Source organism: Vibrio gallaecicus, from assembly GCF_024347495.1.
In the GTDB taxonomy this organism is placed as follows: Bacteria; Pseudomonadota; Gammaproteobacteria; order Enterobacterales; family Vibrionaceae; genus Vibrio; species Vibrio gallaecicus.
This window is the reverse complement of sequence record NZ_AP025490.1, coordinates 1,614,801-1,672,471: the sequence shown is the minus strand read 5'-3', so window position 1 is coordinate 1,672,471 and position 57,671 is coordinate 1,614,801. Positions and strand designations below refer to the sequence as shown.

The window sequence follows — 57,671 nt, the reverse complement described above, 5'->3', positions numbered from 1 at the left end:
GCTTGCGCCGCTTTGTTATAAATCTAATTGAGTATTAGTTATTCACTTTTAACTTTTGGAAGTACTCGTCATAAATGGCACTTGCTTCACCAACTTCATCTTGCCAAACGCCGTTGTCCATCACCTTTTGTGGTGGGAATACGTTTTTATCATTAGCAAATTCTTTTGGTAGCAATGGGTAGGCTGTTTTTACTGGTGTTGGGTAGCCAATCTCTAAAGCAATTTTAGCTGCATTTTCTGGTCTTAGCAGGAAATCAATCATCTTATGTGCGGCATCAGTATTCTTAGCTCCTGCTGGGATAGCTAAGCTGTCCATCCAAAAGATAGTGCCTTGTTCTGGCCAGATGATGTCTATGGTTGCACCTTCTTGGCGAGCCATATACGCAGAACCATTCCAAAGCATACCTAATGATACTTCTCCAGCTAAGTAAGGGTTAGCTGGAAAATCTGAGTTAAAGACTAAAACGTTTGGCATAAGCTTACGTAACTCTTCATAAGCTTCTTTGATTTCTTCTGGGTTAGTGGTGTTAGGTGAGTAACCCAACTTAGACAATGCAATGTGGAAGACTTCGCGAGAGTCGTCCATCATCATTAATTGACCTTCCCATTGAGTGTCCCATAGATCGCCCCAGCTTTTTACAGATGACTTATCAAGCATATCTGAGTTGATCCCAATACCCGTTGCACCCCAAATGTATGGAATTGAGTAGTTATTACTAGGGTCAAAAGGCTTGTCTAAATAGTTTGGATCTAAATCTGCAAAATGGCTTAACTTGCTTTTATCTAACTCTTGAAGCATGCCTTCTTTACGCATTTTTGATACAAAATAAGTTGAAGGTACGACTAAGTCATATCCTGTACCTTGTGTTTTCAACTTAGCGTACATGCTTTCGTTAGACTCATACGTTGAGTAGAAAACTTTGATACCCGTTTCTTTTGTGAAATCTTCAAGGACTTCATTTGGAATGTATTCAGACCAATTATAAAAATATAGCTCTTCGTCAGCCGCGAAAGAAGGAGTAGAAAGTAAAGTAGCAGCACACAATGCGCCGGTATACAGTGTTTTTTTCATTACTGTTCCGTTCATTTGTTTTATCTAGGACTGGGTAGCGAACCCAAAGGAAAGATTTATAAAAATCGAAGAACTTAATTATACCAGCCTGAAAACAAAATAGGCAGCCTAAGCTGCCTATTGATCAAAAAAGTTATGAGTGTCTATTGTCCAGCTTTTAGCTTCATGAAGTACTCTTCATACTGAACAGTTTTATCGCCTACTGCAGATTGCCATTCAACTCGATCCAAGTCCTCTTGAGATGGGAATAGAGCAGGGCTATCTTTAAATTTCTCATTGGATGCTTTCACCGCAGTTAAATACCCAGTGTCACGAGAGATTTGTTCTGCAATTTCTGGACGAAGTAGAAAATCGATCATTTTATGAGCCGCCTCAATGTTCATGGCTCCAGAGCTAATCGCAAAGTTGTCCACCCAACCAATACCGCCTTCCTTCGGGAATACTAATTTAATTGGCAAACCTTCATTTTGTGCAGCAGCAGCAGAACCATTCCAAAGCATGCCTAATCCAACTTCACCAGACATATAAGGCGCGCCTGGGTTATCTGAGTTAAATACTAGAACATTTGGCATGAGTTTTCGCAATTCAGCATAAGCTTCATCAATTTGCTTTTCGTCTGTGGTATTACCCGAATAGCCCAGTTTTCGAAGAGCAATATGGAACACTTCACGAGTGTCATCCATCATCATTAATTGCCCTTCAAGTTCAGGTTTCCATAAGTCAGCCCAACTTTGGAATTCCTCAGGGTCGTACATATCAGTATTTACGGCTAAGCCGGTGATAGCTACAACATGAGGAATGGAGTACTCATTCTTTGGGTCGTAAGCTTTATCTAAATAATTAGTATCTAGATTATTAAAGTTAGTCAGCTTAGATTTGTCGATCTTTTGCAACATACCTTCGTCACGCATTTTAGAAACAAAATACGTTGATGGCACAACAAGATCATAGCCCTTGTTATGGGTTTTTAGTTTCGCGTATAAAGTTTCATTTGACTCATACGTAGAGTAAATAACCTTAATACCCGTTTCATTTGTGAACTGTTCAAGGATCTCACTGTTGATGTAAGGCCCCCAATTCATAAATACTAATTCTTTATTTTCATCCGCAGACACTGTTCCAGATAACATTGAAAGCGCACATGCACTACCAGCTAGTAAAGTAGCCCATTTTTTCATTGACGTTAGCTCCAAACCAAACGTTGCCATGATGGCAGTAGATAGAAAAACAGAATGGCAAGTGCCATTCTGTTTATGAAGATTTTTCGAAGTTTACTTAACTTTTTCTCTTGCCAGCAACTGTGAAGTGATCACCAAGATTAAGGAGACGACTAACATCACGGTTGCAAGTGCGTTTACTTCTGGTGATATCCCAACTTTTACCATGGAGTAAATTTTCAGCGGTAATATTTCATAAGTTGGACCAGTAACAAACGAACTGATGATCACATCGTCTAATGACAGAGTGAAACTCAATAACCAACCTGCAGCAACGGCAGGTTTAGCTAAGGGAAGGATAATCTGTTTTAAGATCGTCCACTCACTTGCACCTAGATCTTTTGCTGCTTCAAGCATTTTTACATCGAAACCATTTAAACGGCTGTAAACCGTGACAACGACAAATGGTAAACAAAATGTGATGTGCGCAACCAGCAAGGTAAAGAAACCTAATTGCACACCCATCACTAAAAATAGAGCAAGCAATGAGATTGCCATTACGATATCTGGCGACATCATTACAATAAATAGCATGCCATTCACCGCACCTTTACCCTTAAATTGGTAACGGAATAGGGCAACGGCAGTTAAGCTCCCAATTAATGTAGCGGCTGTTGCTGAAAATACTGCCACATTCAATGAATGCCAAGCGGCTTGCATTAAGCTATCGTTATTGATTAATGCGTCATACCATTTTGTGGTGAAGCCACCCCATTTCATACCAAACTTATTGGCATTAAACGAGTTAGCAATTAATACGATTATTGGCAGGTATAAAAACGCATATACCAACGCCATAAAGCTAAACTTAACTGTGCGGCCCATTAATCTAGTTCCACTTTTTTGTTCAATAGTCTGCCTGCTCGGTAATACGCATAAAGCATAACAGCCATAGCCATGGTTAAAGCAATACTGGTTGCAGCGCCAAATGGCCAGTCTCTAGCATTAAGGACTTGGCTCTTAATGACGTTACCAATCAGCAAGTTTTTCGCTCCGCCTAATAAATCTGAAATGTAGAACATTCCTAAAGCTGGCAGTAGTACTAATAAACAACCACCAATAATGCCAGGCATAGTTAAAGGCAACACAACTCTTATCAAAGTTTGAAACTTGTTTGCGCCTAGATCTTTTGCTGCTTCTAGGTATGTTCCATCCAATTTTTCGATAGCCGAATACAGAGGCAGAATCATGAAAGGTAGCAATATGTAAACTAAGCCAATCATCACTGCGGTTTCGCTGTACATAATACGAATCGGCTTATCAATAATATCTAGAGCAATAAGCGACTTGTTTAGGATCCCTTGAGTACCAAGTACAATCTTAAGACCGTAAGTTCTGATCAATGAATTGGTCCAAAAAGGAACAATCACAAGAAACAACATGATTGGTCGCCACTTTTCAGGCATTTTCGCAATGATGTATGCGAACGGGTACCCAATAACCAAACACAATAAGGTCGCAATTATCGCCATGTAGAAAGAGTGAAGTAGCACTTTCAAGTACAGGGGATCAGCCAAGCGTAGATAGTTATCTAACGTGAAAGTCATCTCAATCAAGTTGGCTTCATCACGAGTAAGAAAACTTGTTCCAATAATCATGATATTTGGAATCATGACGAATAGGATTAGCCATCCACCAATTAAAGCGATGATGGCATTTTGTAAATTAAACTTCTTGCTCATCTTTAAGTACCACTTCCCAGCTTTCAACCCAAGTAATCGCAACTTTTTGTCCTAATGAGTGATCAACATCGGGATCATCTTCATTGAAGAATTCACTTACCATTACGCGCATTCCAGACTCAAGTTCAATAACAGAATCTAGCGTCATGCCTTTATAGGTACGCTCTACGACATGCCCAACAATACCACGCTGTTCAGACTCTTTAATTTCTTCAATTCGAAGATCTTCAGGCCTTAGAAGTACTTGTAGGCAGTCACCTTGAGCTATAGCTTTGTCATGATGAATGGAGCATTCAATGCCTTCTATCATCGCAAGTATACGATTGTCATCCTGACGAGAAATTGCTTTAGCTTCGAAGACGTTAATTTCTCCAATGAAACGAGCAACAAAGAGGTTCTTTGGTTCTTCGTAAATCTCTCTTGGTGTTCCGTCTTGCTCAATGACACCGTCTCGCATAACAATGATACGGTCAGACATTGATAATGCTTCTTCTTGGTCATGCGTGACAAAAATGAACGTAATACCAAGTTGGCGTTGCAATTGTTTAAGCTCTATTTGCATCTGTTTACGTAGTTTGTAATCAAGTGCTGAGAGTGATTCATCAAGTAATAATACTTTAGGCTTGTTTACAACAGCTCTTGCGATAGCAATACGCTGCTGCTGACCACCAGAAAGTTGATGTGGTTTACGCTGTGCCATTTTCTCTAAACGTACCATCTTCAAAGCTTCCATAACTCGGATTTCGATATCGTCGTTTGAAACTTTTTGCATTCGTAAACCAAATGCCACATTGTCGAAGACAGTCATATGTGGAAAAAGGGCATAGCTTTGGAAAACAGTGTTTACATGCCTTTGTTCAGCAGGGACTTGGGTTACATTCTGTTCAGCTAATAGAATTTCACCGCTATCTGCCGTTTCAAAACCCGCAATCATTCTTAGCACCGTGGTTTTACCGCAACCAGAGGGACCTAATATGGTAAGAAACTCACCATGATTTACATTTAAATCGAGATTGCCGATGACTTCCTTACCATCGAAACTTTTACTAATACCAGTTAACTGTACGACTGGTTTTCCTACTGATTGTTTAGCGTTCAACGTCTGTTTATCTCCACCTTGGTCCGTATTAGGATGACCTGCTGCTATACACTTTAAGGCGCGCATCATAATCACCAAAAGTGTGAATTCAAAGCATTTTTTAACGTTAGACAATAAAAAATTTCACAGGTAAAACTCGGTATTTCTATCCATACTATAATCTATAGCGTAAATGATAGTTTAAGTGGTTAATTATCAATCAAAAAGGCAAGAAAGCAAGGCTTGTTACAGAATCATATTTTAGTTTACATACGACATATGCGTATAATGAACCCAATTTTTTATCAACAAGTTAGGTGGCTCGTATATGTATTGTCTACCTAGGAAGAACTATGAATAACGACATTGAAAAAGATTTTAATTTAGGCGGGAGCATTGAACGCGCTCTTTCTGGAAATTACGAGCTAAAAGCCACGGCCGTTTTTCAGGAAGCATGGAAATATACGGTTAATCATTTTCTCTCTTTCTCTCCTGCTATTGTTGCTTTGATGTTTATTCAACTTGCAATCTTCTACATTGCATTACAGCTTCAACTTGGTGACCCAAGCGTTATACTGGATGCCGTCATAGACCCTGAAGCTTTTACCCCTCAAATTGTTGAATCAATCTTCATTGCAAACTTCAGTTATGAAGTTGTCAGTGCGCCGATTTACGCTGGTATTAGTTTAATGGCAATGAGCCATGCTGCTGGTTTGAATACAAAGCTTAAACATATTGGAAAAGGGCTGCAGTTCACGGTACCAGTCATTTTAGTGACTTTGTTTAGCCTGATGCTTCAAGGCATTGCTGGTATGATCCTCCCATTCTTGTCTATTTACTTTTCATTAGCTTTCAGTCATTCGATTCTACTCATTTGTGAAAAGAAAGTGCCTCCGATGCAAGCGCTGTTGCTTTCACTTAGAGCGATTAATAAGAAGATCTTCGTTGTTGCTTCAATCTACCTATTAGTTATGTTGATGTTTGTCATTGCTGCGATGATGTATGGAATTGGGCTGATTTTCGTACTGCCATTTTTCTTTCATGTGAAAGGCATCTTATACCGTGAGATGTTTGGCATTAAGCTCAAAGTCATCGCATCTGATCGCCCGCATGACTCAAATAATGATAACGATAGTGATAATGGTAGCAACCCGAACTCTGATGTTTTCAATGCTTAAAGCTTGTTAATAGTAAAGCTGACTAATAAAAGATCCGAATATGACTAAGTTTGAAAATATCATTAGCTCTAAATCAACAAAATTCCTTGCTTTTGCAGTTGTTGGAGCTGTTTCATTTATAGGTCCATATATTTATGAACAAGAAGAGCGTCGTAAATCCTTGCAAGCCAAGAAAACAGAGCAACCTGAAATCAGTGTTGAAATGTTGCCTACGTCGACTCCAGATTTTGGTGCTATAGGAGATGTAAATGAGAAGAAGGATTCCTTTTTCTCTTACCTTCGTCCGAGTATCCAAATTGAAAATAATCGGATAACCAAAGAACGTAGGCATCTTCTTAAATGGGCAGACAGTGGTATTGAATCTTTATCTGCAGAAGAGCTGTCGTATGCGAAACGGTTAGGAAAATTATACAGTTTACCTCTGTCAACCGAGGGTTTAGATAATACTTGGTTATCCGAAATGTTAAATCGCGTGAATGTCTTGCCCGAAGCTTTGGTTTTATCACAAGCCGCGAATGAATCGGCCTGGGGAACATCACGTTTTGCTAAGCAAGCGAATAATTTCTTTGGACAATGGTGTTATTCGAAAGGCTGCGGCTTAGTTCCTTTACAAAGAAATGAAGGCAGTACTCATGAAGTTGCCAAGTTTTCATCTAGCCAAGAATCAGTACATCGTTACTTCATGAATATAAACCGAAACCTTGCTTATAAAGAGTTAAGGGGCATCCGAAGTGATTTATCCGATGCTAGACAAGAATTGTTAACACACAATACTGCGACAGAATTGACAAACGGTCTGCTGAAATACTCTGAAAGGGGCTCTGCTTATGTGGAAGATTTGCAGGCTATGATTCGCCATAATCAAAAATATTGGGCTCAGTAATGAGTTTGAAACATCACCTTGATGTCCACTCTACATATAACAAGATAATTAGAATGAAAAAAACGACTATCGCAATACTCGCATCTTTAGGGCTTGCTTTTGCAATTCCAGCTTCTGCTCAAGAATATATGTTTACCTATTCAAAACTGTATACACAGTTAAAAAACAACAATAAAGAAGGGCATGATGATGTAAAAGTTGCCGTTTTCTTTATTGATCAAGAAACACAGAAAATATGTAATATCAAAAAAGCTTGGATGGAAAAAGAAGAGCATTATGAAGAGTTTGATATCCCTAGTTCGAATGAATTCCCTCTACCAATAGATAGCAACTTAAGATCAGCGAACCCTCTCATTTTTGTCCAGACTGAAGAAGAAGTATGTGATTACTCGCTTGTCGTAATGACAAAAGAGCCACTTGACGGTTCCGTTTCCTATGAAAATATCGAAACACTCCTGCCGCAAATGCAGATCATGTTAGAGGACTTAAGTGGTATGTTTTCTAGTTGGTTTACGCCTAAGATTACCGGTGTAACATTAGAATTTGCAAACAACTTAAACAGTGATATTAAGACTTCCAGCGGTAAAAGCATCCCTATTATTGATGGTAAAGCTCGTTTTACTTTAGACGACCTACAAAAAGGGGATACTTTAGTGTTACCTGAAGCCACTCAACGTGTACTTCCTTACATTCCTGCTCAATAATCACTACAAACAGTTAGTTATGAAGCGAATGACTAAACCTATATTGGCGGTCTATATAAGCTTCATAACTACTTTTAGAGAATGCTGAAACGTAGAAGCAATAAATACTATGTTCTAAAACGGCATTACTTCTTAATAAACTCAGATGTTTTATCTCTAGTTAGTATTTCAACATTAAATAAAAATCCGTATAATCCACGCCCTTAAAGAATCCACCAAGCAAAGCTACCGTCGGTTACTCGACAGTGTGAGAGTCGTAATGAATCAAGTCGATAATAGAAAAGAAACACACGAATTCAACAAACTTCAGAAGCGTTTAAGAAAAAATGTTGGTAACGCCATTGTTGATTACAACATGATCGAAGAAAATGATGTTGTTATGGCATGTATCAGCGGCGGTAAAGATTCATTTGCGATGTTGGATATCTTACTTAAGCTTCGTGAAGTTGCTCCAATCAAATTTGATGTAGTGGCTGTTAACTTAGACCAGAAACAGCCAGGTTTCCCTGAACATATTCTTCCTGACTACTTTGAAACATTGAATATTCCTTATTACATCGTAGATAAGGATACGTATTCGGTCGTTAAAGATAAAGTGCCTGAAGGTAAAACGACTTGTGGTCTTTGCTCTCGTTTACGTAGAGGCACACTTTACTCATTTGCTGAGAAGATTGGCGCAACTAAGATCGCTCTTGGTCACCATCTAGATGATATTGTTGAAACTATGTTCCTCAATATGTTTCATGGCGCACGCCTAAAAGCAATGCCGCCTAAACTTCGTTCAGATGATGGTCGCAATGTTGTAATCCGCCCTCTGACTTACTGTCGTGAAACGGACCTTATTGAATATGCGGAGCATAAAGAGTTTCCAATTATTCCTTGTAACCTATGTGGTTCACAAGAAAATCTTCAACGTCAAAATATTAAAGCTATGCTTATCGATTGGGATAAGAAGACCCCTGGTCGAGTAGAAAAAGTGTTTAAATCAATTCAAAACGTAAGCCCAAGTCAGCTTGCTGATAGAGAGCTATTTGATTTCGAAAACTTACCCATTGATCGCAGCAGCGAACGTGAACAATATGAATTCGCTGAAGCGGAAGTTTCGTCATCAAATATTGGCTCAGCTCATATTGATGAATCTATGTTTATTGATGTAACGAATGTCTAAGTCAAGCTTAGAAAATAAAAGCCCCGGAAGTCGGGGCTTTTTTGTATTAATAATAAAAGTCATTGTTTAGGAATTCTTAAAGGAAATATCAATATACCTTCTAATTATTGTCACTTACTTAGCAATATTAGGGTCCAAAGGGCTGATATAACCATTTGGCTTCAGAGCGAGAACATCACAGTTTATCTTATCAATTACATGCTCAGCAGTATTGCCGATGAAAACGGCAGATAAGCCGGTACGTCCGGTTGTTCCCAAAATTACCATAGCTGCACCATTGTCTTCCGCTACTTGCGGGATAACATCTTCAGGAAGACCTTGCTGTACAATAGTTTGTTCTTCACATAAATGATGTTTTTGGCGAAGTGCTTTCATTGCAGTTAAATGGTGACCACGAACAGCATCAGTATATGACGTAGGGTCAAACTCAGGGAGTTCAATTGTGATGTTGGCTGGAGTCAGAGGGTAGGCGTTAACTAGGAATGGCTCAGCATTCAAGCGTCCTGTTATTTCCAATAGCCTTTCGACCATAGAGTCATTTAGTTCAATGTGAGTATCATTTTCTGAGCCGACATGTACAGACGCATAAATTTTTGCATGATCTGGCCAGAATTCATTCTTAACTAATAGAACTGGGCAAGGGCACTTACGTAATAAATGCCAATCCGTTGGGGTGAAAATGACAGACTCTAAAGTGTCGTGCTTACGAGTTCCTTTAATAAGGATATCGTGTTCACCAGAGAAAACCTCAGCTATGGTTGCTTCATACGGTCTATTATGCCAAACCACTTTGACATTAAACTCAATTGAATCATCTATATAAGGTTCAGCAACTTTATTCATCCAAATTTCACGTTGATGAATAACACCTTTTCTCATTGCATCGCGTTCATCGGGTGAAAGCATGGATGTCATATCATATGAGAAATCATAAATCGATAGGAAAAAAGTAATGTGACTTGTTGAAGCACTCTTTTTAGCGAGTTGAATTGCACGAACAAGAGCTGGTTGCTCATCGTGATTAATGTCGGCGACGACTAGAATTTTGCTATAGATACTCATAACTAAGCCTACTATTTGGACTAAACCATATAATTAATGTAGCGCAGTTAAAGAGAGATTAAGAGAAATATAGGAGGATTTTAGAGAGAAATATGATGTAGCTCATTATTGAACTACATCATTGATAAATCAGTTATTCTTTTGAAACACCAGCTAATTCCATTAAGGCATCATGGTCTTCGATAGTGATGTATTTACCTTTAACGCTTAGAATGTCTGCTTTTTGAAAGCGACCTAGCAAACGGCTAATAGTTTCAACGGTTAAACCAAGGTAATTACCAATGTCACCGCGAGTCATCGTCAAACGAAATTCTCGTGGGCTGAAACCACGTTGAGAGAATCGAGTTGAAAGGTTGAATAAGAAAGCAGCTAAGCGCTCCTCTGCATTCTTTTTAGACAACAGAAGAATCATTTCTTGGTCGCCTTTAATTTCATTACTCATCAAGCGCATGATCTGCTGGCGAAGCTTTGGCATTTTTCCTGATAAATCATCTAAGATTTCGTAAGGAATTTCACAGACCATAGAGGTTTCTAAAGCTTGAGCAAAGCTAGGATGCATATCTTCTGTGATAGCATCAAAACCTACTAAGTCACCGGCAAGGTGAAATGCAGTAATTTGTTCATCACCTTGTTCGGTAATGGTGTAACTCTTAATAGTACCAGAGCGAATCGCATACAGAGACTTAAGCTCGTCTCCAGCTTTGAATAACTCTTGACCTTTTTGAATAGGCTTTTTTCTTTCAATGATCTGATCAAGTTGATCAAGTTCAGATTCATTCAAAGTAAATGGGATACAGAGCTGGCTAATACTACAATCCTGGCAGTGGATTGCACAGCCACCAGACTGAACACGTTTCGTCACAGGCTTTTCAGAAATCATAACAATCTTTCACTATTTGATATACGTCAATATTTTAGCATTCCTTCTCCCCAAAAGGTAGTAAAAAAACCGCATTAAAAGATTGATCATACGGTATAATTGATGAGCTGTATCGCTATATATCCGGTATACAAACCGTAGATAAAGATTAAAACTGCACCTAACTGACGGAACAGAGTAGCTTGCTGGATTCTTTTTATAAGGTTTGCCCCCACTCCAACTGCTAGCATGGCGGGTAAAGTACCTAGACCAAAAGCTAGCATTATCCCGGCTCCGTTAAGGGAGCCACCAGAAACGGCAGCCCAAGTTAGCATCGAATAAACTAAGCCACATGGCAGCCACCCCCAAATAAAACCAAAAGGTAATGCATGTGAAGGATGCTTTAGAGGAAGGAATGATTTACCAATAGGCGAAATATAACGCCATAACCGCTGACCTAACTTTTCAAAAGCAAGCAAGCCAAACCACCATTTACCAATATACAAAGCCAAGATAATCATGAATATTGCAGTGAATAAACGCAGCCAACCGAGCAAAGCATTAAACTGGCTGAGTTCTCCGATAGATGAAATAGCCCCGCCAACAATAGCTCCAATCAATGCGTAACTTGATAGGCGACCTAAATTATAAAGTAGTGGGGTCATTGGTGATGGCTTCTGACTGCCAATAGAAAGTAAAGAGGCAATACCACCACACATACCCATACAATGACCGGCACCAATTAAACCGATGAAGAAAGCGCCAACCCAATCAGGAGTCATGAGGTTTCTTTGATGTGTTCATTTCTTTGCCACTGTCTTCATCGAATAAAATATTGTGACCCTGGCGCTCTAAATCTTCAAACTGTTCACTTTTAACAGCCCATAGAAAAACGCCCACAGCAACACAAACCAAAATGATCGCAATTGGGATCAAGATGTACAAACTTTCCATTACTTACGTTCCTCTTTTAAGAGCCTTAAAGAGTTAGAGACTACTATAATTGAACTTGCAGACATGCCAACTACTGCAATATAAGGCGCAACTAATCCAGCTACTGCTAGAGGCAATATAAGTAAGTTATACCCAAGAGACCATGCAAGGTTCTCTCTGATGATTTTACGAGTTTTCAACGCTAATATACGTGACTTAAGTAGCCTATCTAATTTATCACCGAGTAAAATCATGTCCGCAGATGCTTTTGCAACGTCAGTGCCACCACCCATTGCAACGGATAAGTGTGCCCCAGCTAATGTTGGAGCATCATTGATACCATCACCAACCATCATGGTTATATCATTCGAGTCAGTTGAATTAAGGTAGGCTAACTTATCCTCTGGTTTTGCGTCTGCGACAACATCTTGTATACCAATTGATTTGGCAACAGGGAGTGCATTTGCCAGTGAATCACCGGTTAGCAGAGTTGTTTTAATTCCGGCATCAGTAAATTGTTTGATGAGCTCTGCACTTTCTTTTCTTATTGGGTCTTCATATGTAAAAGTTGCTATATGTTGTCCATTTAAAGCTAAGTAAATACCGTTACTCTCTGCCGTTTCGGCGTTATCTAATATAAATCTTGCACTCCCGATAGAGATAGGTTGTCCGTTAAAAGTTCCTTCAATTCCAGAACCAATAATGTTGCTGACGTTATCGACAAGAAAATGTTCGGATTCAAACTCTCGAAATGCTTTGGCTATTGGGTGGTTCGCATGTTTTTCCAAGCTAGCGGCTAGAGCCAAACATGTAGGTTCATCAATATCAGATTTAGTATCTACACGGGCGATACGAATATCGCCTTCAGTTAAAGTGCCAGTTTTATCAATGATTAAATGATTCACTTTACAAAGTGTTTCGAACACATGCCCTTTACGCAATAAAATACCTAAATTGCCCATACGAGATGTCGAGCAAGTGATTGCGGTAGGTGTAGCAAGAGACAAAGCGCAAGGGCAGGTCGCAACAAGTACAGATAGCATTATCCAAAAAGCATCTTCAGGTTTGGTTTGGTGCCAATACAGCCAAGTACCGAAAGATATGATCAAAATGATTGCGACAAAGTAGCGGGCAACAACATCGGCTATTTCTGCAATTTTTGGCTTAGATAACTGAGCTTCATCTTGTAGCCGAACAATATTAGATATCATTGAGTCTGCTTTCGATGTAGTGACTTCCAATTCAAATGACTCATCACCATTCAATGTACCCGCAAAAACAGAATCATTCTCAGATTTCACTACGTGTACGGATTCACCCGTTAACATTGATTCATCAACATGTACTCTTCCTGAAAGAACCAAGCCATCCGCTGGTATATGTTCTCCAGGCAAGACGCGAATTTTATCTCCAACCTTTAAGGTTTTAACGGGGATTTGTTTACCATCTAAAGTGGTGGCCATCGCAGGGATTAATTTGAGTAGATTTCCACTAGCTGCCGCAGCCTTTCTTCTGGCTCTCATTTCTAGGAAGCGACCTAAGAGCAGGAAAAAGGTAAACATTGAAATGGACTCAAAGAACACTTCGCCTTGTTCTGTTACGGTAGCCACTAAGCTAGCGGCATAAGCAAATAGCAGTGCGATAGAAACAGGCACGTCCATTCCTAGTGTTCTGCCTTTTAAACTTCTCCAAGCATTAATGTAGAAAGGTAGGGCTGAGTAAAGTAACACGGGAGTGGCAAATATTAAGCTTACCCAACGGAAGTAACTTTTAAATTCAGGTTCTAGGTTGCCAAAAACTTCTAAATATAATGCAACGGCAAGCATCATAACCTGCATGGTTGCAAGTCCTGCCACTCCAAGTCGGTAGAGATAGTTTTTCATCGAGCGATGGTAAGCAGCTTCTTGTTGATCGGCTTCAAAAGGTGCGGCTTTATAACCGAGCGAGTGAATGGCAGACAATAATTCACTCAATCTTACTTTTGACTTGTCCCAACTAAGAAGAGCTCGATTCGTTGTGGTGTTTACTCGAATACTGTAGACACCTATTTTTTTAGATACTTGCTTTTCTATTAGCCAAGCACAAGCCGCACATGAAACCCCTTCAATCGAAAGGGTAACTTCTGAGACATCTTGGCTGTTTCGGACAAACTCTTGTTGCACATCTTCATTGTCGTAGTGTGCAAGAGCTCTTAATTGCTCAGGAACAAGATCGGCTTTTTCAGCTGGAGCTGTCCTATATTGATAATAAGAAACTAGACCGCTATCTACGATAGTTTGAGCAACCGTCTCACAGCCTGGACAGCACATTTCTCGTTCTGAACCTAAGATTTCAACTTTAAAATCGGTGTTTGCTGGTACATCTTCACCGCAGTGGTAACACGATTCGTTCATAGTTTTAGTTCATTAGTCGAGTTGATGTTTCAAGAGGGAATGTAATACGACCTTGTATAAGCCATTCAGAGTTATGTGGGCTCAGTTCAATAAACCAAGGACCTTGAATATCATTGTCTAAAATCAGACGGTAGTTGCCTTTTGCATCTGCTGTAAGCAGTTTCGAAAAGTCTCTATCCGGAAGTGTACGATGAACAAACATGGCATTTATCGCTGGGAAATGGTCCAAGCTCCCCTTGTTTAATGTAAGAACTACGGAGTTTTCTTCTTCACTTACTGAAGCAAAAAGACCAAGATCTTTTGCCACATTAACTTTCGAAATATCGATATTAATGCCTTTACCTTTTTTGTAGTAATCCTCAGTCACTAAATCGACGGAGTTTTGTGTGAATAGAATAACTGTAAGAATTGTCCAAATAACAACGGTTAGGGGCAAGGCAATTAAGAACCACGGCCAAAACTGTTTATACCAAGGCTTTACCATAAAAAAGATCTCAATGAAAAGGGTAGAAGAGGGTTTACAAAATACAGAAAAGACAGCCCCTTAGAAAGGGGCTGTTATTGAAATGTTACTTATTGTCAGAGTTGCTTAGGCTCCAAACATACGCAGAAACAAGTTGAACTTTATCTTCGCCTAGAATGTCCTTCCAAGCTGGCATTACGCCTGAGCGCCCGTTCATTACAGTTTCAGTTACTTCAGCGCGTGAGTCACCAAATAGCCAATCACGATCTGTCAGGTCAGGTGCGCCTACTGCAGGGTTACCTTTACCATCAGTGCCGTGACATGCAGCACATACAACAAAGCGAGCTTTACCAGCTTCTGCTTCACGTGCATTTACTGAACGACCAGATAAGCTAAGAGTGTAGCTAACTACTTCTTTAACGCCTTGCTCACCTAGTGCGTCTTTCCATGCTGGCATTTGACCGATTCGACCATTCATAATAGTCGTCTTAATTGCTTGTGGCTCACCACCGTACAACCAAGCGTCATCAGTTAGGTTAGGGAAACCTTTCTGACCACGAGCATCGGAACCATGACACTGAGAACAGTTTTGCAAGAACAAACGTTGTCCAACTTTAATAGCTTCTGAATCCGAAGCTATTTCAGGTATAGAACGTAGACCATTATCATTGTGCGCAAGTTTTTTGAATGCTTCACCAAAGTAGGTATTTGCATCATCTAACTCTTTCGCATATTCATCTAACTGCTTGTTAGCTTGAGATGCGGCAATTGAAGAGCGAGACTCTTCTACACTACGAACTGTTTGATCTGAACTTGTCCAGCCAAGGACACCTTTAAAGTTACCCAAACCAGGATAAAGTGCTAGGTATACTGCCGCAAACACGATTGTGCTGATAAATAGGTATGTCCACCATTTAGGTAAAGGGTTATTCAGTTCGCGAATACCATCGTACTCATGACCCATATCCTTACCAGATTCAACACCTGTTTTATCGTGGAAACACCAACGAAGTAGGACAGCACAACCAATGAGGGTACCAATCGTAATTGCACTAACCCAGATACTCCAGAATGTACTCATTACTTTGTCACTCCTTGATTTTTAGAACTTGCTGCTGGTTCGTCATCTGCAAATACTAGATTTGCATCTTCGTCGAAACGTGTCTTACGATTCTTGCCATATGCCCACCAAACGATGCCAATGAAACAAGAAAAAACAGTAACAGTCCAAATGCTTTGAAATGTAATAATATCCATAGCTATTCCTTATTTCATTGCGTGTCCAAGAGACTGAAGATAAGCGATGATTGCATCCATCTCTGTTTTACCTTCAACATCTTGTTTCGCGTTAGCAATCTGTTCATCAGTGTATGGAACACCAAATTGATTGCGGAATAGTTCAAGCTTGCTTTGTGTTAACTTGCCATCAAGCTTGTTCTCAGCTAACCAAGGGAAACCAGGCATATTTGATTCAGGTACTAGTTCACGTGGATCAATCAAATGAACACGGTGCCATTCATCAGAATAACGGTCACCAACACGTGCTAGATCAGGACCTGTACGCTTAGAACCCCATAGGAATGGATGTTCCCAAACGCTTTCGCCAGCTACAGAGTAGTGACCGTAACGTTCAGTTTCAGAACGGAAAGGACGAATCATTTGACTGTGACATACATTACAACCTTCACGGATGTAGATGTCACGTCCTTCCATTTCTAGAGCAGAATAAACACGTAGGTTTTCTACAGGTTCAGTTGTCTGCTTTTGAAAAATAAGCGGGGTAATCTCTACCAAAGCACCGAAACTAATTGCAATAACAATCAGTATAGCCAGCAAGCCAACGTTCTTTTCGACTAATTCATGGCGATTGTTTGAATTTGAACTCATTCTTTAATCTCCCTATGCCGGCTGTTGGATAGCTTTAAGGCTATCTTTAGGTGCAGATACAGTTTTGTACGTATTGTATGCCATTAAGAACATACCGCTTAGGAAGATAAATCCACCTAAGAAACGTACAAAGTAGAACGGGTAAGATGCTTCTACAGACTCTACAAAGCTGTAAGTCAGCGTACCGTCAGAGTTAACTGCACGCCACATTAGACCTTGCATTACACCTGAAATCCACATTGCTACGATGTAGAAAACTGTACCAATCGTTGCTAACCAGAAGTGAACATTAATTAGTGATACAGAGTACATACGCTCTTGACCGAATAGCTTAGGAACTAAGTGGTATACAGAACCAATAGAAACCATTGCAACCCAACCTAATGCACCAGAGTGAACGTGACCGATAGTCCAGTCCGTATAGTGAGATAGTGCGTTAACCGTTTTGATTGCCATCATAGGACCTTCGAAAGTCGACATGCCATAGAATGATAAAGAAACGATTAGGAAACGTAGGATCGGATCGTAACGCAGCTTATGCCACGCACCAGATAGAGTCATAATACCGTTGATCATGCCACCCCAAGATGGAGCAAACAGAACCAAAGACATAACCATACCTAGAGATTGAGTCCAGTCTGGAAGTGCAGTGTAGTGAAGGTGGTGAGGACCAGCCCAAATGTACAAAGACACAAGTGCCCAGAAGTGAACAATCGATAAACGGTAAGAATAAACAGGGCGTTCAGCTTGTTTCGGTACAAAGTAATACATCATACCCAAGAAACCAGCTGTCAATAAGAAGCCTACCGCATTATGACCGTACCACCATTGAACCATGGCATCGATAGCACCTGAATAAATCGAATATGATTTAAAAGCAGATACAGGAACAGCTAGGCTGTTCACGATGTGTAACACGGCAACCGTGATGATGAAGGCTCCGAAGAACCAGTTCGCAACATAAATGTGAGATGTTTTACGCTTAATCATGGTTCCGAAGAACACGACAGCATAAGCTACCCATACAAGTGTGATTGCAATATCGATTGGCCATTCTAGCTCTGCGTATTCTTTACCCGAGGTAAGACCCAAAGGTAAAGTAATTGCAGCGGACAGAATTATCGCTTGCCAACCCCAAAAGGTGAAGGCGACAAGAGGACCACCAAATAGACGCGTCTGACAAGTACGCTGTACAACATAATATGATGTTGCAAACAGTGCGCTTGTACCGAACGCAAAAATAACCGCATTAGTATGCAGGGGACGTAAACGACTGTACGTCAACCACGGCGTATCAAAGTTTAGCTGTGGCCAAACTAATTGAGCGGCAATCAAAACACCTACGCCCATACCGACAATACCCCATAAAATGGTTACTAGGGTAAACTGACGGACGACCGTATAGTTGTAGTTTTGTTCAAGCTGCTTTTCTTGGCTCATTTGCATGCTTCCAATTTCTTATTTACTACACTTTACTTCCAACACGACTCACGTCGTAATGCCACCAAATCAGAAAAGAAATTCATTCTATTCAGAACTTTATTTCCACTTGCTGATTTTAAAAAAAAGTGGCATTTTCAACGCGACACTATACTTGAATTAACAAATCAATGACAGAGTAGTAACCTTACGCTTGGTCTGGATTTGTGTTTTTATGTAAAAACTTTGAACTTTGTAACAAGGAGCAATAATTAAGATGGCAGCTCAAAAGCTAACAAGGGGTAGACTTGTTCAAATTATAATCATGTTGTCTATTTTATTAGCAGCATTTACTTGGAGAACAATAACATACAAAGGAAACGATACGCTAGATTGTATATTGGGAGAACCATGTGAATATAGTATCGATGACCACTATGTTAGGCTTACTAAAGATATCCTTGGTGTGATGATTATTGCTTCTGAAAGTGGTGATTTTACCGTAGGCTCCCAAAAACATGGCAAGCTGGTAAAGAAAAATGCACATACTTGGCTATTGACACCACAAACGCAGGAATTCCAAATAGAAATTACATTTCCTCAACAAAAAACACCAGTGACAATACACTTCACAAAAGCTAATGAGAAAAACCATTAATTGAGCAAAATCGCTAAAGTGTTTTAAACAACATGTTATATATGACTCTATGAATATGAATACTTTTTAAAGATGAAATTTTTCTCAAAAATATCTAACCAAACTGATGAAACCAGCGCGATTGATGAATTGATCTCCTCAATACCTGACTTGAATCAAGTTGCATCCCTAATTTGTTACTGTACAGAAGAGTACTCAACACCTGTAGTTCGAAAGCAGTTAAAGGAGCACTTTCCTGAAACTCCTTTTCATGGTTGTACGACGTGTCATGGAATCATGACTGAATCTGGTTTTCATTCTGGTCCTGTTATTGGTGTTTTAGTCATATACGATTCTGGAATAAATGCATACGGTACAGGTATCTCTGATTTTAAAACGTCAGTATTTGATAGCACGAATTCCGCAATATCAATGGCTTTAACAAGTGCCAATAGGCAAGGTGAAGTGCCTGATCTGATTTTATTGCACTCTACGCCAGGTAATGAAGAAAAGATAATGGCGGCGATAGATCAGAGGTTTGGGTCAACTGTTCCTATTATTGGTGGGAGTGCTGCTGATAACAAAGTTTCCGGTAATTGGAGTATATTTACGGAAAAGTCTTCATCTATTAATGGTATTTCATTAACTGCTTTCTTCTCATCACAGTCCATATACACATCGTTAAGTTCAGGTCATACGCCAACTGATTATTCAGGTGTGGTAACAAAAACCAAAGATCGAGTTATGCTTGAAATTGATGGTCGTCCAGCCACTACCGTTTATGATGAATGGACCAACTTTCACCTCGGAAATAATGAAGATGGTTATATTTTTGAAAAGGCAACCGTGTATCCGTTAGGGCGGAAAGTTGGTTCTTCTTATAGTTTTCCTTACTTCAAACTTTCTCACCCTATTCGTGAAACTGAGAATAATGGTATTGAGTTATTTACTGATATCAATGAAAACGACACTATTTATCTGATGTCTGGTTGTAAGCAGCAGTTAATCAGTCGAGCGGCTAGTATTATCAATACCTCTTATTATAACGATATGGAATTAGAAGAAAAATTAGGGGCGATAAATATATTTTGCGCCGGTCCAATGCTTCATTTAAAACAAGATATGAACGATGTTTGTGAGCAGATCAATCAAGCATTAGATGGTTTGCCTTATATTTGTCCTTTCACATTTGGTGAACAGGGACGATTGTTAGGTGGTGAGCATGCCCATGGTAATCTAATGGTTTCATCTGCAACGTTCTATAGGTTAAAGAAGTAATGGCAGGTCAGAGTACAGAGCACCTGCAAGATGTATTAATCGAACTAGAAAGATCTAGGCTTCGGGAAATAAATCTTGCAGAAGAGAATAGGGCAATCTTGTCCACTATTTCTGGAATAAGCAAAGCTAAAAATGTCGACCAAATTTTTTCCACATTAGACGTTGTATTAAAAAAGTATATTCACTTTGACGATTTTATTGTTATTTCTAAACCAGTTGGTTGTGAAACCTTTAAAACGATACTCACCAATAATAAAATTTTTGACAATCTAGAATGGATTGATCATGGGAAGTTTTCTCGAGTTATTAATGGTGAATGTACTATATTATTTGAACCCAAACGTTTGAAAGAATTTGAAAAGTTTAATGCATTTATTTTAGACCAAATTAATTCTGTTTTGCTAACCGGGATTGATAGTGGATTAAGTCAATCCGTCATTTTGTTTATTCACTCCAATGGGAAGCATTTTAGTGTTGATACAAAAATGACCCTCAACCGATTTAGACCTCTTATTGAGAGAGCAGTATTAGATATAGAACGTAAAGAGCACTTAGAAGCAACGATTAAGACAAGAACGAAAGAATTAGTTTCTGCTCAAAAGGAAGCAGAAAGGGCTAATAAAGCCAAATCTACATTTCTTGCTATGATGAGTCATGAGATTCGCACACCATTAAATGCTGTCATCGGTTTGATTGATACGCTGAAAACAACTCAGCTCGGGGTCGACCAGCTTTCATTACTTACCAATATGGGGACATCATCTGAGTTATTACTTTCTATCATTAATGATGTGCTTGATTTCTCTAAGATTGAATCAGGAAATTTCTCTTTGACTCCATCGTGGCAATCGATAAAAGACACTGTAACATTTGTCTCAATGGAACAAGAGCGTATCGCACAACAGAAAGGATTAACTCTTAGTGTTGAAATTGAATCGTCTGACGATATTGTTTATTTTTATGATAAAAACCGGCTAGCTCAGATTCTTTTTAATTTAATTGGAAATGCAATTAAATTTACTGAAAAAGGTTCCGTTGACGTTTCTATTACATGTAAGCCGGAGTTAATTGCGATTCAGATTTCAGATACTGGCATTGGGATTAGTGATACTCATCAATCGATATTGTTTCACCCATTTATTCAAGCAGATGACAGTATTACTCGTAGGTTTGGTGGAACAGGTTTAGGTCTTGCTATAACTAAACATTTAGTTGACTTGATGAATGGAGATATAAAAGTACTGAGTTCATTGAATATTGGCTCAAAATTTTTAGTTAACCTTCCATTTAAAAGCAGAATTCTACAACCTTCGGTTATAAATGCTCAAAAAGATGTGAATTGTGATGAAAGTAATTCAAGTTACACCGTTTTGGTTGTCGAAGATAATTTAACAAACCAGATGGTTATTAAACTCATCTTGAGTAGGTTAGGCCATAAAGTCTATGTTGCTAATAATGGGCAAGAAGCGATTGAACTTGTAGAGATAAACAATATTTCTTTTGACATTATATTTATGGATGTTTCTATGCCGGTGCTTGACGGGTTATCCACAACGAAAATGATTAGGAAAAAGAATATTCAAACTCCAATAATTGCTTTGACAGCACATACTGCAGCAGAAGATAGATCATCTTGTTTAGATGCGGGAATGAATGAATTCATTACAAAACCGGTAAGAACTCAAGAAATAAGAGATGTGATCTATAAAGTTAAGCACTAATAAACAGTCAGTATCTGAAAGATAACTTACTGTTTATTAGGTATTTTATGGTAAATAGCAATACTGTTAAATAGACAGCCTTTAAACTATGAGAGGTTGTGGGTTATAGGAGATGCACTAATATCAAATGAAGTTACTACCTTATATTTAACATAATATACATAATACGCAGTTGGCTAGTGCTTTATTAGGGGTCGCCACAACCAGCGCCAATCCTGTACAAGCCATTGATATTGCTCTAAATCCTAGCCCGTTGTACTTTTTTGCTATGTGTTCCCATAACTGCTTAATCTGTGGATTTTCATTGCGGTCAGCGTGGCAACCAAGCAATGCTAGCTCAGGGTCAACTCCTGCACCTGAAGCTAAAAAAACTGCTTCTTCATCAGTAAGTTGGCGAACACCTTTTCTTATTTTACTAATCTTATTCGCTTCTAGTGCCAAGTCATGGGCAACTTGCTTATCTTGTACGTAGTTTTGAGCCTTTTTGTAGGCATCTAACAGTTCATTCGTGTACATAACTTCCTCCGTAATTCCTCAATGATAGCCTGAAAAGTCCGATTTTTCGCACTTTACAGTTGCGATTGATTGCATGTACTGTTGCGACATATCGGATTTATGCTCGTTCAGTTTACGGGCTTTCTTTTGACTGGCTAAGTCTGGGCTGTTTGCCCTTGACGTAAATAGCTCACTTGGTCGGTCAATTCCAATAATCAGTCATGGTGGTTGTTATGTTTCAAATTGAATCTATCGAATATGGTTCTGTGCTCAAATCTGAACAAGTTTCTTTTTCTAACTATCCAGATTTCACACACGCATCTTTGTCTCTTCATAACTCACCACTAGAAATCTGTTTTGAATTCTTAGCTAGCGAACTTGAGTTTGGTCAACGCACGATTGGTGAGGAACTTTTCCATACAGTTTCATTCGCCAGTTCTCAATCTAATTCTACTGACGCTTTCACTTTCACATTTGATGATGACCAAGAGCTTGAACAGTTTTGCGCGTTCTATGGTTTGGAACGTTAATCATGGATTCAATCTACTTCGACAATGAACCGAACCATGGAATCAATGCTTACTTTCCTTGGGGTCATAACTTTTTTAAAACTCAACGTGACTTCTTTCAGTTCATCGAAGTTCATTACGGCATGGTGTCATTTCAGATTATTGAAATCACGGACGACAACTATCAAGAGCTTTTAGTTAAGGGTGTTTTCCATGCCATCTAAAAAACCTCACAAGTACCATGATGAAATTCGTCCTGTTCAAGTTGATCATCTAGCGTTCTCATTTTCTTATGGCTCGTTAAAACATTTAGACAGTTCTAATGACCAAGAATTTATCAACTTGCAGTTTCCTGTTTTTAAAAAACTAAGTGTTGATGGTCGCGTCAATTCACCTGAAGCAATCGACAAATCTATCGAGTTACATCGTAACAAATGCCGTAAGGTTTTGGCGCATCGCTTTGATGACTTCATGTCTAGGGTCTTCAATTTCCGTTTATCACCAATGCGTGGCCGCGGCTTACATGGTTATGAAGATTCAATGGTCATTTATGACTCAACGGGAACGGTTGAATGTGGCTTGGTTGGTGTTGGTGGCAACAATGACACGGTATACGTGCAAATTAATGGCACTGGTTGCTCTAAGTTGTTCGAGTTCACCACTCACAAAAAGCTGTATTGGTGGCTGTCACTTTTAGGTATCACTCGCCTAGCCCGTTTGGATCTTTGTGTTGATGACTACACAGGAATTTTTGACTGTAAGTATGCTGAGAAATGTTTTTATGAGGGAGCATTTCGAACTGCTTCTCGTGGACGCGGGCCAACAATGGTTCCTCATAAGCGCATCTCCCAATCAGGTGAATTATCAGAAGAAGCTGTGCTAGTTGGCTCTAGAACTTCTGCCGTTTACTGGCGCGTTTATAACAAGAAATTCGAGCAAAACATTTCGGACCCTGAAGTGATTTGGTACCGCAATGAAGTGGAATTAAAGAAGTGCGATTTAACACTACTCGCCTCGCCCGCTTCTGCGTTCGCTGGTCTTTGTGACTTTTCAGCCAGTATCGACCCAGCCGAACCTATGAAAATTGAACTCAACAAAAAGAAAGCTGGATTGGAGTTTATGGCTCGAATCGCTTGGGTTCGTCGTCAATGTGGGAAAGCCATTTCTGAAGTGGTTGCCATGACTGAAGGTGATTTGGGTGAAGCGTTTGGATTGTTAATTCCTACGCATCATCGCAGAGCAAACTTTGAAACCTCGTTGGGAGTTCCTGACGAATACACTAAACATAAAATCGAAATTTTGGAGTCAAGAATATGCCTACAATAACTGGTATTGCCATTAAGCGTTTTCCTAAATCTGGTATGGAATTTGCGGAACTTTGCGTCCTTCGTGCAGTAGAAGAAGTCGAACATGAAAAATTCCAACAAACTGGAATCGGTTTTTCGACTGACATTCCTTTCAACAAACAAGCACTGAAAATTGATGTGGACTATGCGCGTCAACTTATCCAAACCCGCGCGTTCGTGGCTAACCGAGAGTATGAATTGAGCTTTGGTGCAAACCCAAATGATCCGCTCGATATTTTGGTAAACAAACTGGCTCCGGTTGATGAAGAAGTTAAAAAGCACTTCGATAGCTTTATGAAAGCTAAGTAATCAGGTCTAGGTGCTATGTCTATTTGCGTAACTGTTATTGATGGGGTTTTGCAACAATCGTCTGGTGACGTTTGTGAATTTGTCTTGGTCTCTAAAGAGCAGTTAACGCACTTGGTTGATGGTCAATTTGATTGGTCATTATTGGAATTCGACAAATCCTTGTATGAATTCGTTGTACAGCAAAGCTTAATCACGTTCATTGGTGGGCATGTATTAGGTCGAGTATTAAAACACTTTCGTTAATCCTTTTAGGAAAATTATTATGAAATTACGTCAAATCGCTAGTAACAAAATTCTTCTTGCTTCTGTGGCTTTAACTTCTGGCTCTGCGTTCGCTGACCCGAGTGCAAATGAAACAGCTATTACCGCTGCCGTTAATGCTGGTAAAGGTATGGTCGAGCTAACCACTTCTGGTGTGATTGGTATTGCCGCTCTTGGTTTCGGTCTTGGGATGGTAGTCGCTTGGCTCCGTAAGTAATGATTATCTCTGTTGTCCTTGGTTCTTTAATGTGCGCCTCATTTCTATATGGCGTATATACGGGGGTTATAGCAGGTTGATTAATTGGGAGCTTCGGCTCCCTTTTTTATTAGGTTTATTATGAAAAGACTCATACCGTTTTTGTTATTCCTTACATTCTCATTCCAAACCTTAGCTTCAACTATTTATGTTTATCAAAGTCAGATTGACGAACTTAAAGGGCAAACGGGTACTATTGCTGGAATCATTGCACAAGGGAATGGAATTTGTTCAAAGGTGACCGCAGGTAAATATTACGGGAGATATAAGAAAACTAGTGGCGGTCGGAAAATTCAGTCTAATAATATTCGTCATAATCTGCTTTGGTATAACGATAAAGATTGCACTGAGCGTTATGGTAGAAAATCTTCTTATACAACAACTATGTTTACAGCTGGTGAATGTCCAGAAGGTACTGAGCTTAATACTGAAACTGGTCTATGTGAAAAGGTATGTAAAAAATTAGAGGGTGACTCTGTAGGAACGATCGCGTTCCCTGCTGGTACTTCTACTGTTAGTGCTGTTTGCCGTAATAGTTGCCGTGCCAATTTATTTGGTGGGACTTGGATTTCGAGTGGCGTTAATGGTGACCCTCGCCCTTTCGGTCATTACAATTTTACTGGTGAATCTTGCGATGGTTCAGAAGGTACTGGAGGTGGTGATACTGGTTCTGGTGGTGATACTGGCTCTGGCGGTGATACTGGCTCTGGTGGTGATACTGGTTCTGGCGGTGATACTGGCTCTGGTGGTGATACTGGCTCTGGCGGTGACTCTGGTTCTGGCGGTAACTCTGGTTCTGGCGGTGACTCTGGTTCTGGTGGTGACTCTGGCTCTGGCGGTGACTCTGGTTCTGGCGGTAACTCTGGCTCTGGCGGTGACTCTGGTTCTGGTGGTGACTCTGGTTCTGGCGGTGACTCTGGTTCTGGTGGTGACTCTGGTTCTGGTGGTGACTCTGGTTCTGGTGGTGACTCTGGTTCAGGCGGTAACTCTGGTTCAGGCGGTAACTCTGGTTCTGGCGGTAGTTCTGGTTCTGGCGATGGTTCGGAAAAAGGACTGACTAAAGGTGATATCAAGGGGGCTATTGAAGATGCTCTCGGTAAATCTGGTTCATTTTCAAGTCCTACAGGTGGCGATGGTTTCTCATCCGGTACGGTTCTTACTAACTCTCTAACAACTATACAAACTGAAATTGAAGAACTAGAACTACAGCTAAAAAACAAACTCAAAGATTCCCCTTTAAAGCTCGGGCAAATGTCATTTTCTAATGGTTCTTATGATGGTACATCCTTTTCTTTAAGTCGCTGGGATGTTGACGTTGGTTTCAATCTCTTTAGCTCTCTTGGGGCTGATAATACTGAAATGATTCGAACGGTTATCTTGTTCATTGCCACTCTATTTGCTGGTTTTATTTTACTTTCTTCTGGTCGCTCTAAAGGTTAAGTCTATGGAATATTTCTACAATGCACTGGATTATATTGTCACTGTTTTTGGCAGTATTTATGACTTTTTCGCTTCAATCCCAGACCTGATTTTAGAGGCGTTTACTTATGCTTGGTTTTGGTTCATTAAGCTTTATATCTATTTAAAAATTGAAATGTTGAAGATGGCTTATAGTGTAGCGTCATTACTTCTTTCTGAGTATGAGGTCTATACGGTGTTAAATATGGCTTTCAATAAATTGCCCTCAGACCTTCGATTCTCTTGCTATCAGCTTGGTGTTGTTGATGCTGTTCGGATTGTTGTTGATGCATTTGCCACGGCATTTGTTTTAAGAATTATGGGGTGGTGATATGGCCGTATCCTTTCGTCATGGCTCTAATGGTGCTTACAAAACGGCTTATGTTACATGGTTCGAAATTCTCCCAGCTCTAAGGGATGGTCGTATCGTTGTAACCAACATTGAAGGTTTAAAGCCTAAAGAGTCTATAGAGGAAATTTTGGGTGAAAAGTTTCCCGAATCAGCTCGTTTAATTAGGATCTTTACTCGATCTTCTGAGGGGGTAATGCTTTGGCAAAACTGGTTTAACTGGATGCCTCTTGGCGCATTTGTTGTGATTGATGAATGTCAGGATTTATATTGCCCTGAAGCTGGTTTTAAACGTGAGAAGTTTCTTCAAAAACCATTCTCAGACTTTGTAGATTACCTGCCTAAAGACTTCACCGAATTATTCTATTCACGCTGGCTTCCCGTAGACCCTAACTCTTTCGATGTTGGTGATGTTGATGATTGTGAACGTACTCAATTGGATGAAAATAACAGACTGCTCTACCCGTTCGATTTCTATGGTGCGTTTATGCGACATAGAAAATATCAATGGGATATTGTTATGCTCACACCAGATTACACTGCAATCCCAACCTGGCTAAAAGGTTGTGCTGGTGAAGCTTATTCTCACCGTTCCACGGATACTTTTTTCCGAAGTCGTAAGCCTCGTATTTATAACCATCCTCCCAAATCTACGAAAACTGCGCCTTCTACTAAAGCTGATATGGCTAGCAGTACCAATAAGAAAATTCCTATTGATGTATTCGCCTTATATCAGTCGACAGGAACGGGCGGCTTCAACTCTACTCAGTCTGATATTTCGGTCTTGAAGTCACCTAAATTCATTCTTGCCATGCTTATTGGTGTTTTAGCTATCGGTAAATTTTTCTGGGATTTAACTAATGTACTATCTGATTCTGATGTGGGTGAAGTTCAAACGGTTGATGCGCCAGCTCCCGATACCAACTCGCCTACTCTACCCAATTCGGCTTACGTTCCTGTACCTGAAAACGTTCCTACTGAAAGTGGGGAAAGTGCTGTTCGGGTGGATTATAGCAATGTTGATTCTCAAGCTTCTGCTGAAAGTCTTTTTGATGCTGTAAATCCTTTCTTTGATGCCTTTCCAGTCTTCAATGGCTCAACTGCGGTCTATCTTACGTCAGTAAGTAGAACGGTTTATCCAAAGGGGTTTGGTGAGTATTCTGATTTTGTTTTTAGGATAGATAAAGGTGTAGACACCTTTTATATACGCTCTTCTGTTTTAAATCGCTACGGCTACCGCTTCAATTTGATTGATGATTGTTTGATTCAAGTGCGCTCTAAATCTGTATCAAGGGTTTTAACGTGCCCACCAACATCAAGCGGAGTTGCGTTAGCATCGGAGAATGATGGTTTGATTGGTAATAGAGTTGAAGATGTTCAAAAGTCGGTTGATATTTTCAGTATGTAGAATAACTATGTATGCTATCAAAAAGCGAACCGGCAAGTTGTTTGCCCTTGGAGCACTGCAATCAAATCGGTGGTTTAGCCTGGATTGAAATGAATAAAATGCTATCATAATAAAACCAGGACAAACCGGCATTGAGGGGAAATGGTGGCTATTACGATTAGATATACTGACCAACACGAAGAAATGCTATCCAAGCTAAAAGAATTAACGCGAACGTCTACGATGTCTAAAGCTCTAGTTCAAGGTGGGTATGATGCACTTAAATATCACGAGCTATATCAGAAAGAACGAATGCTAAATGAAAAGCTGAAGCGCAAGCTCTACAACAATGAAATGGCAGTAAATGATTATCTCGATGCATTAAAAGGACTTGAGTCTGTCGTTGAATAGTCCCGAAGGGATAAGGGAAACCACAGAAGTAACTCGGTGTGATGTAGTTGAATTCCCGATAAGTAGCGCAGCGTAGCTGATTCGATGAAACCACCTTACCCGCCCTTTTCATTGCCAAGATCACCCTAGCAGAGCCTCACAACATCAGTGGGGCTTTTTGCTACTGCAACCCATCTAATTAACAACTCTTCCTACTCTGCTCACAGCTTCGCGTGAGTCGTGAGAGCTGAACAGCGAGCGCGACGCTGTGGGCAGCAACCCCCGTGTTGTATCACGGGGGTAAATTCGACCAAGCTATCAACATCAGCTAACCTGCTCTAGAAATTGATTAGCGATTCAAAAGCTTGTAAGCGATTGATTTTTTGATGATAATAAGCAGTGCTATACAGTTAAATGTCATTGACATTTAGTTTGCATTAAATAGGATTATTAATGAACAAAGACCAAGTAGCTAAGCAGTTTAGAAGTTTAAAAGGGCAATACATTCGGCTGGGCAATAATATTGTCGATGCTTTGAAGGCTTTTTTGGATGAGAAAAATATTCCATACGTCGATGTCTATTCTAGGGTCAAAAGCTTTGACTCATTTTATGAAAAAATTGATAGGAAGAAATATGCAGATCCTTTTGAGAACATTGAAGACATCTGCGGAGTTCGCGTCATTTGTTACTATTTCTCTGATATCGAGAAGATTAATTCTATTATAAAAGAAGAGTTTTCAATTTTAGAGTCTGAGGACAAGTCTGAACTACTCGGCTTAAAAGAGTTCGCTTATAGATCTCAGCACTTTATTATCAAATTGAATGAAAATTGGTTATCAGCACCAAACTACAGACGTTTGGATGGACTAAAAGCAGAAGTCCAAGTTCGGACGATTCTTATGCACGCATGGGCAGAAATTGAACATAAGCTTAACTACAAATCCGATGCTCAAGTACCAGAACTTTTTCAAAGAAAGCTTTTCAGGTTAAGCGCAAAATTAGAGGAAGCTGATGAACAATTCATAGAACTGAAAGACGGTATCGATGGATTTAGGCTCAAGTTAAAAGACGAACTAGAAACGAATAACTCTTTTGATTTAACGCAATCTGTGAATTTAGACAGCTATATAACCTTTATCAGATATTGCATGCCCAACATCGGGGATTTCGACTACGACTTTGTCGGGTTATCATTTGATAGTGATCGGGTGGTGCCTAGTTTTGAAGACATGTATGCCGCTTTCAAAGTAGTTGAACCATATATCGATGAGGTTGCAGTTGATCTGCTTGATAATGGATACTCTAATAACTTACACGAGCACCCTACAGAAATACTCGGCTTTGCATATGATTTACTGAGTGTCAAAAAAGCAGATTTACAAGAAAAAGTTGAACCGTGGAGAGTTACTGTTTTCAAGTGGAAAGATCGACTTAACATAGAGGAATAGATAGTTACTTCTTAATAGTGAACCATATTCGCTCCACATCACAAAAAGCTCCTTTCGGAGCTTTCTTTTTACCTCATTATTTTAGCCAGCGCCCTAGCAACTTTTATTAAATATGTTGAAGTCCTTATCTCTAACTCAGATTGTATTTCTAACAATGCTATCCCAGCTAAAATTTGTTGCGGTGTGACTCGCTGCCCTGTAGAAGTTTCTAACTTGTCATAGTGCATTTTAAACTGTTCCCAGTCTTCACTGGCACTCAGTTCCCGACCTTTCGCCATCCTCATAAGCCTTTTACATTCAGGTGGCATCTGTTTTCCTTCGTCCCATCCTGTGACTGTTCTCACAGATTTAAAACACAATTTTGCGACCTCTTCCTTGGTCATTTGGCATTCCATTGCGCGAAAAATATAGTTTCTACTCATTTCGCTGTACTTCATCAATTAAACCTCTAAATACAAGAGGTTGCATGATTTTATAAATGAGTGAGTAATTAAACATAAACAGGCATAATACGCAGTTGGCTAGTGCTTTATTAGGGGTCGCCACAACCAGATCTAACCATTAAAAAAGCTTAGGACTAAAGAAGTTGGTATGCACTTGCCTTTGATAAAAGGTAGAACCGCTGTCTTGAGCGCTTGAAATTGATCGTTAACAAATACTGCGATTTGAGGTCAAACTTGCTTGTGTTACATTGTCACATAAGCAAGTCTGCGAATTGAAGGTGTATTACATTTGTAATGTTAGTTTACCAGGCTTGTGAGCTTTGACCTTTGATATCGATGAGTTGGACATTTGAACATTTGCGAACCAATATGGTTTATGCTTAACGTTAAATATTTGACTACTCTCAAGCGAATCATAGATTGAAAAAGCTCTCGCTTGTGCTAAAGCGGCTCCGTAAACGCTGCGCTCAGAGATTGGTAGATCGTCAATATCTTCTAGTAACGCTTGTTGGATGTAAGAGCTATTAGCATCCCAATCAATATGTTTAATTAGTTTTTTGGCTATCTTCAATTCCGTTCTTTGAATAACAGCTACCAAAAACTCTAGATTTGGCATCACTTCTGAACATGCGTAGTACTTTTCTCGCTGATCAATAGCTTCTCTATACTTCATCATCGTTGTCACGAGTGCGTCTTCAAATACTTGGGTAAAGTGATTACAAATTAGAAAAAGAGGCAAAGTTCTTAAAACCCCTAATAGTATTCCTACGTCCTCTTCTTTAGCTACAGTTTCTTGTAGTCTGAGTTTGGTAGCTGATGAAGTAACGACCAGGTGTTGCCAGACTTTGGGAGCTATGTGTTTCGTATTATCATCAGACCATTTAAGCATTGACTGCGCCATGATTACAGGAAATAACATGCGGCAGTTTTCTATGCCAAGTAGGCCAATGGCGACTTTGGGATCGGAAATTAATCTAGGCTTTTTTCCGAATTTCTCACTAAACTCTGGGTTTGAAACAAATTCAATTAAGCTCGAGCTTAGTTGTCGGCTGGATTCCGCCAGAGTATTTAGTTTAGTAAAGCTTAGTGATGGTGAGAATGCACTGGAGGCAAATAGGCTAAAATCAGGCAAATGCGTATACAATGAGCTCACCAGTGTAGAATCAAATTTAGCACACAACATATCTTCTGCAGCAGAACTAACATCATCAATAACACTTTTCAGTGTTTTTTGCTTCGCGGCAATTTTTTCATTTTTAGCGGTGACTCGTTCCTGCTCACATAGAAGTAAAATTCTTTGGTTTCGAGAAATTCGGTCGGCTTCATCGAAAATAACATCTTCGCAATATCGTCCTTCTAGGCTTAATAGTAAGTCTACATCATCGTGATTAACTGAATATTTAGGGCTAATTAGCCATTGATTGAACCTGTGTTGGACTTGTTCTGTTATTTTCCTAGTAATTTCAATTGCTTCAGGCGTGTAATGTTTATTTGTTAAAAGCAACCTATTTCCCTTTATATTGCTGTAATTTGTATTTTTTGATACAGATTTATATGTCCGATATATTAATGTAATTTAGTCTATGTTTCACGATTTACAGTATGTTTCTTTTAAAAATCTTTAGTTATAGTGCGCAAGACTATTGGGTTATATGCAATCTTATAAATTTCTCAGGGAATACATATTTATAAGTCTTTCCAATTCTGACTGATTTTAGGGCAAACTTGCAAAGCTTTCTATCACCAGAAGTCCTTACTCTATGTATTTTAGCGCGCGAATCAGAATGTCTCATTTCAATAGTAACGTCGCAATAGCCTTGATATTCCATTGTAGATTTATCCAGACTTTTAACTATTTGGGATTTGATCTTTTTTGCGATGGGGTTGATTTCAGAGTCATCAGCTAATGCTGGAGCTATCAAAAAGAATATTATGCTCAGTACTTTCATTTTTCTAATTTCCATAACATTTAAAATACAAAGTATGTCGCTATGGCTATGATAAATCAGACTAATAAGTTGAGCTTTGGATAGATATAACCCAACCCTGAAATGAGGTTGTTAATAAAGGCTTAAGCTTTCTTGCCGCCTTTCGATTTAAAACCATTATGAGGAAAAACGTTTCTAACCCGCTGTTGAACACCTTTAGGTATTGTTTTTGAAAAACTCAGTTGGTAACCAGAACGTTTTGAATAAACTTTTACCTCTCCAGTGAATGGGGTTATACGCCCAATTTCTACCACATTATGTCTAAAAGATGGGGGGAAGTGCCCTTTTGACTTTTCAATCGTTCCATCTCTAAATAAGACTTTGAGTACAGGTCTGTCAATAAGCACAAGCCAAAATAGTAAAATGGCACCAGCCAGAATTACATACATCATGAAATCACCTAATCATCCGCTAATAGTTTGCTTAAATCTTCTTTTAAACTAGTGACCGTTTTACTTGCCTTTTCACTACGTGAAGCTTCACTCACAAGGTACTCAATAGCATCTGATAAAGTGCAGCCTAGCTCATTTGCACGCTGAGATAACTTTTCCCAAACTCGATAATCCAAATCTATCGATTTTTTCTTTGTATGTATTTGCTCAGCATTGAAATGTCTTTTACGTTTTGCTCTAATCGCTTGTTTAAGCTTATTGTCCAGGTCTGGAGACATATTGTCATTAATCCATTCGAGCACACCTGTTGGTTGATGTTCTAACTTTAATAATTCATCAACCGCATTTTTAGCTTCACTACTATCAATGTACTGAGTAATCGCTACGCCATCCTTCCATTTTTTGACTAGATATTGCCATTTCCAACCGCATTCTAAGTTTTCTAACTGTTGATATTTCATATTACTACTCAATTTAAACTATGGTGACAGCGTAACCCAAGATTCTGGTTTTAACAATCAATGTGGATGAAAAGCAGACTAACTTCATGTTTATTTTTACTATATTGAATCAAGCTTCAATATTCATCTATTAGCCCCATTGCTTTTTCTATATACTCCTTACCTCTTTATCTTTTTTAGAATTCTCGATGACTCAAGTAGACTGGCGAAATGTAACGCCTCAATACGATCAATTTAGTTCTCAGTTAGAACAGTTCCCTAAGATTACTCCTTATTCTTTTTTAGACATTCAAAAACGCTTTCAGCATGCTCTTAGAAGATTTGAATGCCTTTCTAATCTATCTAAGGTTCTCTTGGTTAATGCTCCTGATAATTCAATTTATCGTCAGCTAGTTTCAGAGTCTCTATCGGTTTGTTCCGCTGATAAAGCTCAACCAATAATTAGAACTGAATCTCTCAAAGTTGAAAGTTTATTTGATCAAGTCGAAGTGAAAGATAATGAAGTCATCGCTCATCGTACTGGGTTACTTTCTAGGGCTGAAAATGGTTATTTAATCATATCGGCGAACTTGATCCTGGCAAATCCAGGCTGCTGGTTACTTTTAAAGTCAGCTCTTCTCGGTGAAAGTATTGAAGATATAAATAGTAATCCGGTTCACATATCATCTGTCAGCACTTCTCGTACTTATAACGTAAAGCTAATTGTCGTTGGTGATCGCGTACAACTAGGTGATTTAGACTTTCTTGATAGTGATGTACAAACAGGTTTCTGTTTATTCAGCGAGTTAGAACAAGATTTAAAGTTAACAGACAAAAACTTTTTAGAGTATCTAGGTTATTTAAAATGGCTTAAAGCACGTTTTGATCTCCCTAATTTTTCAAATGATTCCATCCTTTCAATAATGAAAGCCGGTGCAAGAGAGACAGAGGATCAGCACTATGTTCCCCTTTGCCCTATCTGGCATAACTCATTATTAAGTGAAGCTACAATTGAATCAAGCAATCAAGAGATCACCCCACAGCACATCACTCTCGCTTTAGAGCATAAGTATTACCGAGAGTCTTACCTCCCAGAAAGAGCTATGGATGATATTCTCGATGGGCAAGTCATTATCGAAACTGATGGTGAACAAGTTGGCCAGGTTAATGGTCTGACAGTTATCGATGTACCTGGTCACCCAATTTCTTACGGTGAACCAGCTCGTATCTCATGCGTTATTCACTTCGGCGATGGAGATATTGCTGATGTTGAGCGTAAAGCCGAGCTTGGTGGTAATTTACATGCAAAAGGCATGATGATTATGCAAGCATTTGTAAGTAGCTCACTCAATTTAGAGGACCCGCTACCTTACTCTGCCTCCATCGTATTTGAGCAATCTTATAGTGAAGTTGATGGTGACAGTGCATCCCTTGCCGAACTCTGTTCACTAGTGAGCGCCCTATCTGAATACCCTATTAACCAGCAAATTGCTGTTACTGGTGCAGTAGACCAATTTGGTCGTGTACAAGCCGTTGGCGGCTTAAATGAAAAAATTGAAGGCTTCTATAATGTTTGTAAACACCAAGGGTTTACTGGCAACCAAGGCGTAATTTTACCGACCTCAAATTTAAAACATCTTGCTTTAAAAGATGAATTGGTAGAAAGCATTAAAAGTGGACAATTTAATATTTGGTCTGTTTCTAATGTTGATGAAGCTATACCTCTAATAATGAATAAACCATTTAGAGATGAGAATGAAGAAAACGTTCTGAGTAAAATAGCAGAGCGTATTGAAAACTTTGAAAGACATGAGCACCCGCCTGGATTCGTGGAACGTATTAAGCTTCTATTTTCGTAGTACTGGTTTGTCTAGTACTCATCGGACTTGTTTGGCGTACACGTGTTCACTAAGATGCACCTATCAAAAATTGGAGTAATTGATAATGCAAAACAAACCTGATTCTTACACTCGTGAAGACCTATTAGCTTCTAGCCAAGGTGAGCTGTGGCCAGAAGGTCCACAATTACCAGCACCAAATATGCTGATGATGGATCGCATTACAAAAATGTCTGAAACTGAGGGTGATTTCGGTAAAGGTCTAATTCTAGCTGAATTGGATATTACTCCTGACCTTTGGTTCTTTGACTGTCACTTCCCTGGTGACCCTGTAATGCCTGGATGTTTAGGGCTTGACGCTATGTGGCAATTAGTTGGCTTCTACTTAGGTTGGGTTGGCGGCAAAGGTAAAGGCCGTGCACTTGGTGTAGGTGAAGTGAAATTTACTGGTCAAATTTTACCTACAGCTAAGAAAGTAACCTATGAAATTCACATGAAGCGTGTTGTGAACCGTCGTTTAGTTATGGGACTAGCTGATGGTCGTGTGCTTGTAGATGGCAAAGAGATTTATGTTGCTAAAGATTTAAAAGTGGGATTATTCCAAGATACCTCTGCTTTTTAAATAAAGTTTCTTTTATTAAAGGTGATCTCAATGATTGCCTTTAATTTTCTATCAACCTATTTAGTTATAATGCACTAACATGATTTAAATAAGGCTTCATCATAGAAGCCTTATTTAAATCATGTTATTTGTAGAGACCTGCCTGCTTATCATCTCTAGCATCTCGCCAACCACCTAGCCAATTAGACCTCGATTCCATTTGATTATAAGGGCAATCTTCCTGAGATCTTCCATTTAAGCCAGCTTTATAGCCTTGAGATTGTGCTCGTTCTAAGCGATCACGTTTTTGTCTCTTCATAGTGCAGTCCTCATACGGGTATTAATTTTTTCGTACAACGATGGAGTTTTTTAACTCCAGCTTTAAAGATTGACCATTAACTTAATTTTCTCAAGATAAAAAAAAGCACAAGTTCAAAAGCGTGAACTTGTGCTAAATAGTATTAAATTATTTGAACTTTCTACGGAAACCCAATAAGCCTAAAAGAGCAATAGAAAGTAAACCAGAGCCTGCGCCTGATCTTTCAACTTTAGCTACTTCAGTACCACGAGCTTGGATATCATCTGAAGAAGCACTACTTCTTGGAATAAGTTTAACCGCAACAATTTCTTCATTACCACCGCTCCCAAACTTACACTCTGCATTATGTGACGTTGTATCGTACCCTTGTGCTACTCCACCAACAGAGCATCGATATGCAGTTGCTGAGATTACACCAGCATCGTTGATATCAGATGCATCGATGATACGATACATATTATTGTTTCCTGAAACATTACCGTCATTAGTTAGATCATCTAGCCACCAAGCTTGATCTTTGAATATAGCCCTACGTGTTACTTCAGTACCGGCTGTCGCGGCATCATAATACGGGTAAATAAACCCACGATGACGCCTCTCTTTACCATCTACTTCACGTATAGACTCTGCATCAACTTGTCCTACGATTTCATTAAAGTTATTTACAGAACGTGCATTACCGCCAACACCAGAGAAGAAAATACCACCAGCAATGAAAGTAGCAGTAGGTAAAGATGCTGAGTTATTGCTAGACGTTACTTGAGAAATAAACATTTTATTATCAAGAGTACCTTCTTCTGCAATTCGTCTTTTGGCGTGCCCGATAACCAATAAATTATCGTTAATATCTGTTGCTACACTATTGGTATATTTATAATCACCACCAGAATCTACCTGAGGACCTGAAATAGTCAGAGGTTCAATATTCGTTAAGGAAGTATCAATTACAAATACACTAGCATTCATGTCTTGGATATCACTGCTTGCATAGTTTGCGTTGTAACCAACCGCATAAAGTTTATCACTTGCATTATCGTAAGTAATTGCACGCATACTACCTTGTGCCATATAGTCGCCTCTTTTCTCGACGACACTTGTGCCCCATTCAGACAAAACAGGTACCGAGCTATCAGCGTTCCAAATAGCGGCTTTTGAAGAAAAATAATTCCCGTAATCATTAGTTACAGCACTAGATATACTGCCTACGTTAAAGACTTTTCCATTTACAGTTATAGAATCCCAAGCTCGTGATTCTGTAGAAGCTGTAACTGTCGCAGTAGCTAGGGCATTGTGTCTGATACTAGAACCGTCTGATTGAACTCCAACTGGCTGAGACGTCTCATCAATTGAGTTAATGACAGTATTATAAGATCCAACTTTACCAACACCTTCTATGAAAGCTTCCGCATTTACGTGAGATATGTCTTGTTCAGACACCCATGTATTCCAACGTAATGAGCTCCAGCCTTCACATGTAGAATACTGCAACAAACCAGCACAATAATCTTCGAAGTTCCCATAATCTTCGAGATAGTAGAATCGGTTATCCATAGCAAATGGAACTTCTTCACGATAACTCACGCCTTCTAGAGTCACTCTAGATTCCACAGCAATTGGATAAGTACTTTCAGAACATGAAGCTGAACCGAAACAACCTAATAACTCATCAGGTGTTGCCGTTGTTTTGTCAATGTCTTCAGGCTTCACTGCTACACCAAAATACTCCGTTGCTTGAGTAGTTAATCCCGTAGGGCTTACTTCGACAACATCATAAATTGCGGCATTTGCTTGAGTTGCTGCTAAAACTAAAGCAGCAACTGTGGTTAATTTAAATTTTGTACAACTCATTAATTCTTAACTTTCCTGTTGTAGTGCTTCGAGCTCTTCCCAACGCTCAAAAGCGACTTCCAGCTCATGCTCAGTTGCAGAGAGCTTGTCTAAGATAGGTTTAGTTTGCTCTACAGATCTTGCGAAAAAGTCAGGGTCATTAACCTCTACCTGTAAAGTTTCAATCTCGGTTTCCAATTCCTCTAAACGCGCAGGTAATGCTTCTAGCTCTCGTTGCAGCTTATAGGATAGCTTCTTAGTTTTAACTTTCGGTGATACTGTTTTGGGAGTTTCCTCAACAACTTTTTCTACCTTTGCTGGCTTTTCAACCTCTCGGTACTGAAGGGCTTGTGCCCGTTGCTGCTGAGCATCATGATAACCACCAACAAATTCTTCAACGACACCATCGCCTTCAAAGATCCAACTTGTCATCACTGTATTATCTACAAACTGACGATCGTGACTAACCAGAAGCAATGTACCCTCATAGTTGGCAAGCAAATCTTCTAAAAGTTCCAATGTTTCGATATCTAAATCATTGGTTGGTTCATCAAGAATCAACAAGTTGTTAGATTTAAGGAAGATACGTGCAAGCAATAAACGGTTCTTCTCACCACCGGATAGCGCTTTAACTGGAGTTCGAGCTCGCTTTGGTGAGAATAAGAAATCTTGAAGATAGCTAAGAGCATGACGCTCGCGGCCACCGACTGTGACTTCTTGTTTGCCATCCGCTAAATTATCAATTACTGATTTTTCAGGGTCAAGAATCTCACGATATTGGTCAAAATACGCAACCTCTAATTTAGTGCCACAATGCAGTCGCCCTGAATCAGGTTTTAGTTGATCAAGAAGTAGCTTAAGAACAGTACTCTTACCACAACCATTTGGACCAATCAGTGCTATACGGTCACCACGCATAATATTGAAACTGAAATCTGTAACAATGGTTTTACCTTCAAACGCAAAATTAAGATTTTCTGCTTCAAATACGATTTTGCCCGAACGTGATGATGTATCAATTTGAATATTTGCTTTGCCCTGCACTTCACGGCGACTCTGTCGTTCTTCACGTAGCTTCTTAAGTGCACGAACACGTCCTTCATTACGCGTACGACGAGCTTTGATTCCTTGACGAATCCATACCTCTTCCTGGGCTAACTTTTTATCAAACTCTGCGTTTTGCATTTCTTCAACGCGTAAAGCTTCTTCTTTTTCGAGAAGATAATTTTCATAGTCACCTGGGAAAGAGCTTAACTTGCCACGATCAAGATCAACGATGCGCGTTGACATTGACTTGATAAAAGCGCGATCGTGGGAAATGAAGATAATGGAGCCACGGAAATCTTTAAGAAATGTCTCTAGCCATTCAATAGTTGCAACATCAAGGTGGTTTGTCGGCTCATCAAGAAGCAGAACATCAGGGTCACAGACAAGTGCACGTGCCAAGGCTGCTTTACGCTGCCAACCACCTGACAGTTCGGTCAATTTTGTATTCGCCGTCAATTTTAACGCCGCAAGTACATTACTCACTCGATCTTCAAAACGCCAAGCATTAGCGTGATCAAGTTTCTCTTGAACTCGAGTCAAGCGGTTTAAGTTTTTCTCACTTGGATCTTCAGCGATAATATCGAGTAAGTTGTGATATTCCTTAAGCAGCTCACCTACTTCAGCCAAACCACCAGATACATATTCATAAACTGTACCTTGTTCATTTCGAGGTGGATCTTGCTCTAAACGAGAAACAACAACATCTTGAGTGATCTGCATCTTACCGTCATCCATGATGATATTGCCAGACAAGATCTTCATTAACGTTGATTTACCTGCACCATTACGTCCAACTAAACAAACTCGCTCGTTTTCTTGTAGAGTGAAGTCAGCATGATCAAGTAGTGGGTGATCACCAAAGGCAAGTTGCCCGTTATGTATTGTCAGTAATGCCATTATTGTTTAACCAATCGTTAAGTTCTTGAAGGCCAAATGGCCAATTAAGTTCTGATTCTTGAAATTTAAGTACCGGTATCGTTACCCCGTAACGAGAAAATAGAACATCATCAAATGCAATATCTATAACTTCAACCTGGTGACTAATGTTAAGTTGTTCCGTCAATTCAAATGCCATCTCACAAAGATGGCACCCTTCAGTACTGTATAGTGTCAGCACTTTAACTGTCCTTACTATCTAAATAATTGAGGTTATTACTTATGTGTAATTAACCAGCAATTATGAATGTGTTTATTTCGAGAAAAATCTAAAGGTAAAGTCTTAGATGAGATATTCTCCGCTTTAAGATCTAATGACTCTAAACCTTCCAAATCCATTTTAAATTGGCGCTTATTGTTTGAGAAAACAATTGTCCCTTCTTCTCTTAGGAGCCTTTTCAGGTTTTCCATCAATTGGATATGATCACGCTGGACATCAAACGTTTGATCCATACGCTTTGAATTAGAGAATGTTGGCGGATCAATAAAGATCAAGTCGTACTCACCTTTAGCATTCGCAAGCCATTGCAAGCAATCCGCTTGTTCAAATTGGTGTTGACGACCTACTCGACCATTCAAAGACATGTTCTCTTTTGCCCACTCTAAATAAGTGTTCGACATATCAACCGTTGTTGTAGAGCGAGCTCCACCTACTGCTGCATGAACCGTCGCGCTACCTGTGTAAGCAAATAAATTCAAGAAGTCCTTTTCTGCTGACATTTCCCCAAGACGACGGCGAGTCAGTTTATGATCAAGGAATAGGCCGGTATCTAAGTAATCATGAAGGTTAACGATCAATTTAACCCCGTACTCATTCACTTCCATCTTTGAAGAGTCTTGAGACAGTTTTTGGTATTGAGAGCGACCTTTCTGCTTCTGACGTACTTTAAGCACAACATTGTTCGCTTCAACACCGGTTACTTGAATTGCAGCACGAATAATATCGGTTAGACGGCGTTTTGCTTTTTCTTCAGGGATGTCTTTAGGCGCTGCATATTCCTGAATCACAAGGTGACCGGGATAAACATCGATAGCTACATTGTACTCAGGAAGATCGGCATCATAAATACGGTAGCACTCTAACTTCTCTTTCTTAGCCCACTTACCGATTTTTCCAATATTCTTCTTTAGACGATTAGCGAAATCAGGAGCAATTAACTGCTCTTCTTGCTGTGTTGGGCGATCAGACATTGGACGGTCAGAAATTGAATAATTCTTTTGGTGACAAGGTAACGCACCATTATTCAACTTAAATTGTTTATCCGCACGCATACGTAAACAACTTAGCAATTCGTCAGAGCTAGAAAAAATGGAAGCATTACAGCCACCAAATTCTGATTTAAGTTGTGCTCCAAATGCAGTATATAAAGCAATTAGCCCCGGCTCAGTTCCTAGACGCTCACCATAAGGTGGGTTAGAAACGATAACACCATTATCAAAGGTTGCAGGACGCTTCAATAGAGCAGCATCGCCAACCTCAAACTCAATAAGCTCTTCAACACCGGCTCTGCGAGCGTTGTCTCGTGCAGTTTGAATCATACGAGCATCGTTGTCATAGCCATAGAATTTGCATTCTACCTTTTTCACGCCACGTCGACCTTGAACATTGGCTTCAGCTTTAACTTCAGCCCAAAGCTCTGCATCAAAATCTTCTAATGACTCAAAGCACCACTTCTGACGTTTTACACCCGGAGCCATATTCGCAGCCATCATCGCAGCTTCAATCACCAAAGTGCCTGAACCACACATTGGGTCTAAGAAAGGTTTTGTTGCATCCCAGCCACTACGTAACAGGATTGCTGCAGCAAGCGTTTCACGTAAAGGAGCACGACCAGATTCAGGACGGTATCCACGTTGGTGTAAGCCACTGCCTACCATATCAACGCCTAGAATCGCTTTATCTTTATGAAGGCGCACGTGAATACGAATATCAGGGCTTTCCTTGCTGATCGAAGGGCGAGGTAGAGATTTCTTTTCAAAACAGTCAACTACGGCATCTTTAACTTTCATCGCACCGTATTGGCTGTTACGAATTTCACGGTTGGTACCATTAAAATCAACAACAAATCGTTTTGAGCTGTGGAATTGATTGACCCAATTTACCGCTGTCGTTGAAAGGTAGAGGTCCATGTCATCTTGACAAGTAAACTCAGACAAAACACGTACAAATCGAGAAGCCAAACGACTCCACAAACAACAACGATAAATTTGCTCATTAGTTGCTTTGAATTTAACACCTGCTTGAACAGGTTTTGCATTAGTAATGCCTAGTTGGGTTAGTTCTTCAACTAATAAATTCTCAAGACCGTTTGAGGTAACCGCTAGATATTGATTCATAGTGTTCTTTTATTGATAAAAATGAACCCGATTATACCTGAATTTCTGAGTTAAGCGTCACACTAAACACTTCTTTTAGCGCAATATTACAAATGATTGCTTACCAATTCACCAGTAAAGACCCCATGTCACCGCGCTTATATCATAAGCAGTCCTTTTCAAAACTTTTTCATCACTTTCACTAAAGTACTTCTATTTAATTACCAAAGTGAATTTATATTCAATGCAAAGCTGGACTATACCAAGGTGAAATAAACATGTAATTCAGCAACATAAGCACTAGTAATGGGGAATTATTTTGATTATTCAGGGGGACTAAAGTGATTTAAGGGGGTAAAAGCAATTCAAAAAAATTTTGCGGTGTACTGCATATATCTCAAAACTAGAAGTATAGGTCTGCTTTATTCATTAAATTTTGGATAAAAAAAATCGGCATATAAGCCGATAGAGGTAGGATAAATCTAGTTTGGGTAAGGCTAAGAAGAAAGTCTATTACTTTTTTAAGGGAGGATTAACCGACAAGAGCAATTGGAGCTGAGTGGAGTATCATATTTGCACACACCATTCTGTCATGCATGACCTTAATAGAGTCACCAAATTTCAATACTTTAGAGGGCGATAAGTTAAACTCGTCTAAATCAACAGAAGCGCATAGACTTGATGAATCCCCCACTTCTAAAATAATAAAATAGCCTAAACTATATTCATTATTTAACCTGACAATATCACCTTCTACTGGTTCACAATAAGCGCTATTCTGCTGGTCAAAGAACCAACTTTTAGGCTGTACAGGCTTGTGGAATCGTTTAGCGGCAACGCAATACAGAGCGAGCTCAGCTTGACGAGGTTCTGTAAGACCCAAGCCACTAATTTGCTCTTTAAAGGTTTGATATGAGGAGGCATCATCAACGGTAAATTCATTGTGTTTGAAGGCGCAGTCCACCAGCGTTTTCTTAACTAGATTAGTTTTGAAAACCATATCTTGTCCTAGATCTAGCATCAATGAACGTAGCTGTTCATCATAGTACCAATTCCATGTATCACTGGGTTTAAGCATTGCTCGTCTCACACTAGTCAATAATCCATTAGGTAAAACGCTTAATTACCTTCCTTTGCAGTAATTTTACTGTTGAATAGGCAAAAAAAAAGAGGAAATGAATTCCTCTTTTTTATGTAAATTAGCTAAAAGTCAGATAGTTACACTGTACCTTATGACCAAATTATAGTTTGTATGCTTTTGTTGTAGGTTTTCAACAAAGTCACTATAGATTTTTAACAATGTCACGAACCAAGCTTGGACCTTTATAAATAAAGCCAGAGTACACCTGTACTAGCTTAGCGCCCGCCATCATTTTTTCTTTAGCAGCAACATAAGAGTCCACACCACCTACGCCGATAATTGGTAAGGCATCGCCAAGCTCTTCGTGTAAACGACGAACAACTTCAGTGCTTCGTGATTGAACTGGACGTCCACTTAACCCACCCGCTTCATTGCAATGTTTCATACCTTCTACAATGCTACGATCTAAAGTTGTATTTGTTGCGATCACACCGTCGATCTTATTTTTGATCAACGACTCGCAAATTTGGCAGATCTCATCATCACTAAGATCAGGGGCGATCTTCAGTGCTAATGGTACATACTTACCATGTTTCTTCTCTAGTTCTGACTGCTTAGCTTTAAGCTCTGCAAGAAGTTCATCTAAAGCCTCACCATATTGTAGTGAGCGTAGCCCTGGAGTATTTGGAGAAGAAATATTTACCGCGATGTAGCCAGCGTACTGATACACTTTTTCCATACAGATAATATAATCGTCTGCACCCTTCTCTATTGGCGTATCTTTATTTTTACCAATGTTGATACCAAGAACGCCATCATAATTCGACTTTTTTACATTCTCAATTAAGTTATCGACACCTAGGTTATTAAAGCCCATTCGGTTAATAATGCCTTCCGCCTCAACCAGACGGAATAAACGTGGCTTATCATTACCAGATTGTGGGCGAGGTGTAACCGTACCTACTTCAACAAAACCAAACCCCATAGCACCAAATGCATCAATACATTCGCCGTTTTTATCTAAGCCGGCAGCTAAACCAACAGGGTTTTTGAAAGTTAAACCCATACACTCTACAGGTCGATTAGGTATTTGTTGACGGTACAAAAGATCAATAGGTGTGCCAGTAAAGCGTTTGAAATTTTGAATCGCAAGATCATGTGCCTTTTCGGCATCAAGTTGGAAAAAGCCAGTTCTGGCTAGACGGTAAAGCATTGTGCCTCCGATAGAAAAACCCGTGTGAACGGGGCGGTATTATTTACTTAATTCACGAACAATACAAACTTAATAGCAAGTTATACCCTATTTATTTCAAATATCGTCCGAGTATTTGATTTTTAGCAATCTAGTCTACTTTCTTTTAGTAAAAAGCCTATATACAAGAAAGTAGATATTAATCTAGCATCTAAATGTTATTTAGATTAACCAAGCAAACGTTTACTCATGTCAGAAAAGTATTGAATACAATTGTTAGATACAAAAAAGACAAGGTTAAGTAGCGTTTAACTACCCTATCCTTGTCTCAATTATTATATGTTTAAATCTAAGCTTAAAGCTTTAAGAACTTAGTAACTGTAATAATGCGCTTAACTTGTTTTGTCTGAACTTGCTGAACAGTTTAAGTTAAGTAACATCAATTCACGCAGTGCAACTGAGAACTTAGCGAATTCATGTACAGAACCAACTTTGAACTCATTTAAAATACTTTCCCAACGATGTAATGAAATGGAGTTACTTTCCATCCATTCGTCTAATGCTTTAATCACATCAAAGTCACTCGCGCAACCGCAGTTAAGTACCTGACCTGTTAATTGACGTTGTTGCCAATCTAAGTCTTCTCTAAAGGCAGCTCTTGCCAGTGCTTGCCAGTTGTTATCCACCGCTTGACCATTAATTTGTTTTAAGAACCAATGCAGAGACAGTCTATCGCCTAAATTGAAGTACAGTTTAGATGCTTGTTGGATGTTTTTACCTGTTTCACGGGACACTGTGGATATATCCAGTGCTGAGTAAAGACTAGACAAACGAGCAACAAAATTAGCCAATTTCTCTCCAACACCTTGCTCAATCCAAACTTGAGCAATTGCGTTATGTTCTTGAACCTCTGATTCCACCAACATTTCATCAAGTGTTTCAGTTATTGCATGAACATCACCTTGATAGAGTTCTACTAACGCTTTTACAGATTGTTTCCCTGTACGGTTTCTTAGTAACCAACGAGTTAACCTTCTCATTGTACGTCGAACATGGAATATCAATTCATATTGAGCACCATATGTAGCAACATTATCTAACTCTCTAATATCTTTAAGGACTTGACCAAACCCATAGATTTCACGAGAAGCGGCATAGGCATTAGCGATATCAACAATATCAGCGCCTGTTTCTTCCTGTAATCGGGTCACAAAGTTACAGCCCATTTCATTAACCATTTGGTTAGCTAATGCTGTCGCTATAATTTCAGCACGTAATGGATGGTTATCCATATGCTCTGAATAGTTACGTCGTAACGCAGTTGGAAAGTACTGTGTCAACTGCTGTGCATGGAACTCATCGTTAGCGATTTCATCACAAACTAGATCTTCCTTCAGAACCATCTTTCCGTAAGCAACTAATACAGATAACTCAGGTCGAGTTAATGCTTGCCCTAGTTTCTCTCGCTCTAAAAGGGTTTCATCATCAGGGATATATTCTAGACCGCGATCTAAGTACCCTGCTTTCTCCATAGTGTGAATGAATCGTACTTGTTCTTTTACTAAACCAACACCTTGGTGCTCAGTTACAGAAATTGATTCAGCTTGGCAGTAGGCATCATCTAGAACAATAACACCGACTTCATCTTCCATTGATTCTAAAATTTGATTGCGCTGCTTAACTGTTAGATCGCCGTTTGAAACCAGCCCATTAAGGAAGATTTTGATGTTCACTTCATTATCTGAACAATCTACACCACCAACGTTATCAACAAAGTCGGTATTTACGCGTCCACCTGTCAGCGCATATTCAATACGACCCAATTGAGTCATACCTAAGTTACCACCTTCGCCTACAACTTTAGCTTTAAGATCTCGACCATCGATACGAAGCACATCATTTGCGCGGTCACCAACATCTGTATGGGTTTCTTTCGACGACTTAACATAGGTACCGATACCACCATTCCAAAGAAGATCGACCTGCATTGATAAGATCATTTTGATCAAATCATTAGGTGCCATTGATGCTTTCTTTGTACCAAGCATCTTCTGAATCTCTGGAGTCAGGGCTATTGATTTGGCACGACGAGAGAAAATGCCACCACCTTGTGAGATAAGATCTTTATTGTAATCTTCCCAGCTAGAACGAGGTAGCTTGAACAAGCGATCACGTTCTTCCCAACTTGGGGCTGACTCAGGATTAGGGTCAATGAAAATATGCATGTGGTTAAACGCAGCTTGGAGGCGAATATGCTTAGAAAGCAACATACCATTACCAAATACATCCCCCGCCATGTCACCAACACCAATAGCAGTAAAGTCAGTGGTTTGACAGTTAATGTTCATTTCACGGAAGTGACGCTTAACTGACTCCCAGCCACCTTTGGCAGTAATGCCCATTGCTTTATGGTCGTAACCATTTGAACCACCAGAAGCAAAAGCGTCGCCCAGCCAGAAATTGTATTCATCTGAAACAGAGTTTGCTAAATCTGAGAACGTAGCCGTTCCTTTATCTGCTGCAACAACTAGGTATGGATCATCTTCGTCATGACGAACAACACTCTTAGGCGGAATGACTTCCCCTTCGATAATGTTATCCGAAACATCCAGTAATGCTCTGATAAAACGTTTGTAACAACGCTGACCTTCAGCGAAGATTTCATCTCGACCTGTCATTGTGTGCTGACGTTTACAAACGAAACCGCCTTTCGCACCTACAGGAACGATAACAGTATTCTTAACTTGTTGCGCTTTCACCAAACCTAGGATTTCTGTACGGAAATCTTCCTGGCGATCTGACCAACGTAAACCACCGCGAGCAACTTTACCGCCTCGTAAATGCACACCTTCAATGTCAGGTGCATAAACAAAAATTTCAAATGCAGGAACCGGTGCTGGGATATCAGGAATCTCGCTTGGTTTCATTTTCAATGCTAACCAAGGTTTGAATTGCTTATTAGCATCTAGCTGATAATAGTTAGTACGTAGAGTTGCACTGATCATTTCCATATAGCGACGAATGATACGATCATCATCTAAGCTTTCAACATGGTCTAATTGCTCAGTGATCTTCTTGATCAGATCAGCTTGACCTTTTTTGCTGCCTTTCAGTTTTGGATCAAATCGTTTCTCAAATAATGCCACCAGCCCTTTAGCTAATTCAGGGTAATGAGAAAGTGTATCTTCAATGTATTGCTGACTAAATGGGAAACCAACTTGACGCATGTAACGAGCATAAGCACGAAGAATTGAAATTTCACGTCCAGATAGTGCTGCGCCTAGAACCAAACGGTTGAAGCCATCACTTTCTAACTCACCAGCCCAAATTGCCGCAAATGCTTGTTGGAACAGATCACGAGCTTCACGTAAATCAACCGTCTTCTCGCTCTTATGAAGCATTGAGAAATCTAATATCCAGTAAGTAACACCATTGGTTTTACGTACTTCATAAGGAGATTCACCAATTACACGCAAGCCAAGGTTCTCTAACATCGGCATGACGTCTGATAAGTGAATTGGCTCATCACTATGGTAAAACAGTTTTAATTTAACAGCTTTAGAGTCTGCAGCCTCTTCTTGAGGGCGGTAAAAAAGCATCCCAAGTTTATCGTCTTCTGTAAGTGCTTCTAAACGTTCTATATCTGCAACCGCTGAACCTGGCATCATGTCTTCTTTATATGAGCGTGGGAATGCACGCATAAATTCTTTAGACAATGGTAAACCTTTACTTTCACCGAAGTTCGCAACGATAGACTCTGATAAACGATCATCCCAAGATGAAGATACTTCCATTAAATTCTGCTCAATTGTCTTAACGTCGACATCCATATTGTTATTATCAACACGGACGATGTAATGCGTTCTTGCTAGAGGGCTTTCTGAAAAGTAAGTGGTAAATTCGACTTCTTGCTCACAACCAAAGTATTGCTTAAGGATTCGCTGAGTTTGACGGCGAAGCTCTGTGTTGTAACGATCTTTTGTGACATAAACCATGCAGCTGAAGAAACGACCAAAAGGATCTCTTCTTACGAACAAACGAAGTAAATCACGATCTTGCATTTGAACTACGCCAGTACCTACTTCTAGCAGTTCTTCTTCACGTGCTTGAAGCAGTTCATCTCGCGGGTAGTTTTCAAGAATATTGTGGAGTGCTTTATATGAGTATGAGCCATTTCGGTAACCGCTCGCCTCTAAGATTCGCTCAACCTTTTCACGAACTAATGGAATGCTTTCTACCGTCTGGTTATATACCGCAGAGGTGTAAAGACCAGTAAAGCGATGTTCACCAATTACTTTGCCTTTTTTATCAAATTTCTTAATGCCAATGTAATCGGTGTAAGCTGGTCTATGAATTCGTGATGCTGTATTGCCTTTCGTCACAATAAGCACATAAGGCTTTTTAGCTTCAAGGCGAGCTGAATCTGAAAACTCAGACAGTTTCGTACTGCGTACACGTTCATCATTTGCAAATAGACCTAAGCCTTTATCTTTAGTCGGTTGAAGCTCAGTATCACCATCGATAGAGACAAGATCATATTCTTTGTAACCCATGAATGTGAAATTATGTTCACCCAACCAACGTAAAAACTCTAATGTTTCATCGAAACGTTGACCATCCACTGGAATCGTTTCTTTTTGTGCTTCAACTTGATTGGTGACTTCTTCAAGCTTTTCAACCATCAATAGCCAATCATTCACAACTAAGCTGGCATCTGTAAATATATCCAGTAGTTCTGTTTTAAGTGCCGTCATTTCAGCTTTACTGCTTAGACGGTCTACTTCGATATGGAACAATGATTGGAAGACACCCTCATCGCGGCTTACACCAACGACTTCCCCTTTATCAGTGCGCAGTATTTGCGTTGGGTTATGAAGCATAAGGTGAGAAGAAAGATCAAGACGAGTCAATGCCATTTTGACAGAGTCCACAAGGAATGGGCTGTCTGGAACAACAATTTCTACAATGGTGTGAGTTGATTGCCAACCCTGTCTGCTGACTGCCGGATTAAAAACTCGAACAGAAATATCGTCGGCTTTTTTTTCATTGATGTGGTGCCATAAGCTGACTACAGCACCATATAAATCGGATTCGTTTCTCTGGATTAAATCATCATGAGAAACATTGCTAAACAAATGTTGAGCAAGTTGCGTTACTAGAGGTCGATGAGCAAGGTCAAGTTTGTCTTGAATCAGTTTGTACACTTTTTCAAGTAAAACTGGAACCACAGTTTCACGTGCGGTCATAGTCACACTCCACAATTTTTATTGTATTTTATTATAGGGGGATTACTCACTCGCTGAACAAAACATTTGTTAAGTAAAAGCTCAGTAAGTAATGATAATGCATTTATTTATTGTAAAAGCATTATTGAGAAATGGTTAATAATTTTAGTAATAGCGGGAGGTGAATGTTTGATTATGTGATTAAGGTTCCCTTTAACTCTCTGAATAACGAGAGCTTTACAGAGCTTCTAACTTTATAAACTTATTATTATGGTCAGTTGTTAGTCTAAATAGCCCTTTAACCCCTATTTGTGTAAGAAATGGTCTGAAACGAGTTGCTGGCAATTGAAGCCTTAAACCCGTTGTCGTTACAACTTGCACACTACTTGCTGCTCCTGAGTAATGTGCTAAAAAATTCTGATAAGTAATGTTCAATGAAAAGTGATAATGATTCATGACTCTCCTACCTATTTGTGTATGTAACTATCCTAAGAATGCGAGTAAATAAAAAGTGGCGCACCTAGGTACACCACTTGTTCTCTTAGTTAGAGTTTATTGTGCTTATCTCAAAAATGTTGATTTTTTTGAGTTTAAGCTTCTAAAGCTTTTGTAACCTTCTCAAAAAGATCTTTTGCTAAATTATCCATCGCTTTTAGAGATTCAAGCTCTTTCTTGATTAAAGCTTGGCGTGCTTCATCATATAAACGATATTTTAGTAGCGGGTCGATAAGACGTGAAGCCACCTGAGGGTTACTGCTATTGAGTTCTCTCAATATTTCACCTGCAAATTCATAACCTTTACCTGATTTGTCATGGAAATGAACAGGGTTCTGATTTAAAAATGCACCAACTAAGTTACGAGTTCTGTTAGGATTTTTCAAGCTAAATGCCTGATGATTCATGCTTTCTTTAATTTTATCTAGCACATTTTCATCAGGGTTAGTTCCTTGCAAAGCAAACCACTTATCCATAACCAGACCATCATGTTTCCACTTGTCACTGTAATCAGACATAAGTGATTCACGGCACTCTAACTGGGCAGCATTTGCAGCGCCCATAGCTGCCATTGTATCAGTCATGTTATTAGAACTTTCATACAGAGCAACAACTAAGTCATTTCCTTGCTCGGTAAATGCTAAATACCCTAAACAAACCTTTCTTAATGTGCGTTTACCAATTGATGCATGCTCTACATTATATTCTGCCTGCGCATGGCTATGGTAAACCGCAGCAAGTTCATCTTCTAACTCTACAGCAAGGGTAAGTTTCATTGATTTTAGAACTGAAGCAATAGCATCAATATCGACACGAACATACCAGCCAAATACTTCATTATGGTTTGGTAGAGCGATCATTTCAGCGATGAATGCAGGATCTAGTGAATCGCTTAGTAAAACTCCACGGAATGCATCAACCACTCCCGCAGAAAGTTCAAACGGCTTACCTTGTTGTACATTAAGAATATTCGTACGAATGTACTTTGCCAGTAACATTTGACCAGCATCCCAACGAGAAAACTCATTACGAGCATTAACCATTAAGAAAATAAGTTCTTCGTCAGAGTAATCATACTCCAGTTTAACTGGCGCTGAAAATTCACGTAGCAGAGAAGGAATTGGTCTTACCGATACGTTTTCAAACACGAATGTGTTCTCAGAATCTTTAACATCAAGTACGTTACGCACTGTATTTCCGTTACATTGTAACTCAATAACATCGCCAGACTGAGTATATAGTTCAATATCTAACGGGATATGTAATGGCTGCTTATCTTCTTGCTCATGAGTTGGAGGAGTTGATTGAACTACTTTTAATGTATAAGTCTTAGCATCCTCATCATAACTGCTTGTTACAACTAATGTAGGCGTACCAGACTGGCTATACCATAAACGGAATTGAGATAAATCCACACCTGAAGCATCTTCCATTGAAAGAACGAAATCTTCACAAGTTGCAGCTGTGCCATCGTGACGCTCAAAGTAAAGTTTCATACCTTTCTGGAAATTAGTCTCACCAAGTAGTGTATGCATCATACGAATGATCTCACTACCCTTCTCATACACAGTTAGCGTATAGAAGTTATTCATTTCAATCACTTTTTCAGGACGAATTGGGTGAGACATCGGGCTTGCGTCTTCAGCGAATTGAGGACCACGAATAGTACGAACATTATTAATTCGATTAACTGAGCGAGAACCTAAGTCAGAAGAAAACTCTTGATCACGGAATACCGTTAAACCTTCTTTCAGGCTCAGTTGGAACCAGTCACGACAAGTAACACGGTTACCTGTCCAGTTATGGAAGTACTCATGCCCAATAACTGCTTCAATGCCTAAGTAATCAGTATCTGTTGCCGTTTGATCATTAGCTAGAACAAACTTAGAGTTAAAGATATTTAGCCCTTTATTCTCCATTGCCCCCATGTTGAAGAAATCTACAGCAACAATCATGTAGATATCTAAATCGTATTCTAAGTCGAAACGATCTTCATCCCACTTCATCGAATTAATAAGCGAAACCATCGCATGACTAGCTCGGTCTAGATTTCCTTTATCAACAAAAATTTCCAGATCAACTTTACGACCAGATTTTGTCGTGTAGTCATCTCTCAGTACATCAAAATCACCTGCAACTAGAGCAAATAGATATGCTGGTTTTGGATGCGGATCTTGCCACTTAACCCAATGACGACCATTTTCAGCTTCACCCTCGTCTACTCGGTTACCGTTACTAAGTAAGAATGGATAAACAGCTTTGTCTGCAATCACCGTTGTCGTGAATTTTGCTAGAACATCAGGTCGATCCATGTAATAAGTAATGCGGCGGAAGCCTTCTGCTTCACATTGAGTACAGAAGGCACCTCCAGATTTGTACAGACCTTCTAAGGCACTGTTACCTTCAGGGTCAACATCCGTTACGATTATTAGTTCAAACTCTTTCGGTAAGTCATTGAGTGTCAGGTTTGTATCTGATTGCTCAAAAGATTCCCACGGCTGGCCGTTTACAGAAACGGATACAAGCTTAAGGTTTTCACCATCTAATACTAACGTTGAGCTTTCTTTCTGTTGAGTGACGCTTGAAACTGCAGTGATAATTGAAGCAGTATCATGCAGGTCGAAAGTTAAATCGATGTCTGATATAAGATGTGAAGGTGATTGGTAATCTTTACGAAATTTGGCTTGCGGGTTATGCGCCATGTCTTAGTCCTTTTGAGCATTTTTAATAATAGTATTCTAACAACCTATATCTAAGGGCTTTGAACACATAACTCAAGGACAAATGTAAAAAAACGAGGTGTTTTTAGAAAACACCTCGCATTTTAGCTAGTAAAAACCAAACTATAAATATGAAACACCAATCACAAGATATAATTCAGTATATTTTATCGACAACAATCAGCGAATTCGATTCAATACCGCATACATATCACCTTCCTGTCCCTCTAAAGTCAGTACATCACTATTAAGGGTATACGTTGTGTCATGTTCGCCATTCTCGTAGAGAAGTACTAGGTGGTTACCTTCCGTGTAATAAACACCTCGATGTACAACTTCTCCGCCTAGTTCGTCAGAAACTCTAAACATAAATATAAAGTCAGGCTGTAAGACCAAATCCATTTTTTTAATATTACTGGCTCGAAGATCATCACCTGATAATTCAGCGCTTGACCAGATACCAGCTAAAGCATTCGGTAGTGCTTTGGTAAACATCACACCATTTAAGTTCAGCATATTATGATTACTGCTATAGGCATAAACTTGTGGCTCAGAAGTGTTTAAGCCGAGAATGATCGTGTCATCATTAGCGGTATACATTCCTTCCCAGTGATCAACGCTGTAATCTTTTTTCTGTATGTCGATTTTAAACGTGTAGTTTGATTCTAACGTTAACTTTATCGCTAAAAAGTTTTCCGCAGCACTATCAGGCTCTGGGTTTAATAAATACCAATCACCAAGTAATAATGGTAAGTCAAAGTGTGAGAGATCAGTATTATCTTTCACTTCGCTGCTCCAAGCATTCAAACTAAAGCAAGTCAAAAGTATTAGTATCCATTTCATAGTCACCCCCTATGTTTTCTTTAAGCTTAGGCACTTAACTCATAGAACGCGAAAAAATTTGATCTGAATCACTAATTTCAGCTCGTGAATAAAGAATTTACTCAATAGTGGTATTAATTCTAGCGGCATTTACTCCAGCTAAAACCGAAAAAGGCGAGCTCTAAAAGCTCGCCTTTTTGATAACTAAAATCAGTCTTTAGTAAAAGTAATCATTTAAGGTTACAAGAAATGCTACTTTTTGATCATGTCGACCATAATTGATACTGACTCATCAAGATAGGCATCAGGAACTTCATAGTCTTTAGGTACATCATCAAGTGAAGCAAAAGCATCTAACTTATTTGCTTTCTGACGTAAATTGATACGCTCTAACCGCAGTGTTTCAGCGTCATCACTTTCTTGCTTACGCACTTTCTCATTTAATGATAACTGGTTGTCATCCTTATCAGCTTTGAATTTTGCAATATCTGCTTCAATAAAACCAAATTCCATATCACCAGAAATACGTAACTCATGAGCTTTCGTCAATTTAGCTATTTCAGATTCATTACGCTGTAACACTTGGTATTTTGCTTTATCAATGCTATCCCAAGGCAAAGCATTATCTTCAACACTTTCCCCAGTTTCAGCAGGGTCAACGGGAGTTGGATAAGCAATATCCGGAATAACACCTTTATTCTGCGTACTGCCACCATTAATGCGGTAGAATTTCTGAATAGTATATTGAACGTACCCTAACTCTTTATCAAACAAGTCATAGATATGATTCAAAGAACGGTGTTGCTGCACGGTACCTTTACCAAATGAGTTTTCACCCAAAATGATCGCACGTCCGTAATCTTGCAATGCTGCAGCAAAAATTTCAGACGCAGAAGCACTGTAACGATTCACTAAAACAGTAAGTGGACCTTGATAACTAATTTCACCGTCAGTATCACTGTTTACTTTAACTCTACCGTAGCTGTCACGAACCTGGACCACGGGTCCTTCTTCGATAAACAAGCCAGATAAAGCCGTTGCTTCAGTTAATGCACCACCGCCGTTGTTACGAAGATCAACAATAATGCCATCAACACCGGTTTTCTTAAGTTCAGTAATTAACTTATCAGTGTCTTTCGATAGACCAACATAGAAGCTTGGTACTTCTAAAACACCAATCTTACGTCCATCTTTTTCAATCACTTCGGACTTAACAGCACGGTCTTCTAAACGAATTTTATCTCGAACAATAGTGACAACGTGACTTTTTGCATCTTTACCATCAGGCAATATCTGCAGCTTCACTTTTGTCCCTTTAGGGCCCTTGATCAACTGGACAACATCATCTAGACGCCATCCAATGACATCAACCACTTCTTCGCCATCTTGTCCAACACCCACAATTCTATCACCCTCGCCTAGTTGTTTACTGCTAGACGCAGGCCCTCCAGCAACTAAAGAGCGGATAACAGTGTAATCGTCAGTCATTTGTAAAACAGCACCGATCCCTTCAAGAGATAGATTCATCTCTGACTGAAATTGTTCTGCATTACGAGGAGAAAGATAGCTAGTATGAGGATCTACTTCTCTAGAGAAAGCATTCATGTAAAGCTGAAAAGCATCTTCGTTACGCGATTGAGTGATACGTTTCATCGCATTGTTGTAACGCTTTTCTAACACTTCTTGAATTTCAGGCCACTCTTTACCCGTTAACTTTAGGTTCAATGCGTCATATTTAACGCGTTTTCGCCATAATTCATTAACTTCTTTGGTATTGGCAGGCCAAGCTGCTTCACTTCTATCTAACTCAATGCTTTCATCTACATCAAACTTAATTTCAGTATCAAGAAGTGATAAGGCAAATTGAAAACGTTCAAAACGCTTCTGCATAGATAGATTATAAACATCAAAAGCTACCTGATTATTACCCGACTTAAGCTGCTCATCTAATTGAATAGATAAAGGCTCAAGAGAATCCATGTCGGCTTGCGTAAAAATATTACGGTTGTAGTCAAGCATCTCTACGTAACGATTAAAAATAGCTTTGGAAAAATCGTCGTTGAGATTGAAATGTTTATAGTGAGATCGCGTAAATCGAGAAGTAACGCGTTTGCTCGCAGTTTCGTGTTGAACTTCTGGAGCAAGAAGAGGTAAGTCATCTAGGTTAAGTTTGGCTTCTAAAGCCTGAGCTGATGATGCCGCTAGCCATAAGCTAGCAGCAATCAGTGTCAATTTTGAACGGCATTTCATGCGTAGGAGTATCTCCTTTAAGCGCGCAAGTGCTCCGCTTTAACAACCATTTGTAGGCCGTTTGCTAACTGAACACGCACATCTTCCTTATTGATTTCAACAATGGTCGCAGCCATGTTTCCTTTACCCATGTTCACATTCACTTCTTTGCCAGCGATGAACTCATCAGCATTTAAAGCTCGTGTTTCTACAGGTTTTTCTACTTTCGGTGCTTTAGGCGCTTGGCGACGAGGCTGTTGAGCTTTCTTCGCTTTTGGTTTTGCTTTGCCTTCTTCACGTGCTTTTTGTGCTTGTTCTTTACGACGAGCTTGAACTTTAGCTTTGCTTTCAGCAAGCGTAGTTTTTGCATGCTCAACGTGTTCTTCTTCTAATACACCGCAAGCGTTACCGTCTAGATCTACACGTTCTGCACCAACTTTTACGCCGTGCAGGTAACGCCATGATGAAGTGTACTGTCTTAACGCTGCGCGAAGCTGTGTCTTACTTACTTTTTCATCTTCACTAAGACGTTCAGCAAGATCTTGAAAAATACCAATTTTAAGTGGTTTTGCTTCACCTTCTAAAGTAAAGCATTTAGGGAAACATTCAGCAACATATGCGATAACTTCTTTGCTGTTTTTTAACTTTTCAGTGTTTTCCATGTGGGTTCCTGGTTTTTGCGGTCTTCCGCGAGCATTAAGAAAATATTTTTACGTATTATAGAGACATGCAGAGGAAAAACCACAGTAAGAGAATAATTTATGCTTTGTTCGCGTGCGAATTGAGCAGCTTTTCCACTTCCACCATGAAAAACGTTAAACCTTCTTCATCAATTTCACTAAATCGACCAATTTTTGGGCTATCGATATCTAATACGCCCGCCACTTTTCCATTAATAGAAAAAGGAATAACGATTTCAGAGTTACTTGCAGCGTCACATGCTATGTGTCCCTCGAATTCATGCACATCATAAATACGCTGAATACTGTTTGTTGAAACCGCAGTTCCACAAACGCCACGACCCACAGGAATTCGAACACAAGCAGGTTGACCTTGGAAAGGGCCTAAAACCAATTCGTCTTCTTTTAGTAAGTAAAAACCAGCCCAGTTAAGGTCATCTAACTCCATAAACAGTAATGCACTGATATTGGCTAGATTTGCAATAAAATCTGGTTCAGATTCAATTAACGCAGCTGCCTGTTTGGTTAAGCGCTGGTAATGTTCTATTTTCATATTAACTTCCGGTTAAATTGACACTTCCATTATTAAGAGAACTCCGTAAAATGCGACCAAAACACCTAAATAGGACTTATTCTCATTGCAAATGAAAAATTCAAATGACACTATTAGCCGTTCTTGGCTAATAAAACAAGTAAAAAAGCACAAGTCCAAATTACTGTTTGCTAACGTAATCGCTATTCTTGCGACACTAGTTAGTGTCCCTATCCCTCTATTAATGCCTTTAATGGTTGATGAAGTGCTCTTAAACAAGCCTGCTTCTGGGTTAGACATGATGAACATGCTACTACCCACTTCCATGCAAACCCCTACTGGCTATATTGCACTTACCCTACTTCTAGTTATTTTAATGCGCTCAGTCAGCCAAGCATTAAATATTCTACAAGGGCGCCAATTCACTCTCGTATCTAAAACAGTGACCTATCATATGCGCAGCAAAATGATAGAAAAGCTGGGACGGATCAGTATTCGACAATATGAGACCAAAGGCAGCGGCGGTATCAATGCTCATTTAATTACGGATATAGAGACCATTGATAAATTCATTGGTTCAACGCTTTCTAAGTTCATTGTCAGTTTTCTTACTGTAATAGGTACAGCTGGCGTGCTGCTTTGGCTTGAATGGCGACTAGGGCTTTTCATTTTACTTGTTAACCCCATTGTTATTTACTTTTCAAG

At 39.5% G+C, this 57,671-nt stretch carries 56 protein-coding genes (1 of these 56 only partly in view); 21 read left to right on the top strand and 35 right to left on the bottom strand.

Annotation, left to right across the window (positions count from 1 at the left end; all coding sequences use genetic code 11):
- Positions 1 to 34: 34 nt before the first annotated feature.
- The 5 genes from OCU78_RS07245 to potA all read right to left on the bottom strand — a co-directional run bounded on the left by OCU78_RS07245 (position 35) and on the right by potA (position 5,070).
- The gene (locus OCU78_RS07245) at positions 35 to 1,072 is read right to left on the bottom strand and encodes an extracellular solute-binding protein (protein WP_137373213.1); all 1,038 of its coding nucleotides are present in this window, start codon (positions 1,070 to 1,072) and stop codon (positions 35 to 37) included.
- 143 nt (positions 1,073 to 1,215) lie between these two features.
- Positions 1,216 to 2,250 carry an extracellular solute-binding protein gene (locus OCU78_RS07240; RefSeq protein ID WP_137373214.1) on the bottom strand — a complete coding sequence of 345 codons (1,035 nt, stop codon included), beginning with the start codon at positions 2,248 to 2,250 and terminating at the stop codon, positions 1,216 to 1,218.
- A gap of 93 nt (positions 2,251 to 2,343) precedes the next feature.
- Complete coding sequence (gene potC / locus OCU78_RS07235) at positions 2,344 to 3,114, bottom strand: spermidine/putrescine ABC transporter permease PotC (protein WP_137373215.1); 771 nt, start codon at positions 3,112 to 3,114, stop codon at positions 2,344 to 2,346.
- Entirely contained in the window at positions 3,114 to 3,971 is an 858-nt protein-coding gene (potB, locus tag OCU78_RS07230; protein ID WP_137373216.1) for a spermidine/putrescine ABC transporter permease PotB, read from the bottom strand. The genes potC and potB overlap by 1 nt, the downstream gene beginning before the upstream one ends.
- Complete coding sequence (gene potA / locus OCU78_RS07225) at positions 3,955 to 5,070, bottom strand: spermidine/putrescine ABC transporter ATP-binding protein PotA (RefSeq protein ID WP_137373309.1); 1,116 nt, start codon at positions 5,068 to 5,070, stop codon at positions 3,955 to 3,957. Before potA ends, potB begins: the two co-directional genes overlap by 17 nt.
- Positions 5,071 to 5,402: 332 nt before the next feature.
- Here potA and OCU78_RS07220 point away from each other — a divergent pair, with 332 nt between their 5' ends.
- The 4 genes from OCU78_RS07220 to ttcA all read left to right on the top strand — a co-directional run bounded on the left by OCU78_RS07220 (position 5,403) and on the right by ttcA (position 8,982).
- The gene (locus OCU78_RS07220; RefSeq protein WP_137373217.1) at positions 5,403 to 6,227 is read left to right on the top strand and encodes a DUF2189 domain-containing protein; all 825 of its coding nucleotides are present in this window, start codon (positions 5,403 to 5,405) and stop codon (positions 6,225 to 6,227) included.
- Between the two features lie 40 nt (positions 6,228 to 6,267).
- Positions 6,268 to 7,110 carry a glucosaminidase domain-containing protein gene (locus OCU78_RS07215; RefSeq protein WP_137373218.1) on the top strand — a complete coding sequence of 281 codons (843 nt, stop codon included), beginning with the start codon at positions 6,268 to 6,270 and terminating at the stop codon, positions 7,108 to 7,110.
- 53 nt (positions 7,111 to 7,163) lie between these two features.
- Positions 7,164 to 7,814 carry a DUF2987 domain-containing protein gene (locus OCU78_RS07210; protein ID WP_137373219.1) on the top strand — a complete coding sequence of 217 codons (651 nt, stop codon included), beginning with the start codon at positions 7,164 to 7,166 and terminating at the stop codon, positions 7,812 to 7,814.
- Between the two features lie 259 nt (positions 7,815 to 8,073).
- A complete protein-coding gene (gene ttcA, locus OCU78_RS07205; RefSeq protein WP_137373220.1) occupies positions 8,074 to 8,982 on the top strand; it encodes a tRNA 2-thiocytidine(32) synthetase TtcA in 909 nt (302 codons plus the stop codon).
- Between the two features lie 114 nt (positions 8,983 to 9,096).
- Here the strand turns inward: ttcA and uspE are convergent, their stop codons facing one another.
- The 10 genes from uspE to ccoN form a co-directional block, all read right to left on the bottom strand.
- Positions 9,097 to 10,044, bottom strand: a complete 948-nt coding sequence (gene uspE / locus OCU78_RS07200; RefSeq protein ID WP_137373221.1) for a universal stress protein UspE — start codon at positions 10,042 to 10,044, stop codon at positions 9,097 to 9,099.
- A 133-nt stretch (positions 10,045 to 10,177) separates the two neighbouring features.
- On the bottom strand, positions 10,178 to 10,924 hold the full coding sequence (locus tag OCU78_RS07195) for an FNR family transcription factor (protein ID WP_137373222.1): 747 nt from the start codon (positions 10,922 to 10,924) through the stop codon (positions 10,178 to 10,180).
- An 86-nt stretch (positions 10,925 to 11,010) separates the two neighbouring features.
- Entirely contained in the window at positions 11,011 to 11,685 is a 675-nt protein-coding gene (locus tag OCU78_RS07190; RefSeq protein ID WP_137373223.1) for a sulfite exporter TauE/SafE family protein, read from the bottom strand.
- Positions 11,675 to 11,857: a cbb3-type cytochrome oxidase assembly protein CcoS gene (gene ccoS, locus OCU78_RS07185; RefSeq protein WP_137373224.1), complete on the bottom strand. Its 183-nt coding sequence runs from the start codon at positions 11,855 to 11,857 to the stop codon at positions 11,675 to 11,677. Before ccoS ends, OCU78_RS07190 begins: the two co-directional genes overlap by 11 nt.
- The gene (locus OCU78_RS07180) at positions 11,857 to 14,229 is read right to left on the bottom strand and encodes a heavy metal translocating P-type ATPase (RefSeq protein ID WP_137373225.1); all 2,373 of its coding nucleotides are present in this window, start codon (positions 14,227 to 14,229) and stop codon (positions 11,857 to 11,859) included. The genes ccoS and OCU78_RS07180 overlap by 1 nt, the downstream gene beginning before the upstream one ends.
- Positions 14,230 to 14,233: 4 nt before the next feature.
- Positions 14,234 to 14,713 carry a FixH family protein gene (locus tag OCU78_RS07175; protein ID WP_137373226.1) on the bottom strand — a complete coding sequence of 160 codons (480 nt, stop codon included), beginning with the start codon at positions 14,711 to 14,713 and terminating at the stop codon, positions 14,234 to 14,236.
- Between the two features lie 85 nt (positions 14,714 to 14,798).
- Entirely contained in the window at positions 14,799 to 15,773 is a 975-nt protein-coding gene (ccoP, locus tag OCU78_RS07170; protein ID WP_137373227.1) for a cytochrome-c oxidase, cbb3-type subunit III, read from the bottom strand.
- Positions 15,773 to 15,949, bottom strand: a complete 177-nt coding sequence (locus OCU78_RS07165; RefSeq protein ID WP_137373228.1) for a cbb3-type cytochrome oxidase subunit 3 — start codon at positions 15,947 to 15,949, stop codon at positions 15,773 to 15,775. Before OCU78_RS07165 ends, ccoP begins: the two co-directional genes overlap by 1 nt.
- Positions 15,950 to 15,958: 9 nt before the next feature.
- A complete protein-coding gene (gene ccoO / locus OCU78_RS07160) occupies positions 15,959 to 16,579 on the bottom strand; it encodes a cytochrome-c oxidase, cbb3-type subunit II (RefSeq protein WP_137373229.1) in 621 nt (206 codons plus the stop codon).
- A 12-nt stretch (positions 16,580 to 16,591) separates the two neighbouring features.
- Entirely contained in the window at positions 16,592 to 18,019 is a 1,428-nt protein-coding gene (gene ccoN / locus OCU78_RS07155; RefSeq protein WP_167494026.1) for a cytochrome-c oxidase, cbb3-type subunit I, read from the bottom strand.
- A 256-nt stretch (positions 18,020 to 18,275) separates the two neighbouring features.
- On the opposite strand from ccoN, the gene OCU78_RS07150 reads away from it, so the two are divergent.
- From OCU78_RS07150 to OCU78_RS07140, 3 genes are all read left to right on the top strand, one after another.
- Entirely contained in the window at positions 18,276 to 18,656 is a 381-nt protein-coding gene (locus OCU78_RS07150; RefSeq protein ID WP_137373231.1) for a hypothetical protein, read from the top strand.
- A 72-nt stretch (positions 18,657 to 18,728) separates the two neighbouring features.
- The gene (locus OCU78_RS07145; protein WP_137373232.1) at positions 18,729 to 19,913 is read left to right on the top strand and encodes an FIST signal transduction protein; all 1,185 of its coding nucleotides are present in this window, start codon (positions 18,729 to 18,731) and stop codon (positions 19,911 to 19,913) included.
- On the top strand, positions 19,913 to 21,634 hold the full coding sequence (locus OCU78_RS07140; protein WP_137373233.1) for a response regulator: 1,722 nt from the start codon (positions 19,913 to 19,915) through the stop codon (positions 21,632 to 21,634). The genes OCU78_RS07145 and OCU78_RS07140 overlap by 1 nt, the downstream gene beginning before the upstream one ends.
- Before the next feature lie 147 nt (positions 21,635 to 21,781).
- Here the strand turns inward: OCU78_RS07140 and OCU78_RS07135 are convergent, their stop codons facing one another.
- The gene (locus OCU78_RS07135) at positions 21,782 to 22,150 is read right to left on the bottom strand and encodes a DUF3693 domain-containing protein (RefSeq protein ID WP_137373234.1); all 369 of its coding nucleotides are present in this window, start codon (positions 22,148 to 22,150) and stop codon (positions 21,782 to 21,784) included.
- Positions 22,151 to 22,362: 212 nt separating this feature from the next.
- Here OCU78_RS07135 and OCU78_RS07130 point away from each other — a divergent pair, with 212 nt between their 5' ends.
- The 11 genes from OCU78_RS07130 to OCU78_RS07080 all read left to right on the top strand — a co-directional run bounded on the left by OCU78_RS07130 (position 22,363) and on the right by OCU78_RS07080 (position 29,843).
- Positions 22,363 to 22,659 carry a hypothetical protein gene (locus OCU78_RS07130; RefSeq protein ID WP_137373235.1) on the top strand — a complete coding sequence of 99 codons (297 nt, stop codon included), beginning with the start codon at positions 22,363 to 22,365 and terminating at the stop codon, positions 22,657 to 22,659.
- Between the two features lie 2 nt (positions 22,660 to 22,661).
- Positions 22,662 to 22,862, top strand: a complete 201-nt coding sequence (locus OCU78_RS07125) for a hypothetical protein (protein WP_137373236.1) — start codon at positions 22,662 to 22,664, stop codon at positions 22,860 to 22,862.
- Positions 22,852 to 23,964, top strand: coding sequence for a replication initiation factor domain-containing protein (locus tag OCU78_RS07120; RefSeq protein WP_137373237.1), 1,113 nt, complete (start codon positions 22,852 to 22,854; stop codon positions 23,962 to 23,964). The genes OCU78_RS07125 and OCU78_RS07120 overlap by 11 nt, the downstream gene beginning before the upstream one ends.
- Positions 23,952 to 24,293 carry a DUF1293 family protein gene (locus OCU78_RS07115; RefSeq protein WP_137373238.1) on the top strand — a complete coding sequence of 114 codons (342 nt, stop codon included), beginning with the start codon at positions 23,952 to 23,954 and terminating at the stop codon, positions 24,291 to 24,293. Before OCU78_RS07120 ends, OCU78_RS07115 begins: the two co-directional genes overlap by 13 nt.
- Before the next feature lie 15 nt (positions 24,294 to 24,308).
- Positions 24,309 to 24,536, top strand: coding sequence for a transcriptional regulator (locus OCU78_RS07110; protein ID WP_137373239.1), 228 nt, complete (start codon positions 24,309 to 24,311; stop codon positions 24,534 to 24,536).
- Positions 24,537 to 24,552: 16 nt separating this feature from the next.
- Positions 24,553 to 24,771 carry a hypothetical protein gene (locus OCU78_RS07105; protein WP_137373240.1) on the top strand — a complete coding sequence of 73 codons (219 nt, stop codon included), beginning with the start codon at positions 24,553 to 24,555 and terminating at the stop codon, positions 24,769 to 24,771.
- Between the two features lie 120 nt (positions 24,772 to 24,891).
- Positions 24,892 to 26,250: a hypothetical protein gene (locus tag OCU78_RS07100; RefSeq protein WP_180033701.1), complete on the top strand. Its 1,359-nt coding sequence runs from the start codon at positions 24,892 to 24,894 to the stop codon at positions 26,248 to 26,250.
- Between the two features lie 4 nt (positions 26,251 to 26,254).
- The gene (locus tag OCU78_RS07095) at positions 26,255 to 26,599 is read left to right on the top strand and encodes a hypothetical protein (protein ID WP_137373241.1); all 345 of its coding nucleotides are present in this window, start codon (positions 26,255 to 26,257) and stop codon (positions 26,597 to 26,599) included.
- 1 nt (position 26,600) lies between these two features.
- Positions 26,601 to 28,025: a zonular occludens toxin domain-containing protein gene (locus OCU78_RS07090; RefSeq protein ID WP_137373242.1), complete on the top strand. Its 1,425-nt coding sequence runs from the start codon at positions 26,601 to 26,603 to the stop codon at positions 28,023 to 28,025.
- Between the two features lie 144 nt (positions 28,026 to 28,169).
- Positions 28,170 to 28,415: a hypothetical protein gene (locus OCU78_RS07085; RefSeq protein ID WP_137373310.1), complete on the top strand. Its 246-nt coding sequence runs from the start codon at positions 28,170 to 28,172 to the stop codon at positions 28,413 to 28,415.
- Between the two features lie 432 nt (positions 28,416 to 28,847).
- The gene (locus OCU78_RS07080) at positions 28,848 to 29,843 is read left to right on the top strand and encodes a GTP pyrophosphokinase (protein WP_137373243.1); all 996 of its coding nucleotides are present in this window, start codon (positions 28,848 to 28,850) and stop codon (positions 29,841 to 29,843) included.
- A gap of 68 nt (positions 29,844 to 29,911) precedes the next feature.
- Here OCU78_RS07080 and OCU78_RS07075 read toward each other — a convergent pair whose 3' ends face one another.
- From OCU78_RS07075 to matP, 5 genes are all read right to left on the bottom strand, one after another.
- Positions 29,912 to 30,280 carry a phage protein gene (locus OCU78_RS07075; RefSeq protein WP_137373244.1) on the bottom strand — a complete coding sequence of 123 codons (369 nt, stop codon included), beginning with the start codon at positions 30,278 to 30,280 and terminating at the stop codon, positions 29,912 to 29,914.
- Between the two features lie 289 nt (positions 30,281 to 30,569).
- A complete protein-coding gene (locus tag OCU78_RS07070; RefSeq protein ID WP_137373245.1) occupies positions 30,570 to 31,790 on the bottom strand; it encodes an HDOD domain-containing protein in 1,221 nt (406 codons plus the stop codon).
- Between the two features lie 136 nt (positions 31,791 to 31,926).
- The gene (locus OCU78_RS07065; RefSeq protein ID WP_137373246.1) at positions 31,927 to 32,235 is read right to left on the bottom strand and encodes a hypothetical protein; all 309 of its coding nucleotides are present in this window, start codon (positions 32,233 to 32,235) and stop codon (positions 31,927 to 31,929) included.
- A gap of 122 nt (positions 32,236 to 32,357) precedes the next feature.
- A complete protein-coding gene (locus tag OCU78_RS07060; RefSeq protein WP_137373247.1) occupies positions 32,358 to 32,666 on the bottom strand; it encodes a DUF3634 family protein in 309 nt (102 codons plus the stop codon).
- 8 nt (positions 32,667 to 32,674) lie between these two features.
- Complete coding sequence (gene matP, locus OCU78_RS07055) at positions 32,675 to 33,127, bottom strand: macrodomain Ter protein MatP (protein ID WP_137373248.1); 453 nt, start codon at positions 33,125 to 33,127, stop codon at positions 32,675 to 32,677.
- A 188-nt stretch (positions 33,128 to 33,315) separates the two neighbouring features.
- Here matP and OCU78_RS07050 point away from each other — a divergent pair, with 188 nt between their 5' ends.
- On the top strand, positions 33,316 to 34,965 hold the full coding sequence (locus OCU78_RS07050) for a S16 family serine protease (RefSeq protein WP_137373249.1): 1,650 nt from the start codon (positions 33,316 to 33,318) through the stop codon (positions 34,963 to 34,965).
- A gap of 85 nt (positions 34,966 to 35,050) precedes the next feature.
- Positions 35,051 to 35,566, top strand: a complete 516-nt coding sequence (fabA, locus tag OCU78_RS07045) for a bifunctional 3-hydroxydecanoyl-ACP dehydratase/trans-2-decenoyl-ACP isomerase (protein WP_137373250.1) — start codon at positions 35,051 to 35,053, stop codon at positions 35,564 to 35,566.
- Between the two features lie 124 nt (positions 35,567 to 35,690).
- On the opposite strand, the gene rmf is transcribed toward fabA, so the two are convergent.
- The 14 genes from rmf to OCU78_RS06975 all read right to left on the bottom strand — a co-directional run bounded on the left by rmf (position 35,691) and on the right by OCU78_RS06975 (position 56,987).
- The gene (gene rmf, locus OCU78_RS07040; RefSeq protein WP_137373251.1) at positions 35,691 to 35,864 is read right to left on the bottom strand and encodes a ribosome modulation factor; all 174 of its coding nucleotides are present in this window, start codon (positions 35,862 to 35,864) and stop codon (positions 35,691 to 35,693) included.
- Positions 35,865 to 36,011: 147 nt separating this feature from the next.
- A complete protein-coding gene (locus OCU78_RS07035) occupies positions 36,012 to 37,712 on the bottom strand; it encodes a DUF3466 family protein (RefSeq protein WP_137373252.1) in 1,701 nt (566 codons plus the stop codon).
- A gap of 6 nt (positions 37,713 to 37,718) precedes the next feature.
- Positions 37,719 to 39,635 (bottom strand): ABC transporter ATP-binding protein, encoded by a 1,917-nt coding sequence (locus OCU78_RS07030; RefSeq protein WP_137373253.1) that lies wholly within the window; start codon positions 39,633 to 39,635, stop codon positions 37,719 to 37,721.
- Positions 39,613 to 39,855: a glutaredoxin family protein gene (locus OCU78_RS07025; protein WP_137373254.1), complete on the bottom strand. Its 243-nt coding sequence runs from the start codon at positions 39,853 to 39,855 to the stop codon at positions 39,613 to 39,615. The genes OCU78_RS07030 and OCU78_RS07025 overlap by 23 nt, the downstream gene beginning before the upstream one ends.
- Positions 39,856 to 39,890: 35 nt before the next feature.
- A complete protein-coding gene (gene rlmKL / locus OCU78_RS07020; protein WP_137373255.1) occupies positions 39,891 to 42,011 on the bottom strand; it encodes a bifunctional 23S rRNA (guanine(2069)-N(7))-methyltransferase RlmK/23S rRNA (guanine(2445)-N(2))-methyltransferase RlmL in 2,121 nt (706 codons plus the stop codon).
- Positions 42,012 to 42,522: 511 nt separating this feature from the next.
- Entirely contained in the window at positions 42,523 to 43,068 is a 546-nt protein-coding gene (locus OCU78_RS07015; protein WP_137373256.1) for a cell division protein ZapC, read from the bottom strand.
- Between the two features lie 205 nt (positions 43,069 to 43,273).
- The gene (gene pyrD / locus OCU78_RS07010; RefSeq protein WP_137373257.1) at positions 43,274 to 44,284 is read right to left on the bottom strand and encodes a quinone-dependent dihydroorotate dehydrogenase; all 1,011 of its coding nucleotides are present in this window, start codon (positions 44,282 to 44,284) and stop codon (positions 43,274 to 43,276) included.
- A 371-nt stretch (positions 44,285 to 44,655) separates the two neighbouring features.
- The gene (locus OCU78_RS07005) at positions 44,656 to 49,509 is read right to left on the bottom strand and encodes an NAD-glutamate dehydrogenase (RefSeq protein ID WP_137373258.1); all 4,854 of its coding nucleotides are present in this window, start codon (positions 49,507 to 49,509) and stop codon (positions 44,656 to 44,658) included.
- A 216-nt stretch (positions 49,510 to 49,725) separates the two neighbouring features.
- The gene (locus tag OCU78_RS07000; RefSeq protein WP_137373259.1) at positions 49,726 to 49,944 is read right to left on the bottom strand and encodes a DUF2835 domain-containing protein; all 219 of its coding nucleotides are present in this window, start codon (positions 49,942 to 49,944) and stop codon (positions 49,726 to 49,728) included.
- Positions 49,945 to 50,078: 134 nt separating this feature from the next.
- Positions 50,079 to 52,685 carry an aminopeptidase N gene (gene pepN / locus OCU78_RS06995; protein WP_137373260.1) on the bottom strand — a complete coding sequence of 869 codons (2,607 nt, stop codon included), beginning with the start codon at positions 52,683 to 52,685 and terminating at the stop codon, positions 50,079 to 50,081.
- Between the two features lie 198 nt (positions 52,686 to 52,883).
- The gene (locus OCU78_RS06990; RefSeq protein ID WP_137373261.1) at positions 52,884 to 53,546 is read right to left on the bottom strand and encodes a hypothetical protein; all 663 of its coding nucleotides are present in this window, start codon (positions 53,544 to 53,546) and stop codon (positions 52,884 to 52,886) included.
- 231 nt (positions 53,547 to 53,777) lie between these two features.
- The gene (prc, locus tag OCU78_RS06985) at positions 53,778 to 55,775 is read right to left on the bottom strand and encodes a carboxy terminal-processing peptidase (protein ID WP_137373262.1); all 1,998 of its coding nucleotides are present in this window, start codon (positions 55,773 to 55,775) and stop codon (positions 53,778 to 53,780) included.
- Positions 55,776 to 55,792: 17 nt separating this feature from the next.
- A complete protein-coding gene (proQ, locus tag OCU78_RS06980) occupies positions 55,793 to 56,416 on the bottom strand; it encodes an RNA chaperone ProQ (protein ID WP_137373263.1) in 624 nt (207 codons plus the stop codon).
- A 97-nt stretch (positions 56,417 to 56,513) separates the two neighbouring features.
- Positions 56,514 to 56,987, bottom strand: a complete 474-nt coding sequence (locus OCU78_RS06975; RefSeq protein ID WP_137373264.1) for a GAF domain-containing protein — start codon at positions 56,985 to 56,987, stop codon at positions 56,514 to 56,516.
- A 91-nt stretch (positions 56,988 to 57,078) separates the two neighbouring features.
- Here OCU78_RS06975 and OCU78_RS06970 point away from each other — a divergent pair, with 91 nt between their 5' ends.
- Positions 57,079 to 57,671: the 5' portion of an ABC transporter ATP-binding protein gene (locus tag OCU78_RS06970; protein ID WP_137373311.1), read on the top strand. Its footprint extends 1,204 nt past the window's final position; the window shows 593 of its 1,797 coding nt (coding positions 1-593); the start codon lies at positions 57,079 to 57,081; the stop codon falls past the right edge of the window.

Excerpts from the sequence above, each read along its gene's own strand:
- OCU78_RS07245 (WP_137373213.1), bottom strand. The coding sequence starts at position 1,072 with ATGAAAAAAACACTGTATACCGGCGCATTGTGTGCTGCTACTTTACTT.
- OCU78_RS07240 (WP_137373214.1), bottom strand. The coding sequence starts at position 2,250 with ATGAAAAAATGGGCTACTTTACTAGCTGGTAGTGCATGTGCGCTTTCA.
- potC (WP_137373215.1), bottom strand. The coding sequence starts at position 3,114 with ATGGGCCGCACAGTTAAGTTTAGCTTTATGGCGTTGGTATATGCGTTT.
- potB (WP_137373216.1), bottom strand. The coding sequence starts at position 3,971 with ATGAGCAAGAAGTTTAATTTACAAAATGCCATCATCGCTTTAATTGGT.
- OCU78_RS07220 (WP_137373217.1), top strand. The coding sequence starts at position 5,403 with ATGAATAACGACATTGAAAAAGATTTTAATTTAGGCGGGAGCATTGAA.
- OCU78_RS07215 (WP_137373218.1), top strand. The coding sequence starts at position 6,268 with ATGACTAAGTTTGAAAATATCATTAGCTCTAAATCAACAAAATTCCTT.
- OCU78_RS07210 (WP_137373219.1), top strand. The coding sequence starts at position 7,164 with ATGAAAAAAACGACTATCGCAATACTCGCATCTTTAGGGCTTGCTTTT.
- ttcA (WP_137373220.1), top strand. The coding sequence starts at position 8,074 with ATGAATCAAGTCGATAATAGAAAAGAAACACACGAATTCAACAAACTT.
- uspE (WP_137373221.1), bottom strand. The coding sequence starts at position 10,044 with ATGAGTATCTATAGCAAAATTCTAGTCGTCGCCGACATTAATCACGAT.
- OCU78_RS07195 (WP_137373222.1), bottom strand. The coding sequence starts at position 10,924 with ATGATTTCTGAAAAGCCTGTGACGAAACGTGTTCAGTCTGGTGGCTGT.
- OCU78_RS07190 (WP_137373223.1), bottom strand. The coding sequence starts at position 11,685 with ATGACTCCTGATTGGGTTGGCGCTTTCTTCATCGGTTTAATTGGTGCC.
- ccoS (WP_137373224.1), bottom strand. The coding sequence starts at position 11,857 with ATGGAAAGTTTGTACATCTTGATCCCAATTGCGATCATTTTGGTTTGT.
- OCU78_RS07180 (WP_137373225.1), bottom strand. The coding sequence starts at position 14,229 with ATGAACGAATCGTGTTACCACTGCGGTGAAGATGTACCAGCAAACACC.
- OCU78_RS07175 (WP_137373226.1), bottom strand. The coding sequence starts at position 14,713 with ATGGTAAAGCCTTGGTATAAACAGTTTTGGCCGTGGTTCTTAATTGCC.
- ccoP (WP_137373227.1), bottom strand. The coding sequence starts at position 15,773 with ATGAGTACATTCTGGAGTATCTGGGTTAGTGCAATTACGATTGGTACC.
- OCU78_RS07165 (WP_137373228.1), bottom strand. The coding sequence starts at position 15,949 with ATGGATATTATTACATTTCAAAGCATTTGGACTGTTACTGTTTTTTCT.
- ccoO (WP_137373229.1), bottom strand. The coding sequence starts at position 16,579 with ATGAGTTCAAATTCAAACAATCGCCATGAATTAGTCGAAAAGAACGTT.
- ccoN (WP_167494026.1), bottom strand. The coding sequence starts at position 18,019 with ATGAGCCAAGAAAAGCAGCTTGAACAAAACTACAACTATACGGTCGTC.
- OCU78_RS07150 (WP_137373231.1), top strand. The coding sequence starts at position 18,276 with ATGGCAGCTCAAAAGCTAACAAGGGGTAGACTTGTTCAAATTATAATC.
- OCU78_RS07145 (WP_137373232.1), top strand. The coding sequence starts at position 18,729 with ATGAAATTTTTCTCAAAAATATCTAACCAAACTGATGAAACCAGCGCG.
- OCU78_RS07140 (WP_137373233.1), top strand. The coding sequence starts at position 19,913 with ATGGCAGGTCAGAGTACAGAGCACCTGCAAGATGTATTAATCGAACTA.
- OCU78_RS07135 (WP_137373234.1), bottom strand. The coding sequence starts at position 22,150 with ATGTACACGAATGAACTGTTAGATGCCTACAAAAAGGCTCAAAACTAC.
- OCU78_RS07130 (WP_137373235.1), top strand. The coding sequence starts at position 22,363 with ATGTTTCAAATTGAATCTATCGAATATGGTTCTGTGCTCAAATCTGAA.
- OCU78_RS07125 (WP_137373236.1), top strand. The coding sequence starts at position 22,662 with ATGGATTCAATCTACTTCGACAATGAACCGAACCATGGAATCAATGCT.
- OCU78_RS07120 (WP_137373237.1), top strand. The coding sequence starts at position 22,852 with ATGCCATCTAAAAAACCTCACAAGTACCATGATGAAATTCGTCCTGTT.
- OCU78_RS07115 (WP_137373238.1), top strand. The coding sequence starts at position 23,952 with ATGCCTACAATAACTGGTATTGCCATTAAGCGTTTTCCTAAATCTGGT.
- OCU78_RS07110 (WP_137373239.1), top strand. The coding sequence starts at position 24,309 with ATGTCTATTTGCGTAACTGTTATTGATGGGGTTTTGCAACAATCGTCT.
- OCU78_RS07100 (WP_180033701.1), top strand. The coding sequence starts at position 24,892 with ATGAAAAGACTCATACCGTTTTTGTTATTCCTTACATTCTCATTCCAA.
- OCU78_RS07095 (WP_137373241.1), top strand. The coding sequence starts at position 26,255 with ATGGAATATTTCTACAATGCACTGGATTATATTGTCACTGTTTTTGGC.
- OCU78_RS07090 (WP_137373242.1), top strand. The coding sequence starts at position 26,601 with ATGGCCGTATCCTTTCGTCATGGCTCTAATGGTGCTTACAAAACGGCT.
- OCU78_RS07080 (WP_137373243.1), top strand. The coding sequence starts at position 28,848 with ATGAACAAAGACCAAGTAGCTAAGCAGTTTAGAAGTTTAAAAGGGCAA.
- OCU78_RS07075 (WP_137373244.1), bottom strand. The coding sequence starts at position 30,280 with ATGAAGTACAGCGAAATGAGTAGAAACTATATTTTTCGCGCAATGGAA.
- OCU78_RS07065 (WP_137373246.1), bottom strand. The coding sequence starts at position 32,235 with ATGAAAGTACTGAGCATAATATTCTTTTTGATAGCTCCAGCATTAGCT.
- OCU78_RS07060 (WP_137373247.1), bottom strand. The coding sequence starts at position 32,666 with ATGATGTATGTAATTCTGGCTGGTGCCATTTTACTATTTTGGCTTGTG.
- matP (WP_137373248.1), bottom strand. The coding sequence starts at position 33,127 with ATGAAATATCAACAGTTAGAAAACTTAGAATGCGGTTGGAAATGGCAA.
- OCU78_RS07050 (WP_137373249.1), top strand. The coding sequence starts at position 33,316 with ATGACTCAAGTAGACTGGCGAAATGTAACGCCTCAATACGATCAATTT.
- fabA (WP_137373250.1), top strand. The coding sequence starts at position 35,051 with ATGCAAAACAAACCTGATTCTTACACTCGTGAAGACCTATTAGCTTCT.
- rmf (WP_137373251.1), bottom strand. The coding sequence starts at position 35,864 with ATGAAGAGACAAAAACGTGATCGCTTAGAACGAGCACAATCTCAAGGC.
- OCU78_RS07035 (WP_137373252.1), bottom strand. The coding sequence starts at position 37,712 with ATGAGTTGTACAAAATTTAAATTAACCACAGTTGCTGCTTTAGTTTTA.
- OCU78_RS07030 (WP_137373253.1), bottom strand. The coding sequence starts at position 39,635 with ATGGCATTACTGACAATACATAACGGGCAACTTGCCTTTGGTGATCAC.
- rlmKL (WP_137373255.1), bottom strand. The coding sequence starts at position 42,011 with ATGAATCAATATCTAGCGGTTACCTCAAACGGTCTTGAGAATTTATTA.
- OCU78_RS07015 (WP_137373256.1), bottom strand. The coding sequence starts at position 43,068 with ATGCTTAAACCCAGTGATACATGGAATTGGTACTATGATGAACAGCTA.
- pyrD (WP_137373257.1), bottom strand. The coding sequence starts at position 44,284 with ATGCTTTACCGTCTAGCCAGAACTGGCTTTTTCCAACTTGATGCCGAA.
- OCU78_RS07005 (WP_137373258.1), bottom strand. The coding sequence starts at position 49,509 with ATGACCGCACGTGAAACTGTGGTTCCAGTTTTACTTGAAAAAGTGTAC.
- OCU78_RS07000 (WP_137373259.1), bottom strand. The coding sequence starts at position 49,944 with ATGAATCATTATCACTTTTCATTGAACATTACTTATCAGAATTTTTTA.
- pepN (WP_137373260.1), bottom strand. The coding sequence starts at position 52,685 with ATGGCGCATAACCCGCAAGCCAAATTTCGTAAAGATTACCAATCACCT.
- OCU78_RS06990 (WP_137373261.1), bottom strand. The coding sequence starts at position 53,546 with ATGAAATGGATACTAATACTTTTGACTTGCTTTAGTTTGAATGCTTGG.
- prc (WP_137373262.1), bottom strand. The coding sequence starts at position 55,775 with ATGAAATGCCGTTCAAAATTGACACTGATTGCTGCTAGCTTATGGCTA.
- proQ (WP_137373263.1), bottom strand. The coding sequence starts at position 56,416 with ATGGAAAACACTGAAAAGTTAAAAAACAGCAAAGAAGTTATCGCATAT.
- OCU78_RS06975 (WP_137373264.1), bottom strand. The coding sequence starts at position 56,987 with ATGAAAATAGAACATTACCAGCGCTTAACCAAACAGGCAGCTGCGTTA.